Source organism: Aquimarina aquimarini, from assembly GCF_900299535.1.
In the GTDB taxonomy this organism is placed as follows: domain Bacteria; phylum Bacteroidota; class Bacteroidia; order Flavobacteriales; family Flavobacteriaceae; genus Aquimarina; species Aquimarina aquimarini.
This window is the reverse complement of sequence record NZ_OMKE01000040.1, coordinates 1-57,671: the sequence shown is the minus strand read 5'-3', so window position 1 is coordinate 57,671 and position 57,671 is coordinate 1. Positions and strand designations below refer to the sequence as shown.

General features: G+C 30.7%; 62 protein-coding genes, 2 tRNA genes and 1 riboswitch (1 of these 65 running past the window's edge). Of the genes, 42 read left to right on the top strand and 22 right to left on the bottom strand.

The annotated features are described in order from the left end of the window. The 3 genes from DG508_RS17350 to DG508_RS17345 form a co-directional block, all read right to left on the bottom strand. On the bottom strand, positions 1-692 hold the start of the coding sequence (locus DG508_RS17350) for a tetratricopeptide repeat-containing sensor histidine kinase (RefSeq protein ID WP_108869360.1). 1,384 nt of this gene lie to the left of the window's left edge; the window shows 692 of its 2,076 coding nt (coding positions 1-692); its start codon is at positions 690-692; its stop codon lies beyond the left edge, outside the window. A 113-nt stretch (positions 693-805) separates the two neighbouring features. Then, positions 806-958, bottom strand: a complete 153-nt coding sequence (locus DG508_RS21100) for a hypothetical protein (protein WP_159090899.1) — start codon at positions 956-958, stop codon at positions 806-808. Between the two features lie 414 nt (positions 959-1,372). Further along, entirely contained in the window at positions 1,373-2,110 is a 738-nt protein-coding gene (locus DG508_RS17345; RefSeq protein ID WP_158250445.1) for a LytR/AlgR family response regulator transcription factor, read from the bottom strand. Positions 2,111-2,562: 452 nt separating this feature from the next. On the opposite strand from DG508_RS17345, the gene DG508_RS17340 reads away from it, so the two are divergent. The 3 genes from DG508_RS17340 to purB all read left to right on the top strand — a co-directional run bounded on the left by DG508_RS17340 (position 2,563) and on the right by purB (position 5,273). Then, positions 2,563-3,240, top strand: a complete 678-nt coding sequence (locus DG508_RS17340) for an SIR2 family NAD-dependent protein deacylase (protein WP_108869359.1) — start codon at positions 2,563-2,565, stop codon at positions 3,238-3,240. Positions 3,241-3,260: 20 nt separating this feature from the next. Beyond that, on the top strand, positions 3,261-3,821 hold the full coding sequence (locus tag DG508_RS17335) for an adenylosuccinate lyase (protein ID WP_234418255.1): 561 nt from the start codon (positions 3,261-3,263) through the stop codon (positions 3,819-3,821). 108 nt (positions 3,822-3,929) lie between these two features. Continuing rightward, positions 3,930-5,273 (top strand): adenylosuccinate lyase, encoded by a 1,344-nt coding sequence (gene purB, locus DG508_RS17330; RefSeq protein WP_108869357.1) that lies wholly within the window; start codon positions 3,930-3,932, stop codon positions 5,271-5,273. Positions 5,274-5,488: 215 nt separating this feature from the next. Here purB and DG508_RS17325 read toward each other — a convergent pair whose 3' ends face one another. The 4 genes from DG508_RS17325 to DG508_RS17310 form a co-directional block, all read right to left on the bottom strand. Then, positions 5,489-6,031 carry a DUF4252 domain-containing protein gene (locus tag DG508_RS17325; RefSeq protein WP_108869356.1) on the bottom strand — a complete coding sequence of 181 codons (543 nt, stop codon included), beginning with the start codon at positions 6,029-6,031 and terminating at the stop codon, positions 5,489-5,491. Between the two features lie 91 nt (positions 6,032-6,122). Continuing rightward, positions 6,123-6,659: a DUF4252 domain-containing protein gene (locus DG508_RS17320; RefSeq protein WP_103865641.1), complete on the bottom strand. Its 537-nt coding sequence runs from the start codon at positions 6,657-6,659 to the stop codon at positions 6,123-6,125. A 71-nt stretch (positions 6,660-6,730) separates the two neighbouring features. Further along, positions 6,731-7,168 carry a hypothetical protein gene (locus tag DG508_RS17315; protein ID WP_108869355.1) on the bottom strand — a complete coding sequence of 146 codons (438 nt, stop codon included), beginning with the start codon at positions 7,166-7,168 and terminating at the stop codon, positions 6,731-6,733. After that, complete coding sequence (locus tag DG508_RS17310) at positions 7,155-7,664, bottom strand: RNA polymerase sigma factor (protein WP_103865643.1); 510 nt, start codon at positions 7,662-7,664, stop codon at positions 7,155-7,157. The genes DG508_RS17315 and DG508_RS17310 overlap by 14 nt, the downstream gene beginning before the upstream one ends. A 235-nt stretch (positions 7,665-7,899) precedes the next feature. Here DG508_RS17310 and DG508_RS17305 point away from each other — a divergent pair, with 235 nt between their 5' ends. Then, positions 7,900-9,315, top strand: a complete 1,416-nt coding sequence (locus DG508_RS17305; RefSeq protein ID WP_108869354.1) for a S41 family peptidase — start codon at positions 7,900-7,902, stop codon at positions 9,313-9,315. 278 nt (positions 9,316-9,593) lie between these two features. On the opposite strand, the gene DG508_RS17300 is transcribed toward DG508_RS17305, so the two are convergent. Further along, entirely contained in the window at positions 9,594-11,537 is a 1,944-nt protein-coding gene (locus DG508_RS17300; protein ID WP_108869353.1) for a TonB-dependent receptor plug domain-containing protein, read from the bottom strand. Positions 11,538-11,616: 79 nt separating this feature from the next. Further along, positions 11,617-11,955: riboswitch (cobalamin riboswitch) on the bottom strand. A gap of 86 nt (positions 11,956-12,041) precedes the next feature. Between DG508_RS17300 and DG508_RS17295 the strand changes: the two genes are divergently transcribed. The 11 genes from DG508_RS17295 to DG508_RS17245 all read left to right on the top strand — a co-directional run bounded on the left by DG508_RS17295 (position 12,042) and on the right by DG508_RS17245 (position 21,002). Further along, on the top strand, positions 12,042-12,554 hold the full coding sequence (locus DG508_RS17295) for a bifunctional adenosylcobinamide kinase/adenosylcobinamide-phosphate guanylyltransferase (protein WP_108869352.1): 513 nt from the start codon (positions 12,042-12,044) through the stop codon (positions 12,552-12,554). Between the two features lie 5 nt (positions 12,555-12,559). Continuing rightward, entirely contained in the window at positions 12,560-13,603 is a 1,044-nt protein-coding gene (cobT, locus tag DG508_RS17290; protein WP_108869351.1) for a nicotinate-nucleotide--dimethylbenzimidazole phosphoribosyltransferase, read from the top strand. Between the two features lie 71 nt (positions 13,604-13,674). Next, positions 13,675-13,980, top strand: a complete 306-nt coding sequence (locus tag DG508_RS17285; protein ID WP_108869350.1) for a hypothetical protein — start codon at positions 13,675-13,677, stop codon at positions 13,978-13,980. A gap of 8 nt (positions 13,981-13,988) precedes the next feature. After that, a complete protein-coding gene (locus DG508_RS17280) occupies positions 13,989-14,753 on the top strand; it encodes an adenosylcobinamide-GDP ribazoletransferase (protein ID WP_108869349.1) in 765 nt (254 codons plus the stop codon). Beyond that, positions 14,735-15,259, top strand: coding sequence for an alpha-ribazole phosphatase (cobC, locus tag DG508_RS17275; RefSeq protein ID WP_108869348.1), 525 nt, complete (start codon positions 14,735-14,737; stop codon positions 15,257-15,259). The genes DG508_RS17280 and cobC overlap by 19 nt, the downstream gene beginning before the upstream one ends. Positions 15,260-15,339: 80 nt before the next feature. Further along, positions 15,340-16,479 (top strand): ABC transporter substrate-binding protein, encoded by a 1,140-nt coding sequence (locus DG508_RS17270; protein WP_108869347.1) that lies wholly within the window; start codon positions 15,340-15,342, stop codon positions 16,477-16,479. Positions 16,480-16,481: 2 nt separating this feature from the next. Continuing rightward, positions 16,482-17,513, top strand: a complete 1,032-nt coding sequence (locus DG508_RS17265) for a FecCD family ABC transporter permease (protein WP_108869346.1) — start codon at positions 16,482-16,484, stop codon at positions 17,511-17,513. A gap of 81 nt (positions 17,514-17,594) precedes the next feature. Then, a complete protein-coding gene (locus tag DG508_RS17260; protein ID WP_108869345.1) occupies positions 17,595-18,170 on the top strand; it encodes a DUF1572 family protein in 576 nt (191 codons plus the stop codon). Positions 18,171-18,302: 132 nt separating this feature from the next. Beyond that, complete coding sequence (dnaN, locus tag DG508_RS17255; RefSeq protein WP_108869344.1) at positions 18,303-19,421, top strand: DNA polymerase III subunit beta; 1,119 nt, start codon at positions 18,303-18,305, stop codon at positions 19,419-19,421. A gap of 87 nt (positions 19,422-19,508) precedes the next feature. Continuing rightward, complete coding sequence (locus tag DG508_RS17250) at positions 19,509-19,895, top strand: hypothetical protein (protein ID WP_108869343.1); 387 nt, start codon at positions 19,509-19,511, stop codon at positions 19,893-19,895. Positions 19,896-20,027: 132 nt separating this feature from the next. Beyond that, positions 20,028-21,002 carry a hypothetical protein gene (locus tag DG508_RS17245; protein ID WP_108869342.1) on the top strand — a complete coding sequence of 325 codons (975 nt, stop codon included), beginning with the start codon at positions 20,028-20,030 and terminating at the stop codon, positions 21,000-21,002. 551 nt (positions 21,003-21,553) lie between these two features. Here the strand turns inward: DG508_RS17245 and DG508_RS17235 are convergent. Both DG508_RS17235 and DG508_RS17230 read right to left on the bottom strand, forming a co-directional pair. Further along, positions 21,554-22,660: a serine hydrolase domain-containing protein gene (locus tag DG508_RS17235; RefSeq protein WP_108869340.1), complete on the bottom strand. Its 1,107-nt coding sequence runs from the start codon at positions 22,658-22,660 to the stop codon at positions 21,554-21,556. A gap of 201 nt (positions 22,661-22,861) precedes the next feature. Next, entirely contained in the window at positions 22,862-23,581 is a 720-nt protein-coding gene (locus DG508_RS17230) for a DUF1223 domain-containing protein (protein WP_159090898.1), read from the bottom strand. 45 nt (positions 23,582-23,626) lie between these two features. On the opposite strand from DG508_RS17230, the gene DG508_RS17225 reads away from it, so the two are divergent. The 5 genes from DG508_RS17225 to DG508_RS17205 all read left to right on the top strand — a co-directional run bounded on the left by DG508_RS17225 (position 23,627) and on the right by DG508_RS17205 (position 27,623). Continuing rightward, a complete protein-coding gene (locus DG508_RS17225; RefSeq protein ID WP_108869366.1) occupies positions 23,627-24,271 on the top strand; it encodes a DUF4159 domain-containing protein in 645 nt (214 codons plus the stop codon). Further along, positions 24,271-24,780: a TrmH family RNA methyltransferase gene (locus DG508_RS17220; protein ID WP_108869338.1), complete on the top strand. Its 510-nt coding sequence runs from the start codon at positions 24,271-24,273 to the stop codon at positions 24,778-24,780. The genes DG508_RS17225 and DG508_RS17220 overlap by 1 nt, the downstream gene beginning before the upstream one ends. Positions 24,781-24,829: 49 nt before the next feature. Continuing rightward, complete coding sequence (locus tag DG508_RS17215) at positions 24,830-25,282, top strand: hypothetical protein (protein WP_159090897.1); 453 nt, start codon at positions 24,830-24,832, stop codon at positions 25,280-25,282. Between the two features lie 67 nt (positions 25,283-25,349). Then, positions 25,350-26,438 (top strand): AI-2E family transporter, encoded by a 1,089-nt coding sequence (locus tag DG508_RS17210; protein WP_108869336.1) that lies wholly within the window; start codon positions 25,350-25,352, stop codon positions 26,436-26,438. Further along, positions 26,439-27,623, top strand: a complete 1,185-nt coding sequence (locus DG508_RS17205; protein WP_108869335.1) for a class I SAM-dependent methyltransferase — start codon at positions 26,439-26,441, stop codon at positions 27,621-27,623. 19 nt (positions 27,624-27,642) lie between these two features. On the opposite strand, the gene DG508_RS17200 is transcribed toward DG508_RS17205, so the two are convergent. Continuing rightward, positions 27,643-29,238, bottom strand: a complete 1,596-nt coding sequence (locus tag DG508_RS17200; RefSeq protein ID WP_159090896.1) for a hypothetical protein — start codon at positions 29,236-29,238, stop codon at positions 27,643-27,645. A gap of 366 nt (positions 29,239-29,604) precedes the next feature. Here DG508_RS17200 and DG508_RS17195 point away from each other — a divergent pair. Next, a tRNA-Ser gene (locus DG508_RS17195) sits at positions 29,605-29,688 on the top strand. Between the two features lie 18 nt (positions 29,689-29,706). Continuing rightward, positions 29,707-29,781, top strand: a tRNA-Pro gene (locus DG508_RS17190). 698 nt (positions 29,782-30,479) lie between these two features. Here DG508_RS17190 and DG508_RS17180 read toward each other — a convergent pair. Then, a complete protein-coding gene (locus DG508_RS17180) occupies positions 30,480-31,097 on the bottom strand; it encodes a TetR/AcrR family transcriptional regulator (RefSeq protein ID WP_159090895.1) in 618 nt (205 codons plus the stop codon). A 75-nt stretch (positions 31,098-31,172) separates the two neighbouring features. Between DG508_RS17180 and DG508_RS21470 the strand changes: the two genes are divergently transcribed. The 7 genes from DG508_RS21470 (at position 31,173) to DG508_RS17145 (ending at position 37,494) form a co-directional block, all read left to right on the top strand. After that, positions 31,173-31,586: an LIC_13387 family protein gene (locus DG508_RS21470; protein ID WP_108869331.1), complete on the top strand. Its 414-nt coding sequence runs from the start codon at positions 31,173-31,175 to the stop codon at positions 31,584-31,586. Positions 31,587-32,104: 518 nt separating this feature from the next. After that, entirely contained in the window at positions 32,105-32,668 is a 564-nt protein-coding gene (locus DG508_RS17170) for a porin family protein (protein WP_108869330.1), read from the top strand. Positions 32,669-33,042: 374 nt separating this feature from the next. Further along, the gene (locus DG508_RS17165; RefSeq protein WP_108869329.1) at positions 33,043-33,798 is read left to right on the top strand and encodes a type 1 glutamine amidotransferase domain-containing protein; all 756 of its coding nucleotides are present in this window, start codon (positions 33,043-33,045) and stop codon (positions 33,796-33,798) included. Between the two features lie 16 nt (positions 33,799-33,814). Continuing rightward, complete coding sequence (locus DG508_RS17160; protein WP_108869328.1) at positions 33,815-34,267, top strand: nuclear transport factor 2 family protein; 453 nt, start codon at positions 33,815-33,817, stop codon at positions 34,265-34,267. Positions 34,268-34,314: 47 nt separating this feature from the next. Continuing rightward, positions 34,315-35,382, top strand: coding sequence for a serine hydrolase domain-containing protein (locus DG508_RS17155; RefSeq protein WP_108869327.1), 1,068 nt, complete (start codon positions 34,315-34,317; stop codon positions 35,380-35,382). Between the two features lie 82 nt (positions 35,383-35,464). Beyond that, the gene (locus DG508_RS17150; protein WP_108869326.1) at positions 35,465-36,553 is read left to right on the top strand and encodes a serine hydrolase domain-containing protein; all 1,089 of its coding nucleotides are present in this window, start codon (positions 35,465-35,467) and stop codon (positions 36,551-36,553) included. 239 nt (positions 36,554-36,792) lie between these two features. Continuing rightward, positions 36,793-37,494, top strand: coding sequence for a hypothetical protein (locus DG508_RS17145; RefSeq protein ID WP_108869325.1), 702 nt, complete (start codon positions 36,793-36,795; stop codon positions 37,492-37,494). Between the two features lie 305 nt (positions 37,495-37,799). Here DG508_RS17145 and DG508_RS17140 read toward each other — a convergent pair whose 3' ends face one another. Continuing rightward, positions 37,800-38,231 carry an Lrp/AsnC family transcriptional regulator gene (locus tag DG508_RS17140; protein WP_159090894.1) on the bottom strand — a complete coding sequence of 144 codons (432 nt, stop codon included), beginning with the start codon at positions 38,229-38,231 and terminating at the stop codon, positions 37,800-37,802. Between the two features lie 107 nt (positions 38,232-38,338). On the opposite strand from DG508_RS17140, the gene DG508_RS17135 reads away from it, so the two are divergent. The 4 genes from DG508_RS17135 (at position 38,339) to DG508_RS17120 (ending at position 41,557) form a co-directional block, all read left to right on the top strand. Further along, entirely contained in the window at positions 38,339-39,277 is a 939-nt protein-coding gene (locus DG508_RS17135) for a proline dehydrogenase family protein (protein ID WP_108869323.1), read from the top strand. 80 nt (positions 39,278-39,357) lie between these two features. Next, entirely contained in the window at positions 39,358-39,972 is a 615-nt protein-coding gene (locus tag DG508_RS17130; RefSeq protein ID WP_159090893.1) for a hypothetical protein, read from the top strand. A gap of 181 nt (positions 39,973-40,153) precedes the next feature. Further along, complete coding sequence (locus DG508_RS17125) at positions 40,154-40,717, top strand: Crp/Fnr family transcriptional regulator (protein ID WP_108869321.1); 564 nt, start codon at positions 40,154-40,156, stop codon at positions 40,715-40,717. A gap of 78 nt (positions 40,718-40,795) precedes the next feature. Then, entirely contained in the window at positions 40,796-41,557 is a 762-nt protein-coding gene (locus DG508_RS17120; RefSeq protein WP_108869320.1) for a hypothetical protein, read from the top strand. A 157-nt stretch (positions 41,558-41,714) separates the two neighbouring features. On the opposite strand, the gene DG508_RS17115 is transcribed toward DG508_RS17120, so the two are convergent. The 4 genes from DG508_RS17115 to DG508_RS17100 form a co-directional block, all read right to left on the bottom strand. After that, entirely contained in the window at positions 41,715-41,870 is a 156-nt protein-coding gene (locus tag DG508_RS17115) for a hypothetical protein (protein ID WP_464115338.1), read from the bottom strand. Beyond that, the gene (locus tag DG508_RS17110; protein ID WP_108869319.1) at positions 41,863-42,606 is read right to left on the bottom strand and encodes a LytR/AlgR family response regulator transcription factor; all 744 of its coding nucleotides are present in this window, start codon (positions 42,604-42,606) and stop codon (positions 41,863-41,865) included. Before DG508_RS17110 ends, DG508_RS17115 begins: the two co-directional genes overlap by 8 nt. After that, positions 42,603-43,631, bottom strand: a complete 1,029-nt coding sequence (locus tag DG508_RS17105; RefSeq protein WP_108869318.1) for a sensor histidine kinase — start codon at positions 43,629-43,631, stop codon at positions 42,603-42,605. The genes DG508_RS17110 and DG508_RS17105 overlap by 4 nt, the downstream gene beginning before the upstream one ends. A gap of 90 nt (positions 43,632-43,721) precedes the next feature. Beyond that, positions 43,722-46,091 (bottom strand): TonB-dependent receptor, encoded by a 2,370-nt coding sequence (locus DG508_RS17100; RefSeq protein ID WP_108869317.1) that lies wholly within the window; start codon positions 46,089-46,091, stop codon positions 43,722-43,724. A 728-nt stretch (positions 46,092-46,819) separates the two neighbouring features. On the opposite strand from DG508_RS17100, the gene DG508_RS17095 reads away from it, so the two are divergent. The 9 genes from DG508_RS17095 to DG508_RS17055 all read left to right on the top strand — a co-directional run bounded on the left by DG508_RS17095 (position 46,820) and on the right by DG508_RS17055 (position 54,887). After that, positions 46,820-47,809 carry a TolB-like translocation protein gene (locus DG508_RS17095; RefSeq protein WP_159090892.1) on the top strand — a complete coding sequence of 330 codons (990 nt, stop codon included), beginning with the start codon at positions 46,820-46,822 and terminating at the stop codon, positions 47,807-47,809. Positions 47,810-47,934: 125 nt separating this feature from the next. Beyond that, on the top strand, positions 47,935-48,468 hold the full coding sequence (locus tag DG508_RS17090; RefSeq protein WP_108869315.1) for a hypothetical protein: 534 nt from the start codon (positions 47,935-47,937) through the stop codon (positions 48,466-48,468). A 249-nt stretch (positions 48,469-48,717) separates the two neighbouring features. Next, positions 48,718-49,668 carry a DJ-1/PfpI family protein gene (locus DG508_RS17085; RefSeq protein ID WP_108869314.1) on the top strand — a complete coding sequence of 317 codons (951 nt, stop codon included), beginning with the start codon at positions 48,718-48,720 and terminating at the stop codon, positions 49,666-49,668. A gap of 76 nt (positions 49,669-49,744) precedes the next feature. Beyond that, complete coding sequence (locus DG508_RS17080; protein WP_108869313.1) at positions 49,745-50,311, top strand: cysteine hydrolase family protein; 567 nt, start codon at positions 49,745-49,747, stop codon at positions 50,309-50,311. A gap of 427 nt (positions 50,312-50,738) precedes the next feature. Beyond that, a complete protein-coding gene (locus DG508_RS17075; protein WP_108869312.1) occupies positions 50,739-51,383 on the top strand; it encodes a toxin-antitoxin system YwqK family antitoxin in 645 nt (214 codons plus the stop codon). A 191-nt stretch (positions 51,384-51,574) separates the two neighbouring features. Continuing rightward, positions 51,575-52,270 carry a hypothetical protein gene (locus DG508_RS17070; RefSeq protein ID WP_108869311.1) on the top strand — a complete coding sequence of 232 codons (696 nt, stop codon included), beginning with the start codon at positions 51,575-51,577 and terminating at the stop codon, positions 52,268-52,270. A 293-nt stretch (positions 52,271-52,563) separates the two neighbouring features. Then, positions 52,564-53,475 carry a class A beta-lactamase, subclass A2 gene (bla, locus tag DG508_RS17065; RefSeq protein WP_108869365.1) on the top strand — a complete coding sequence of 304 codons (912 nt, stop codon included), beginning with the start codon at positions 52,564-52,566 and terminating at the stop codon, positions 53,473-53,475. Positions 53,476-53,779: 304 nt separating this feature from the next. Further along, positions 53,780-54,472 (top strand): hypothetical protein, encoded by a 693-nt coding sequence (locus DG508_RS17060; RefSeq protein WP_108869310.1) that lies wholly within the window; start codon positions 53,780-53,782, stop codon positions 54,470-54,472. Positions 54,473-54,674: 202 nt separating this feature from the next. Next, entirely contained in the window at positions 54,675-54,887 is a 213-nt protein-coding gene (locus DG508_RS17055) for a hypothetical protein (RefSeq protein WP_108869309.1), read from the top strand. A gap of 92 nt (positions 54,888-54,979) precedes the next feature. Here DG508_RS17055 and DG508_RS17050 read toward each other — a convergent pair whose 3' ends face one another. The 5 genes from DG508_RS17050 to DG508_RS17030 form a co-directional block, all read right to left on the bottom strand. After that, the gene (locus DG508_RS17050) at positions 54,980-55,219 is read right to left on the bottom strand and encodes a hypothetical protein (RefSeq protein ID WP_108869308.1); all 240 of its coding nucleotides are present in this window, start codon (positions 55,217-55,219) and stop codon (positions 54,980-54,982) included. Between the two features lie 189 nt (positions 55,220-55,408). Next, positions 55,409-56,221, bottom strand: a complete 813-nt coding sequence (locus tag DG508_RS17045) for a hypothetical protein (protein ID WP_108869307.1) — start codon at positions 56,219-56,221, stop codon at positions 55,409-55,411. 137 nt (positions 56,222-56,358) lie between these two features. Beyond that, positions 56,359-57,033, bottom strand: coding sequence for an SH3 domain-containing protein (locus tag DG508_RS17040; RefSeq protein WP_108869306.1), 675 nt, complete (start codon positions 57,031-57,033; stop codon positions 56,359-56,361). Positions 57,034-57,039: 6 nt separating this feature from the next. Next, the gene (locus tag DG508_RS17035) at positions 57,040-57,423 is read right to left on the bottom strand and encodes a hypothetical protein (protein WP_234418254.1); all 384 of its coding nucleotides are present in this window, start codon (positions 57,421-57,423) and stop codon (positions 57,040-57,042) included. A 1-nt stretch (position 57,424) separates the two neighbouring features. Next, on the bottom strand, positions 57,425-57,671 hold a 247-nt coding region (locus tag DG508_RS17030), incomplete at its 5' end, for a hypothetical protein (protein WP_199912807.1).

Here is a 57,671-nt window from a genome sequence, read left to right as displayed (position 1 = left end):
TATTCTATCGCTTTTAAATGATATTCAATTGCTTTATCATAATTTTCCAAATATTTTGCTACTATTCCTAAATTAGTATAGCACAAAGGTAAATATTGATTATTTTCTGCTAACTCAAATTTTTTAATTGCTTTAATTGTAGTAGCTTCACTTTCTGTATAATCTTTAGCTTTTTGTTGTATTCTTGCTATATCTATCAACGTTTTCCCATGATCAAACAAATAATCTTTTGGTTCATATTTTTTAGGATCTAAGGATTTATAAATTTTATCAGCTTCATGAAAATTCTGTAGTGCCAGATCCAATTCTGATTTTGATTTTCTATAATATATCCCTAAATAAGTATACGATTCTGCCATCTCTAGAGAATCACTAATGGTTTTCGCTAACTTTAAAGCTTTCTCATTCAAACCTTTATACCTATCATGATCCTTTAAGTGATAATATCGAAAAGATATTTCTCGTAGTTTTTGAATTTTAAAAGAATCATCATCCAATGTAGCATTAATACTATAAGCTTTATCTAAGTTTTCTTTTCTATCCTCAATAGTATTATTGGTATCCTTCGCTTTTTTTATATAAGAATTGATCAAATTGGTTTTTAGTTTTTTACTCTCTATAGGCTTATTGTTAGTATCACAACCAGCCATAAGCAAAAGAACGATAACTAATCGATATAAGGTTTTAAGCATCTTTGATTATTTTTACTTCTAAAGTAAACAATTATATATAATGAAAAAAGCTCTAAACTAAATTAGAGCTTTTTTATCACTTCTTGAAAATTAATTTTTTACTTAATCTACAATTAACCTTGTGGCACGGATACTTCATCTGCTTCATCCTCTCCAAAAGTATCTTCTATTTCAATTCCAACCTCATCATTTACGGTATCAGCTTCACAAGCGATAAAAAATGTACTTAAAAATAATATTGCGAATAATGTTTTGATAGTTTTCATAATCTTAGTCTTTTAATTTTTTAAACTTAATTTCTTACAAAAGGCTCTTGCCTTTTTGGGGGGTTAATTAGTTATTATGTTTCTGTTTCGATTCACTTGCGCAAGTGATTTTATTTTTTTGTTAGAGTTACTTCTTACATTTTTTCTTGTCATTTTGTATCTCTAATTGTACACTACAAATGTAGTTTGATTCTGCCCAGATGCCTAATATATTAAAGAGTGTTTAGTACTTAGACCCCCGTGGATAGTACTTGAACAGCTTATACGAGTAAATGGTCGTATTTTGGTCTTCTTATTTTTGTAGGAAATTATTTACTAATGATATCTTAACACAAAAAGCACCGTTATCCTACAAAAAAAACCGATAAATCTTACAATTCATCGGTCGACATTTTTTATAACCCTATAGCGTTATTATATAAAGATTAAACTTTTTTTTGCCAACGAGTCTTTTATCTCTTCTACATTGTTTTTATATGATTTTGAAAAAGGAATCAGCGCATCAGAATTTTTTATAGCACATTTGGCTTTGCCAAAATGTATCCTCGAGACATAATCGGTATTTATAATATAACTATTATGAATCCGCACAAAATGATCGGGCAATAATTGCTGAAAATGTTTTAAGGTTTTAAACGCTTCTACCTTATTGCCATTACTCATAATAAAATCTGTAGTATTATTATCTGCTTTTAGGTAGAGTACATCATCTACATCTACAAATCTGTAATCACCATAAGACCTAAAGCATAGCGTATGATCTCCTGCCTGATCAAAGTCTTTTTCAAACCTAAGTAAGGTCTTGGCGATTTGCCGCTTGCAAAACGGCTTAAGAACATAATCCATAATCCTATTACGTATCCCCTCTATAGCATAATCAGCCGTTTTGGTAATAATTACAAATTCAGGGAGTCTTGATATATATTTAGAGAGTTCTGTCATCAAAGAAAACTTGGTCTTATCACCGTGCATACCTGGCACCTCTGGTTCTAGAAAAACAATTCTAGGTCTTCTCTCTAAAATTAGGTCTAGCGCTTCTTGCTCATTTTTTGCAATTCCTGTACAGATATAATTAGGTTTTTCTTCTAGAGAAATTTGTATAGAATTTGCTATTTTTTTGTCGTTATCTATTATTACATACGGATATTTCATAGGGTAATCGTTTAGTAATTTTGTGTTGATGGATTGTCGTTGAGTTGTTATACCGACAAGATAGGACATTAAGGCACTTTCTTGTATACGGTAAAACCGTAATATTACTGAGGAAATGCTTCATGATCAATTAGTTGCATACTGCACTTCATCGGTATTAAAACGCTTTTTATCGGAAAAAAGTATGTTTACACAAAATTTAAGCAATTAACAGTATTATTTTGATTTTGTTAAAAAAAAGCAAAAATGACGTTTATCTGTTTAAAAAAATCGATAAAACACCCCCTAAACGACTTCCTTCTATAAAGATATAACAGACATAATACGCCTCTATATCAAGAATTAAAACTAAAAAAAAGCCGCTCTTGTATATTCAATAATTTTGAATAGTTTTAACCCACTTTATACAATAGAACTTATCTAAGTTTGTATACCATAAATAATAAAGAGATATGCAAAATATAGTAGTACTTACAGGAGCAGGAATAAGTGCAGAAAGTGGCATCAATACTTTTAGAGATGCAAATGGGCTCTGGGAAGGGCATGATATTATGGAGGTAGCCTCGCCACAGGGATGGAAAAACAATCCTGAGCTTGTACTCGATTTTTATAATAAGAGACGTAGCCAATTGCATACGGTACACCCAAACAAAGCTCATTTTGATCTGGTAGCACTAGAACAACAACATAAGGTTACTATCATTACACAAAATGTAGATGACCTGCACGAGCGAGCTGGTAGTACCTCTGTAGTACATCTACATGGTGAACTGCTAAAGGTAAGGAGTCAGTTTGATGAAACCATTGTTCTAGACTGGAAACATGATCTTACCCTAGGTGATCATTGTATACATACATCACAATTGCGTCCTCATATTGTATGGTTTGGTGAGGATGTACCCATGATAGAAACTGCCATACAAATCACAGAGCAGGCAGATATTCTTATTATCATTGGTACTTCTATGCAGGTATACCCTGCGGCTAGCTTACTGCAATACGCACCCAAACAGATACCCGTATATTTTATAGATCCCAACCCATCGATCGATCCTACTACAAATCTTACTATCCTAGCAGAAAAAGCGACTACTGGGGTTGGTAAAGTTGTAGATACTTTATTAAAATAATCCAATAACACGAATGTTTTATGATGGCTCTAGAAGATATATTAACTACTATTGATCACTCTCGTGAAAAAAGAAAGTATTTTGCTACTCTAGTACTCGATCAACCTTCTTTACTCCCACAACTACTGGCTATTTGCGCTCGAGTAGATGATGAGATATCCTGTAGAGCCTCCTGGGGGCTTGAATTTTTATGCAAACACAAACTTGATATTATACTACCTTACCTAGATCAACTTACAGATATGGCCGCTATGGTATATCGCCATCCAGCAGTAAGACCTATGGCTAAAATATTTGAATACCTTATTATTGCCTATTACCAAACAAAAAATGATGCCGTAATAACTTCTCTTACCACCCCGTATAGAGAGAGAATGACAGAAATCTGTTTTGATTGGCTAATTACCGATCAAAAAGTAGCACCAAAAGCATATGCTATGACTTCTTTATATTTATTAGGTACAGAATTTGACTGGGTACACCCTGAGCTTAAGGTAACATTAGAAAATAATTACAATACTGGTAGTGCTGCTTATAAGGCCAGAGCTCGTATGATCCTAAAAAAAATAAACAAAGCATAGATACCTATATCATACATATCTAAAAACATCTTGCTTATAAAATTCATGGACTGTCGTTCGTAATTGGTAATTAATTGAATTATCTTTGCGGCTTCAAAAAATAAAACTATGTCATTATTTCCTTTGCAAGCGATCTCTCCTATTGATGGGCGTTATGCATCAAAGACCCAATCTCTTAGTGCATTTTTTAGTGAAGAAGCCTTGATAAAATATCGAGTGCTCGTAGAAATTGAATATTTTATTGCACTGTGCGAGTTACCACTACCACAACTTAAAAGTATAGATACTTCTCTATTTGATAAATTAAGAGCTATCTATACTTCTTTTTCTAGTGATGATGCCCAAGCGATAAAGGATATCGAAAAAGTAACAAATCATGATGTAAAAGCTGTAGAGTATTTTATCAAAGAAAAATTTGATGTACTAGGGCTACAACAATACAAAGAGTTTATTCATTTTGGATTAACTTCTCAGGATATCAATAATACTGCGGTACCGCTAAGTATTAAAGAGGCAATCAACAGTGTTTATATCCCAGAGTACACCGCATTGCTGGATAAATTAAAATCTCTTGTCAAAGAATGGGCTACTATACCTATGCTTGCTCGTACACATGGGCAACCAGCGTCTCCTACCCGATTAGGAAAAGAGTTTCAGGTATATGTTACTAGAATTGAAGCACAGTTTGATCTACTTAACGATATTCCTAGTGCGGCAAAATTTGGTGGTGCAACAGGTAATTACAATGCTCATAAGGTAGCATACCCAGCTATAGACTGGAAAGCCTTTGGCACTCGATTTGTGCAAGAAAAATTAGGATTACATCATTCTTTTCCTACTACTCAAATTGAGCACTATGATCATATGGCCGCATTGTTTGATGGTCTTAAACGTATTAACACTATTATACTTGATCTAGATCGCGATGTATGGACATATGTGTCTATGGATTACTTTAAACAAAAAATAAAAAAAGGAGAAGTAGGATCTTCTGCCATGCCACATAAGGTAAATCCTATTGATTTTGAAAATAGCGAAGGAAATCTAGGGATTGCCAATGCATTATTTGAACACCTTGCCGCAAAATTACCTGTAAGCAGATTACAACGTGACCTTACTGATAGTACCGTACTTAGAAACATAGGAGTACCTTTTGGTCATACAATAATTGCTTTTCAGGCTACATTAAAAGGCTTGAACAAACTCTTGCTAAATGAAGAAAAATTTGCTGAGGATCTTGAAAACAATTGGGCAGTAGTTGCAGAAGCTATACAAACTATCTTAAGAAGAGAGGGGTACCCTAATCCTTATGAGGCATTAAAAGGACTTACTCGTACCAACGAAAAAATAAATCAGCACTCTATTGCTGATTTTATAGAAACCCTTGAAGTAACCGATACTATAAAATCTGAATTAAAGCAGATCACTCCTTCTAATTATACAGGTATATAATTATATTAGGATATTCATAAATAGAAAATACCCCAAAGCAATATTATTATTTGTTTCGGGGTATTTTTATATCAATTTATAGTATAAAAGGACAAAACACTACCTACTATATAAAAATAAATCCCAGCCTAAGCTGGGATTATAAACCATTATAAATGGTTTGGTACAAAAACCTAAGTTTTATATATTTTACACCAATTGAAAATTGATTGTAATTAATCAAAACCCATGGTATCTACCATTTTTTTAAATGCATCGAGATTTATTTTTCCTTTCTCTACAGATTGAGCTAGTTTCACCATTTTTTCTGGTCTCATATCGTCTCCTAGCATTCGTATTAGTGCCAATCCTTTTTCTTGATGTGTTCCAAAAACTATGACCTCATCAATATCATCTTCTTCTCCTTGGTACTTAAGTACCACTTTGGCTCCATTTGATCCAAAACGTATCAAGGTCTCATATTGATCAGAACTAAGAATTTTCTTGATTGTAGCACGTTCTTCTTCATACTTAGCTTGATTATCATCCTTGAGCTGTAATGCCAAAAAGTTTACTTTTTTGATACTCTTTAATGCTTCTTCCTCTTCTTCATTAAGTGCCACCTTTTCTTTATCCAAAATACTAGCTGGTACATCTACAGCAATAAAAGCTGTATCTTCTTGATGATCTACAAAATATGTTTGCAAAGAGGGTTCACTATTACAACTTACTAAGAGAGTGACACAAAGCACACTCAGAATCTTAATTATATTTTTCATTCTTTATTGGTTTTTTTTGATTGATTATTGTGTTATAATATGCCCTACACTTCTTTTTGAAAAAAAAGAAGTGTAGGGCATGGTACTTTATCTAGTTTCCTTTCTTTACATTTTTCAGCTCTTCACCTCCAGGAACATTCAAATGATCTGCTATTTTAGACACTTGTTTCAAATCAATATCTCCAGTAATAGTTAATACAACAGTATTAGGTCCTTTTCCACTTTCTTTTATTCCATCAAGAAACATAAACAATTCACTCACATGGTCATCGTCTTTTCCTGGTTTTGAATAAAACTTCACGTTTTTCCCGTCACTTTTTACTCTCATCAACTCTTCCATAGAGGATTTTTTGAGATAACTACTTACGTCTGCTTTCATCTTTTGCCCTACTGTAGCATCCTCTGTCGCAAAAACTTTTATATTTTTTATTTTCTCTACAAGATTCATATACTCTTGTACCTCTTTATCATTACTCTCTATGTCTATCTTGCTTAATAGTTTAAACATCTTACTTGTTACTACGACAGAGGAGACTCCTTTCATATCTTCGTATTTATCAAAAGCACTTTGTGCACTTGATACATATGGTAATACTGCCAAAATCAGAATAATTGCTATTTTTTTCATAATATTTCAATTTTAAATACCTTACTATACTGTCTTAATAATCAGTTTTTTATAGGGTACTATGTTTTTATTTATTTTATTAATTCTTTTGTAGTGTTTTCAAATTCATTGAGGTACACTAATTCTTGTTTTCCCTCATTCATTAACTGAGAAACCATATTGAGGATTTTTTTGGTTTCCTGCAAAGCTATTTCGGGGTCCTCAAAAGTATCAACAGGTTCAGATGGTGTTGGTGCTGGTTTTAGCAAGAACATCCCAGCAATCAGTGCTACTGATGCCGCAATACCAATCCACGAATATCTGAATTTTCTGCCTGTATTTAATTTTAGATCCTGAGTAGCCATTATGGTACTCTCTTCAGAAAAAAACTGAAATAGATTTTTGTATTTTTCTAGGTGCGACGGCACAGTTTCTCTGGTAAAATAAACCTTTAATTCTCTTTCTTCAGAAATGGTCGTTTCGCCTTCAAAATACTTTTCCAGTAATTTTTCAATATTAGACAACTCCATAGTTATGTTTTTTTAATAATTCTTCTCTTATTTTTTTTCTTCCCCTTGATAGTGCAACTCTTACTGCTGTTTCATTAAGTTCCAGCATTTTTGCAATCTCTGCATTATCATATTGTTCTATATCTCTGAGCTGAACAATCATTCGTTGTTGCTCTGGCAGGTCATCCATAATCTTACCTACCCAATCCAAACTATCTTTTGCCTCTACTTGTCGTTGCAATGAGGCTTGCTCATCTTTGTAATTGCTATGCACAATTTTTAAGTTATTGGCTTGTTTGGCTTTTAGCCTATCAAAACAATAATTCTTGGTCATTGTCATTGCAAAGGCTTCTACATTTTTATATTGAGCCATCTTACTTTTATTCCTCCATAACTTCAATAATATTTCTTGAGTAGCATCTTCTGCCTCCTCATTACTCACTAGCAAACGTCTGGCCAACCTGAACAGTTTGTCCTTAAATCCATTTGTGAGTGTTATAAATGCTCGTTCTTTCATGATTGGTTGATGATTACATAAAACTTTGTCAGCTTTATATAAGGGAGACGACTACTCTAGTAATTTGTTACATTCTTTTTTTTATTTACTAATAAAGTAATTACATTTATCATTCTTATATCAAGAAACAAAGTCAGAATGAAACATTGCTAAGGCTAGAAAATATAAGGAATACCCGTCTATAGCAACTTATTAATTTCTTTTGACAAAATAAAAACAATAAATAATAATATAAATGAAGTACATAAAGCATTTTGCACTATTACTATTTGTGATAGCTATGGCTACCTCGTGTTTTGATGACAATGATGATGTGAGACGCGTTGCTAACTCTAATGAAATAAAGAATTTTATCTGGAAAGGATTAAATGTATTTTATCTCTACAAAGCAGATGTGCCTAATCTGGCTGATAATCGTTTTACATCTGATCAAGAGTATACAAGCTTCTTAGAAGGTTTTTCTACTCCTCAAAGTATTTTTGACGCTTTACAATCTGATATAGATGATTTTAGTTTTCTGGTAGATGATTACATTGCTCTAGAACAAGCTTTTGATGGTATTACAAAAAATAATGGTATGGAATATGGCTTGGTTAGATATCCTGATAATCAAGATTTAGTTTTTGGATATGTACGCTATGTGCTTCCTAATACAGATGCCGAAGCCAAAGGATTAAAAAGAGGAGATATCTTTAACACTATAAATGGCACACAGATCAATGTTCAAAATTTTAGAGAATTATTAGCTCCTGATAGTTATGCTATCGGTCTGGCTACTTATGATGGTACCACTATTACTCCTACTGGCAATGCAGTTTCTCTTACCAAAGTACAATATACAGAAAACCCTGTTTTTATTGCTAAAACCATTGATGTTGGTGGTAGCCCTGTTGGGTATCTAATGTATAATTCTTTTACTGCTGATTTTGATGCTAAACTTAATGAGGCATTTGCTCAGTTTAAAGGTGACGGGGTAACAGATCTTATTCTAGACCTGAGATATAATGGTGGAGGATCTGTTCGCAGCGCTATTGATCTATCTAGTATGGTCACTGGGCAATTTAAAGATAAAGTATTTACTACCACAGAATGGAACGCTGATCGACAAGAACAGTTTGGAACCACTAACCTTTTTACAGATAAGACAAGAGATGATAATGCTATTAATAGCTTAAATCTAACAAGAGTCTATATCCTTACTTCCAGAAGCTCTGCTTCTGCAAGTGAATTGGTCATTAACGGGTTAGATCCTTATATACAAACTATAAAAATTGGAGATACTACTAGAGGTAAATTTCAAGCTTCTATCACCTTATATGATTCTGATAATTTTGGAAGAGACGGTGCAAATGCAGGACATACCTATGCAATGCAACCACTAGTACTTAAATCTATCAACTCTGTTGGTTTTACTGACTACTTCAATGGGTTTGCTCCTAATGTACAGGTTGATGAAGATTTCTCTAATCTAGGTATTTTGGGAGATCCAAACGAACCACTTCTAAAAGCTGCAATTGATAATATTTTAGGTACACGAAGTGCAAAAAGCTATTTTACACAGCAACTAGAATCTGTAGGTAATAGCAAAATGTTCTCTCCTATATATGAACGTATGTATGAGGATATCAATAGTAATACTTTGGAGTACTAATCCTAGTAAATTATCCAAACTTCATATAAAACAAAAACTCCCAAATTATTCTGTTTGGGAGTTTTTGTTTAACATAACTATACTACCGATCTACATAGTTATACGATTTACACATAAAAATTTCGTATATAGTTTGTTTCTTTTGCACTATATCTGTGTTATAAAATTCAACAATAGCTAAGGCTATTCTTTAATTTTATGCCTTAATCTAACACAAAATAATTCAAACTCTTTATACGAAATTCTTATCCATAACTCGTATTAAACCAATATAACAATTAGAATTTCAAATTAAATCCTATTCTTACATTTCTTCCTTTGGTATTGAATCCTAGTATCTCTTGATAATCTTCGTTGGTGATATTACTCATTGTTGCATATACATTCATATTTTTAAGTACCTGATGATTAATATAGAAATCTAACATCCCAAAACTATTCAAAGAAACTCTTGCTGGCTCAAAAGTAACTGGATCTGCATTTGCAAAATCACTATCCCCTCGTTCTGTATTATACTGGTAACTTAAAGAAGTGTACGTCTTTTTTCCTAATTGATACCCTACAGTAGCATTAATCATATGCTTTGGTATTCTTATATTATCGGTTAATCTATCAATATTGGTAAACGTATAGTTTCCTTTTACAGATAATTTATCGTCTAAAACAGCAGTAGAGGCTTCTACCTCTACTCCATCTACCTTAATATCATCTGTGGCATTAATATTAGCGAACGTAGCAGAGTCAAAAGTGATAAAATTTTCTGATGTACGATTGAAATACACAACACTCAATAATGTTTTTTTACTATGCGATACTTCTATCCCACCTTCTATCGTAGTACTTTCTTCTGGTTCTAGCTCAGGATTTCCTGAGGAGAAAGCTGTATCATATAACTGAAATAATGAAGGAGTGATATATGCTGTACTATAAGATACTAGACCTTTAATATAATTTTCTCCAAAGGAGTAACTATAAGACGGGTTTACATTATATACCAGCTGAGTATCATAAGCACTATGAATATTTAGCCTTGCTCCTGCATTAACATTAAGCCCAAAACGTGAAGCGTATACCACATTCACATAAGGATCTATAATATCAAACTCTGCATCATTATCACTAATGGTTTCTACCAAATCAGTAGTACCAAAGGGAACGCTCTCAAGATCAAAATCACTATAAGAGCCATTGGCTCCAACAACAGTGTGTAAAAAATAATTAAACGTATATTTATTGTATGCATCAAATGTATGCACATCTCCCGTATAAATAGAAGGAAATCCTGATCTTGTAAGATCTCTTTCTAAGGTTGCATAACTATTGGTAAAAGTAAAGCTACCATTAGGGTATTTGATTTCCCAGAAAGAACCTGCGCGCAACTGTTTGCTTTCAAAACGATTATCTGCATCCACACTAGCTCCTGCATCAAAATCATTTTTATATTGATCCAGATTTCCAAAAATGTGAAATTTGAAATTATCACTCCACTGATATCCTAATTTAGCATATACATTATATTTTGAAAAAGGATCACTCTTTGCATCTGGAACTTCTGCAGCAGACAACCCATCGGTGAATTGGTTTCCAAAACTTGCTAAATAGCTTACTTTTCCTACTGTTCCGTTTATAGAAGCTAGATTTACAAAATCATTAATATCATAATCCTGATCTTCTTGTGATTGATTTGTACCTATACTTGATTGAAAATTAGCAGAAATTTTCTTTTTGCTTTCTGGTTTTGTAATAATATTGATTACCGCAGTAGCCGCACCAGAACCATATAAAGTACTCGACGCTCCTTTTAGGATTTCGATCTCTTGAATCTGACTTACTGACAACAATCTAAGATCGAAGTCTCCAGCAGCAGAAGAAGGATCACTTACTGTTACCCCATCAACTCTAATAACTACCTGTCGGTTTCTCCCCCCTCGAATATAAACCCCCAAATTTTGACCTGCCGCACTACCATTACCATTAATAAATAGTCCAGCTGATCTACTCAATACAGTTGCCACAGATAATCCTTGGCTTTGCTCTAATTCTTTGGCTGTAATCTTAGTAATTACTTTACCACTTTGCGCTCTTTTTAGTTTAAATTTTGAATCAGAGATAACTACCTCATCCAATTCATTTACTCTTTTATCTATCTGGATTTCTTGTCCAAATACAAAAGAAGATCCCAGCATTAGAAATGCTGCTCCAAAAAATGTTTTTTTGTTCATTACTTAAATACTTATTTTTTACAATAGCCGGAAAAAAGTATGTAGTTTACCCATACCCAAACCTTTATCCCGAAAGTTTAGACTATATTGAACTCTGGCAGGTCTCCTGGCTTGCGTTTTGTTGTTGACCTTCCCACTTGATCTGAACTTGTTTCAGATTCTTTTATCATGCTTCAAAAAGATGCCAAAACAAGTTTGACACAAGCAGTGGTTTATTAGGAATAAACAACAAACATCTGTATCGATAACAGACATAACTTACAGTTGCGGGAACAGCTCAGGAATATTAAAACTATATTCAGGTATCAATTACTTATGTAACATCCCTCTTTTATATTTAGTCATCAAATCACCTGATTCCCTTTTAATCTTCAACCTTTTATAAGAAGGTATCAGAACCAAAATTCTGCGCGAATGTATCATATTTTATGGAAAATGAGATTACTTTAACAAATAAATAATGTATTCAACTACCTTTGCCTACTATATAATAAATCAAATCTAATGTTGTATTACATTACAGGAGGAGAACGTTCTGGCAAAAGTAATTATGCTCAAAATCTGGCATTACAATTATCAAGCACTCCTTATTACCTGGCCACTTCACGTATTTGGGATGCTGGTCATAGAGAACGTATAAACAGACATATTGCTGATAGAGACCAGCGATGGACCTCTATAGAAGAAGAAAAAGAAATTTCTAAAGTCATAAAAAACAACAGTGTAGTTGTAATAGATTGCGTTACATTATGGCTTACCAATTTTTTTGTTGACACCAATAATGATGTTGAATTATCTCTATCACAAGCCAAAAAAGAATTTGATAAACTACTTGATATTGATGCCACGATCATCATCATCTCTAATGAAATTGGGATGGGAGTTCATGCTACAACCAAAGTAGGAAGGAAATTTACCGAATTGCAAGGCTGGATGAACCAACATATTGCTCAATATGCCGATAAAGCAGTATTAATGGTCTCTGGCATTCCTGTTCAAATTAAAAACTCTAATTAGTCAAAATGCAAACAAACTTTACGATACAACCATTATCAAATCAAAAACTAGAAAATACTTTAAAAGTCAAAATTGATTCTAAAACAAAACCAATTGGAGCGCTAGGAACTCTAGAGGATATAGCACTGCAAATTGGTATGATACAGAATACAGATTGCCCCAGTTTGAATAATACTTCTATTTTGGTATTTGCAGGGGATCATGGCATTGCTCGTAAAGGAGAAGTAAATCCATATCCACAAGAGGTAACCGCACAAATGGTCTATAATTTTATAAATCAGGGCGCTGCAATCAATGTTTTTTGCAAACAACATGCTATCGATCTCAAAATAGTAGATGCTGGAGTAAATCATACTTTTGAAAACATCTCTGGATTAATAGATGCTAAAATCGATTTTGGCACCAAAAACTATCAGGAACAACCTGCCATGAGTACTTCACAATGTATCTCTGCCATAGAAAAAGGTGCTGACTTAATTGTAAAATCACATGCTGATGGATGTAATACAATAGGTTTTGGAGAAATGGGAATTGGCAACACCTCTTCTGCTTCTTTACTCATGTCGTATTTTACAAAAACTCCTATAAAAAACTGTGTTGGTTCTGGTACAGGTCTTGATACACAGGCTATAAAAAATAAACAACATATTTTATCAGATGTATATCAGCAATATACTCCATCATCTCCCTTAGAGGCATTGGCCACCTTTGGAGGATTTGAAATTGCCATGATTACAGGAGCAATCCTTAAAGCCGCCGAACTCAAAATGACAATCATTATAGATGGGTTTATTGTTACATCTGCTTTACTAGTAGCGCATGCTATGCACCAAAACGTACTTGATTATTGCATTTTTGCACATGTATCAGAAGAACAAGGACATCAAAAAATGTATGAGTTTCTAAGCAAAAAACCATTGGTTAATTTAGGCATGCGATTAGGAGAAGGAACAGGAGTAGCTATAGCTTACCCTATCATCGTTTCTGCCGTAGCTTTTCTTAATAATATGGCTAGTTTTGAAAGCGCAGGAGTATCTGGTAGTGAGTAGCGAATTGTACATCTCTTATGTTTATTAACCATCTTTAAAACGGTCAATAAATAAACAAATAATATAAACAGATGAAAAAAGGAGTGTTATCTATATGTATTGCAATTATTGGGGTATATTTTGTCTATTGGTTTAATATTGATCTATATAAAAAATCGATTGCTTTTACAGAACAATCAAAAAATATAGCAATATCAAATTCCTGTATTTTTAAATTCGCAAAAACTTTTACGATAACTACTGTTTGTTTTGGCTTATTAAGCCTTTATTTTGGTATAATTTCTTTTTTGAAGAAAAATAAAATTGGAGGTATTGGGATTATTCTGGCAGTACTACTTATAATTTGTGCTTTTATCCCTTTCTGGAAACATATATAAATATATAGATGAAAAAAGAGATTCATATTTTCCTAACAGCATTGATGTTTTTTACTCGAATCCCATGTCCAAAATGGGTAAATCACGACCCTGAGTATTTAAAACTCAGTTCCAAATATTTCTCTTTGGTAGGAATTATTGTTGGCAGTATAGGAGCTTCTGTTTTTTACTTGAGTTCTTTACTATTTTCTATAGAAATCTCATTATTACTCTCAATTTCTGCAACAGTATATAGTACTGGCGCATTTCATGAAGATGGTTTTGCAGATGTATGTGATGGTTTTGGTGGTGGATGGACAAAAGAGAAAATATTGCTCATCATGAAAGATTCACGATTAGGTACTTATGGCACCATCGGTTTATTTCTTTTATTAGCATTAAAATTTGCTTCCTTACTAAAAATAGAAACATTCTACATTCCTCTAGTCATAATAGCTGGGCATAGTACAAGTCGTTTTATTGCAACAACATTACTTTACACACATGCGTATGTAAGAGATACAAAAGATAGTAAAGCAAAACCTGCTGCAAAAAGTATGAATCTATCTTCATTAATTATAAGTGGAGTATGGGGAATACTACCTCTATGTTTTTTTAAAAACCCATGGGTATTCATATGCTTAATCCCCATGTACCTCTCAAAAATATTTTTGGCAAATAAGTTCAAAAAATGGATTGGCGGACAGACAGGTGATTGTGCTGGAGCAGTACAACAATTGAGTGAAGTTATCTTTTACCTTACTATCTTAGCACTATGGAAATATATCTGGTAAGACATACAACTCCTAATATAGAAAAAGGGATATGCTATGGCCAGAGTGATATAGGAATCACCGAATCATTCGCCGAAGAAATAAAAGAAATACATAAAAATATTCCTTTGCATGAAATCACTACAGTATATAGTAGCCCATTGCAACGTTGTAAAATATTAGCAAGGTCATTCAAAAAACCAATCATACAAGATGCTAGACTCAAAGAGATGAATTTTGGAGATTGGGAGTTACAAGCATGGAACGATATTGATCAGGAAATATCTGCCCCTTGGATGAAAGATTTTGTTAATGTACAAGTCCCTAATGGAGAATCTTATGTTATGCTTCAAAAAAGAGTATTGGATTTTTACTACTCACTCCCCCTCTCTTCTGAAGAAAAGATCCTTATTATTACACACGCAGGGCCAATGAGAGCATTACTCGCACATATCAGAAAAATAGCTCTTAAAGATTCTTTTGATATTAAAATTGGATACGGTGAGGTACTATCATTTTTTATCTAAAAAATATTAACTTTTCTTTTTGAAATCATTCCTGAAACAAACTTATTCTGATTCACTATTTTTACAAAAAAACGACCTTCATGCGCAATGTCTTTCTCATTTCTTTCTTAGTACTCTTACAGATATCATGCAAAAAAACAATTAAAGAAGATAGCCCTCTTACTGTTATGTATTTGGCTCCTCAAAAAATTGAGTATGCATCTGGATTTACCATACAAAACAAAAAAGGGTATAAAGAAATCAAGGTAATGTCTCCATGGCCTGATGCAAAACAAGAACTCACTTATATATTATATCCCAAAGGAACAAATAGACCTCCAACATTTCCTAATACTACATATATTGAAGTTCCTATAGAAAGAGTTGTTGTCACTTCTACTACAGATATCCCAATGTTGGAATACTTGAATCTTGAAGATAAATTAGTTGGTTTTCCACATACCGATTATATTTCATCAGAAAAAACAAGAACGTTAATTGATAGTGGTAGTATTAAAGAACTTGGTAAAGCAGAGAATTTGAATACTGAGGTTGTTCTTGAGCTTGCTCCTGAGTTAATTATTGCTTTTTCCTCTTCTGGAGATACAAACACATATAACCTCATCCAAAAAACAGGTATTCCTGTAGTAATGAATGGTTCATGGCTAGAAGAACACCCATTAGGGAGAGCTGAATGGATAAAATTTATAGCGGCTTTTTTTGGTAAAGAAACTATTGCAGAAGAGGTATTTCAAAACATTAAAAAAGAATATACTCAAGCCTCTACTCTAGCTCAAAACACTAATACATCTCCTACTATATTATCTGGAAATATGTATAAAGATGTATGGTATGTACCTGGAGGTAATAGTTTTTTTGTTAAGTTTTTAAGAGATGCTAATACCAAATATCTATGGCCTGAGAATAAAAAAACAGGAAGCCTTGCCCTAAATTTTGAAAGCGTATTAGAGAAGGCACAAAATGCTGATTTATGGATTGGATCTATAAATGCATCCACATTAAATGAATTAGAAAAAAATAATAGGCAATATACTTTATTTAATGCGTTTAAAAATAAAGCCGTATATTCTTCATCCTTAAAGGTGGGACAAAAAGGAGGATTAATCTATTATGAATTAGGACCTATGCGACCAGATTTGATTCTAAAAGATATCATCAAAATAGCTCACCCAGAGATGTTGACGGATTATGAACCTTATTTTTTTGAAAAACTAAACTGATCGTGACCCCAAACACATCATATAAACGCACTTTTATAGGTATTACAATAGTTTTACTTATCTGCTTTATTGCTAATATTAGTCTAGGCTCTGTATATATTCCTTGGCTAGATACATTGAGTAGTCTTTTTGGTGGCGTTGTAGACAAAGAATCCTGGAGACATATTATAATCCATTATCGATTACCTAAAGCAATTACTGCAATTATAGTAGGTAGTGGACTTGGAATCTCTGGTTTATTAATGCAAACATTATTCAGAAATCCATTGGCTGGGCCTTTTGTATTAGGGATTAGTTCTGGGGCTAGCCTTGGAGTTGCTATAGTTATACTAGGAAGCTCTTTTGCTGGTATAGCTTTTTCTACCTTTTTAATTTCTAATTGGGGACTGGTTATTGCTTCTAGCTTAGGTAGTATTCTAGTCTTACTCGCTGTTATAATAGTATCTCTAAGAGTACGAGATACTATGGCAATCTTAATCATAGGACTTATGTTTGGTAGTATAACCACAGCTATAGTAAGTGTGTTATCCTATTTTTCGCCAGCAGACCAATTGCAACGCTATATCTTTTGGGGATTTGGTAGTTTAGGCAATCTTTCTTGGTATGATGTACTTATATTTTCTGGTATATTTATTATAGGAGTATTATTATCTATTCTTGCTATAAAACCTCTAAACACCTTATTACTAGGAGAAAATTATGCTCGCAGCCTTGGTTTGAATATCAAAAAAAGTCGTTTTCTTATCATCATAACAACAGGACTATTAGCAGGTAGCACTACTGCTTTTGCAGGCCCTATTGCCTTTATAGGATTGGCTATACCACACCTTACACGACAGCTTTTTCATACTTCTGACCATAAAACATTGATACCTGCAGTAATACTTTTTGGAAGTATTATTATGCTAATCTGTGATAGTGTTTCCCAATTACCATTTAGTGAATACACCCTTCCTATCAATGCAATTACATCATTGATTGGAGCTCCTATAGTTGTCTGGTTACTGGTACGTAAACGAAAAATGCTATTTTAATTTACAACTACATCATATCCTTATAAAACTAATAATTTAATAAATAGTATCTTATCCATCATTTTATAAAATCACATAACAATGGATTCGATAGAATATTTGGAAGGCATCAAAAAACAATTTGAGTATTACAAATCTCTGGGTGAAAAAACAATGGCACAAATACCTGACGAAAAAGTTTTTTGGCAGTACAACGATGATTGCAACAATATCGCAATGATTATAAAACATCTTTGGGGGAATATGAAGTCTAGATGGACTAATTTTTTGACAGAAGATGGTGAAAAAGAATGGAGACAACGTGATACAGAATTTGCAAATGATATCAGCTCAAAAGAAGAGCTTATAAATAAATGGGATGAAGGATGGCAATGTCTTTTTGATGCACTTGCCTCTATTGATAAAAACAATTTTGATCAGCCTGTATATATTCGTAATATAGAGCATAGTGTTACTGAAGCTATCAATAGACAATTAGCACATTACTCATATCATATCGGGCAAATTGTATACATAGGAAAAATGGCTACTCAAGGGCATTGGCAAAGCCTTTCTATCCCCAAAGGAGCATCACAAACGTTTAATAAAAAAAGGTTTGCTCGACCTAAACATAAAGCTCACTATACCGATAAGCTTACCAAAGATGATAGCAATTAAAAAATTATAATTTAATAAAATAGTCAATAACTCCTCTCTGTTTGTTAATAACTATGGTTTTGCTAATACCAAAATCCAATTAGATTACAATTATATTTGCGTAAAACTGTACATAACTAGTCACACTTATATATGAAATTTATAGTATCCAGTTCTTACTTACTTAAGCAACTACAGGTATTAGGAGGGGTAATTAGCAATAGTAACACCCTGCCAATTTTAGATAATTTTTTATTTGAATTAGACAATAACTCATTGATTGTTTCTGCCTCGGATCTAGAGACAACTATGTCTGCAAAATTAGAAGTAGAATCTTCTGATCAAGGAACTATTGCCGTACCTGCAAAATTATTGTTGGAAACACTTAAGACTTTTCCTGAGCAACCCTTAACATTTGTTGCGGCAGATAACAATACAATAGAGATCAGTTCTAATCATGGTAAATATGCACTTGCATATGCTAATGGTGAAGAATTCCCAAAAGCAGTAGAATTAGAAGATCCTAGTTCTACCAATATATTAGGAGATATTCTTGCAACTGCTGTAAGCAAAACTATTTTTGCTACAGGTAATGATGACTTAAGACCTGTAATGAGTGGTGTCTTTTTTCAGTTCTCTACAGAAGGGTTAACTTTTGTTGCTACAGATGCTCATAAACTTGTCAAATACACCCGAGAAGATATTCAAGCATCTCAATCTGCAGAGTTTATCATGCCCAAAAAGCCACTTACTTTGCTTAAAGGTATTTTGGCAGGTAGTGATAGCGAAGTATTAATTGAGTATAATGAATCTAATGCCAAGTTTACTTTTGATGAAACCCAGTTAATCTGTAGATTGATAGATGGTAAGTACCCAAATTATGAAGCGGTAATCCCTAAAGAAAACCCTAACAAACTTACTATTGCAAGAACACAGTTTTTAAACTCTGTTCGTAGGGTTTCTATTTTCTCTAATAAAACTACACATCAGATTCGATTAAAAATTGCTGGAGCTGAACTTAATATATCTGCAGAAGATATCGATTATTCTAATAAAGCAGAAGAACGCTTGACATGTGACTATCAAGGCGATGATATGCAAATTGGTTTTAATTCTCGTTTTCTCAGTGAAATGTTAAACAACCTTAATGCAGACGAAGTACAACTGGAAATGTCATTACCTAATAGAGCCGGCATTCTTACTCCTATTGATGGGTTGGATGAAGGCGAGCATGTAACCATGTTGGTTATGCCAGTAATGCTTAACAGCTAAATACAACAAAATAGTATATAACATAAAATCCAACTTTTTTATAGAAGTTGGATTTTTTCATTTAAAACAAGCATCCTTATAAACAGAATGAAACTAACTCCAAAGAAAATATTTCTGATAGATGGCCTTGGTGCGCTACTTACCGCTTTTTTGCTAGCCATAGTATTAACTCAATTTGAAGATATTTTTGGAATGCCACAAAAAACATTGCTAGTTTTATCATCTATAGCCTGTATATATGCAGGGTACTCTCTTTTTAATTATAAATTCTTGAGGAAGAATTGGAAATTTTTTATGATCATCATTGCCATTGCCAATGTAATATATTGTTGTCTTACACTCTATTTTATTTTTTTCTACAAAAACAAATTAACCAATCTCGGGATTATATATTTTCTACTCGAAATCTTTATCATAATCAGCCTTACCTGTATTGAAATAAATATGATCGTTTCTTCTAGAAAAAATAATTGATACTAATTACTATATACTATACTTATCAAGAAAACTACCTTAAGAATACATTATTTTTATCCATTAAACCCCTCTTTACTCCATATCTTTAAAAAAAATAAACCGACAAAACAATTGTGTATTTTGAAAAATATGAAAGCACTACAAACAATAGCAACATTTATAATACTCTTTTTAAATATTCATTTCTTACACTGTCAGATTGAAAACACTAGTATTGAGGTTTTACAAAATCAATATGCCCAAAACTTATTAGAAAGAAACTATCCACAATCTCAAGGGTATTCTTATGGTCAAGATCATACTTTGCATCATCCTGATCATGATTTTACATTAGGAAGCATACAAGTAGATATCCTTAAAAACTCCTTAGGAGATTTTAATCAAGATGGTATAAAAGACTATTGGGGTAGTGTGATAGATGAGGGACTAGGAGGCGGTGGTAATGCATTTGGTTATGAAATAGGTATTTTTCAACTTTCAAAAACTGATGAATTTATATTTATCTCTTATTTTGAAGGAGGTAAATTTTCTGATATACACTATACACTTGATGGTCATAAAAATGAAATACCTATAATTGGTGTAACCCCTAATTTTCAAGGAAGTTATGGTCTTTCTATTGAAAAATCAGAAACTGTAGCTATCGCTTTTGAAAATGGTGAAATAATCTCAAAATCTTATGAAAATAATTGCCAAATGGCACAAATGAAAAACAAAAGTATTTTTAAAGACACCCTTCTCAATGTACAAAAGAAAGAAACTCTAAGTGAGTTTCTAGAAGTACAACAACAAGAAACTTATATTGATAATACAATTACATATCAAGCTGACATAAGTGGTTGTAATGATTTTTTTCTGAATTTTTATGCCAATACTAAAACAGAAATGAAAGAAGAGAGATTTATTCAAATAGTATTTGATTTTCTGAATACCCACACTAGGTTTTCATCAATTGTAAAAAAAATAAAACAACAATATCTAAATACAGGTATCTCAACTGATACTAATTATTCAGTCACAAAATCAGGATGGTATTACAATATTAAGAGCTATACATCAGAAGGCAACACCTATGTAAGTATCAAGTATTATCATAAAAACTAATAACACTTATATGAAATATACTTTTCTTTTACTTTTTATATTTCTATTTTATTCCTGTACCCAACACACATCAAAACAAGAATCTTTATCAACCAATATTCGTACAAAAACAAAAGAAAAGTCTTTACAAAATGGTATAGTACATACCGATTCTATTTTTAAGAAATATGAATATAAGACAACCATAATTAGAGACACTACTCCTAAACTCTATTACCAGCACAAAATAGTACTCAATCTATATAAAAGACAGCAATCATCTATATTAAAAAATCACACATTCTTTCTACTCCATGACTTCATATAAGCCAAAGGTTTTTGATTTTAATTTTGACGGCTTAGAAGATTTTGCTCTAGAAGAAGATAACACTATAAATACGGGTCTTGTTCATAGGTTTTATATGCAAAAAAAAAGAATGGCATGTTTATTAGAAGTGATTTTCCTTTCTCTTTTATTCCATCAGAAATTGATTATGATAAAAAGTGGAAACAAATAGAATCCGTAGTTGAAGAAATGGAAACATCATCTAATTAAACATGAGTTAAGCTCATCATTCTAAACTCTCAACAATATTCCTAAAGAACATACTTGAAGAGTTGTCTAGAATCACTATACAAGTTTTTCTTTTTGTATCTCTTATAATATATGTTCTTGCAGCCATCCATAAACCTGTATGTATTACCACACCTTCATCCATGATCATCCAACCAAAACCATAGTCTGATGTTTCTCCTGTGGTCAATACAGGTTTTTTAAAAGCTTCTTTCAAATTATCTTCACTTAACAATTCATTTTGATACCAAAATGCATCCCATATTACAAAATCATGTACACTACAAAAAACGCCACCATCTCCTGCCACTCCATCAATAAAAGTAGGTTTTATCTCCTTTATACCTCTTATCGTTTCATCAAACCCTCCTGTTTTATTTTTAAATGTTTTTTCTTCTGATAATAAATTCCATACCCTCGTATCTTTCATACCCAATGGTTCAAAAAGCTGAGTTCTCATATAGGTTTCAAAAGATACATCTGAAACAACCTCTATAATTCTGGCTAGTAGAATATAATTTGTATTAGAATACTTATATTCTGCATTGGGCAAGAAATCTATTTTTGGTTTATTTTTTATTAATAAATCCACTGCCTTTTTATTAGTCAAAACACCAATCTTTTCTTTATTCTTTTTTGCAAGCTTCATGTATTTATCTGGTACTCCCGATGTTTGATTCAACAGATGTCTGATCGTAACCCCTTTATAAGGAAACTCTTTTATATATAGCGACACCTCATCATCATAATCAATATCGCCTTGCTCTTTTAGAAGCATAATTCCTGCTGCTGTAAATTGCTTGGATACCGATGCTAACCGTAATGAAGAATGTATAGAGAGCTTCTCTTTTTTTGAATAATCAGTATACCCATATCCTTTTATAAGTAATGGTTTGCCTTCTTTAGAGATAAGTACCGCTCCATTAAATTTATTTTGTCGCTGTAACTCCTCAAACCACTTATCCATCAACACCACCTTTTCTTCATCGGTAACATTATCTGGCAATTCTAACTCAGGAACTTGTAAATAAAATGTAAAAAACCAGGTAAAAAAACCAATAATCACGACTACAACCCCTAATAAAATATAAAGTGCTATTCTCATCTATAATTTTGTTTTGATAATTAGTTATACTATGAGAATAAGTTTATAGAGTCAACCTTATACTACTCACAACTTATTGCACAGCATAAAACAACAGTAACTTTCTCTATTAGTGATCAATGCAAATAGAATGTTACATAAAAAAACAATTATTTTTATGCTCTTTATTTTAAACAATAAAATATGAATGAAGTGTATAAATTATAGCTCAATTTTTGTAGCGCCTATGACTCTCATCGTATTGCTCTGTACGTATCCAATTATAGAAAGTTGATCATTTTTTGAAACCCAATTTGGGATACTTATAGATACTTTTGCCGATTGTTCTTTTGTAACAATACCATTTGCAGCAATGTTTGTATTTATCAAAGTTTTACTACGGTTTTCTCCCCTTGCTACTTTAGTAATCCGCTTATCGACAACCAATACCCAAGAAATCCTATCTAATGATGGTTTATCTACTTTATAATTAAAAATAACATGAGATGGCTCTCGTTGTATATTTTTTATCAAAATAGAGGCTTCTGTTTTTGTTTTAGAATATTTTTTTAAGGCTTTATCCAATTTATAAGAATCAGAACCTGTAAAATGTTCGCTTCCGTTTACAACTAATTGGGGGGTATATATTGATCTACTTTCAAATCGTTGCGCATATGCTCTTTGATATTCACTAAATATTGGTAAACTAAATGGATCTTTCCATCCCAATCTATTCCAATAATCTACATGATACGATACTACAAATACATTTTGATCTTTATAATTTTTCTTTATTTCACCCAATAATTCATCAGCAGGAGGACAACTACTACACCCCTGCGAAGTAAACAATTCTAATAGTATGATTGGTTTATTGTGCTGTTGAGCAGCACTACTTATCCAAAAAATAAGCGTTAATACCATCATAAGCTTCTGTAACATCTGCATAATTTTAGTACTTTTAAGCTTTATTTTTAGACGGATATGATGATAAAACTTACGGGCTATCTCTTCTTTTTTTTGGCAGTTATGTCAATATATGGGCAGGATATTGCTATTTTACAATATAATGGAGGTGGCGATTGGTATAGTAACCCTACTGCATTGCCTAATCTAATATCATTTTGTAATCAAAATATAAATACTGCAATAAGTAGTAAACCCAAAACAGTAAAACCCGAAAGTGTAGATATGTTTCAATATCCATATATACATATGACAGGGCATGGTAATGTTTTTTTTACTGATGTGGATGCTGAAAACCTAAGAAATTACCTGTTGAGTGGTGGCTTTTTGCATATTGATGATAATTATGGAATGGAGCCTTATATTCGAAAAGAGCTAATCAAGGTATTTCCTGATAAAGAATTGGTAGAATTACCTGTTGCTCACCCTATCTTCTCAACAAAATACAGTTTCCCACAAGGGCTTCCTAAGATTCATGAACATGACGGAAAAAGGCCGCAGGCATTGGGTATTATTCATGAAAACAGATTGGTACTATTATTTACATTTGAGAGCGATCTGGGAGATGGTTGGGAAAACCCCGAAGTACATAATGACCCTGAGGAGGTTCGTACTAAAGCTCTTAAAATGGGAGCCAATATTATTAAATACGCTTTCGAGAATTAATGTCTATACAACTACACCATCACCACAAACCGTTTGTAAAAAAACAATTTCCTGTTACCCTCATATGTGACAGCGTAAATTCTCCCGCAAATATTGGTAGTATTTTTAGAATTGCCGATAGCTTTGCTGTAGAACAGATCTATTTTTGTGGCGAAGATATTACCGTTGTAAGCAAACGTATGCAACGTACCTCTAGATCTACTCATGAGATTATACCCTATCATCAAGAAGATGACTCTATAGCCATTGCGCAAGAGTTTATATCTAAAGGATATACATTACTTGCGCTAGAAATTACTGATACAAGTATTCCTGTTTCTCAATATAAAATAGGTGTTGATGAAAAAATTGCACTTGTTATTGGTGAAGAAAACTTTGGAGTCTCTGATGAGTTATTATCATTAGTTAACCAAAGTATACACATCAATATGTATGGTAATAATAGTAGTATGAATGTAGCCACAGCTACTGGTATTGCACTATATGAGATTACAAAGCAATATTTGTAACACCATCTAAAAAATTAAATATAATAATAACTTAAAACCATAAAAAACTATGATTTACAGTTTAAAAAATCTAAAAAAAATAAACACTATTATATGTCTTTTTATGTTCTCTTTTATTTCTAATGCACAGGATAAAAAAATAGATACTCAGGTAAAAGAAACATTAGTTTCTATTTTTGAATTATCTGATAAAGGAACTTATGCAGATCTGGCACCCTACGTTATTTATCGTGGTACAGATGCAACCAGAAAATGGAAGGACACATACAATTCTGAGAATACAGAAGAAGCAGAACAACTACAATACATGTATAATAAAATACGAAGCCTGCAAAAATATGGTTCTTATGAATTTGTAGAGTTTATTACTGATAAAGAAAGTGAAGGGCAATGGTATGTCTGGAAACTTAACTTTAACTCATCAAATGCTCAAAAAACAATATACTTTGCATTTTTGAAAATTAATGATACATACGCTCTTGGTGATATTGATATCAATTAATCCTCTATTTTTCTTATCGCTCATTTTTGTACTTTAGTTTTTTATTATAAATCATATCATAAGAATTATGAATTCAAAAACAATTGCTTATGGAATTTTGAGAGCAGTAGCCGTTATCATAGGTGTATTGGGTTTACTATGGTTCCTCTATAAAATACAGTCTGTTCTTATTTACATTGCATTTGCCTCTATAATTTCATTAATGGGAAGGCCTCTGGTTCTTTTTCTTAAAAAAAGGCTCAAATTTAATAACACATTGGCTGTAGTAACTACACTATTTATTGTTATAGGGTTGTTCTTAAGTATTTTCATGCTATTTGTTCCTATAGTAAGTGAGCAGGGTCAATTAATTGGCTCTATTGATATCAATCAGCTAGGAGATGATCTTAATAGATTTAATAGTGAAGTAAGTAATTATTTTAATATAAATAAACTAAATATTATAGAATTGATCAAACAAACCGATCTCATGCAGTTTTTTGATCTCAAAGCAATTCCTAACGCTATTAATTCTTTTTTAAGTGGTTTTGGAGCCGTTTTAATTGGTTTATTCTCTGTATTATTTATTTCTTTCTTTTTACTAAAAGATAGTCTCCTACTAGAAAATAGCCTTTTGGTATTTGCAAAAAAGCAAGATGAGAATAAATTTATGAGAGCATTTACCAAAATCAAGGATTTACTTTCTCGTTATTTTGTAGGTTTATTATTACAGATTTTTATTCTATTTGTTTTGTATACTATACTTTTATTGGTATTTGGCGTTCATAATGCGATTGCTGTTGCTTTGATCGCAGCTATTTTTAATCTTATCCCTTATATAGGGCCTTTATTTGGTGGTATTTTTGTACTTATATTGGCCATTACAAGTAATTTGGGGTTTGATTTTCAATCTGTAATTCTACCTAAACTTACCTATATTTTAATAGGATATCTTATTATTCAGCTTATAGATAATTTCCTGAATCAACCTTTAATTTTTGGTAATAGTGTAAAATCTCATCCATTAGAAATTTTTCTTGCTATTCTTATTTTTGGATTATTATTTGGGATAGGTGGGCTTATCGTGGCTGTACCTTTTTATACCGCAATCAAAGTAATTGCCAAAGAATTTTTATCAGAATACAAGATTGTAAAAACACTAACCAAAGATTTATAATTGAATCCGCTACTTATACATAAAGAAGTACAGGAGTTTATTTCTGAAAACTCTGACAGTTCTACTAATTTAAGCACTTTGATTTTAAAAGGAAGCCCTTTTAAAGGTATTTCGGCAAAAGAACTCGCACAACAAATTCAAGGGAAACGCAAAGCAAAAAAGAAGCTACCCACATGGTATAATAAAAAAGGGATCTATTACCCTCCTACGCTCAATCTTGAGCAAACTTCTTCTGAGGCTACGGCTCTTTATAAAAGTAATTTGGTATCAGGTAGTACACTTATTGATCTTACTGGTGGCTTAGGAATTGATGATTATTTTTTTTCGAAACAGGTAACACAGGTAATCCACTGTGAGTTAAACCCTGAATTAAGCAAAGTAGCTACACATAATTTTAAAATACTCAAACAGAATACTATCAAAACAATCACTGGTGATGGGTTACAAATTCTTACTAATTATAATTCTGTAGACTGGATTTATATTGATCCTTCTAGAAGGCACGATAGCAAAGGTAAAGTGTTTTTTCTAGAAGATTGCTTGCCCAATGTTCCAGACAATCTAGATTTCTTTTTTGAAAAAAGCAAGCATATCTTAATCAAAACCTCTCCTCTACTAGATATACAAATAGGAATTAAAGCATTAAAAAAAGTAAAAGAAATTCATATTGTTGCTGTAGATAATGAGGTCAAAGAATTAATATGGATTTTGGATCAAAATTTTATAGGTGATTTCAAAATAAAGACGGTTAATATTCAAAAAGACAAACAACAAGAGTTTTCGTTTTTTTCAAAAGATGAAGCTAAACAATCTATTAATTTAGCTTCTCCCATGACTTATCTTTATGAACCAAATACTGCTATTTTAAAAAGTGGCGGTTTTTTGAGTATCGCACAAGCTTTTGGAATAAAAAAATTGCATATCAATTCACATCTATATACTTCTGATCAGGTTATTGATTTTCCAGGAAGAAAGTTTGAAATTATCGCAGTATATCCATATCACAAAAAAACACTCTCTAAGACAGGTATTACTAAAGCGAATATTACAACACGTAACTTCCCAGAGAGCGTAGCTACTCTACGCAAAAAGCTAAAAATTAAGGATGGTGGTGACACCTACCTGTTTTTTACAACAGATATGGATAATAATAAAAAGGTGATCTGCTGTAAAAAGACTGCATAAAACATCTAATACTCTAATTTTATTTTACTGGAGAAATCTTAAGTAATAAATTACTTTTTTTACCATCATGTGCTTCTAAGATCATTTCTTTGTTAGGTAGCGTTGCAGCCTTTGTAAGCTCCATAACATCTAATCTAGAGTTTCTTATATCACTTCCAGTAAGAATAGCTTCTTTGGTAGTTTCTCCTGTAGTTTCATCTATAACATATGATGTGAGGTATATAAATTCTTTTTTTCCATCAAAATATTTAGCAGGTGTTTCATCAAATGATCTTTTTAGATTGGTAAAATCATCTATAAAGAACAAATAAATCTTACCATTATCTTTAAAACTCAAATATGACATACTCCTTTTGCCTACAGTTCCCATTTGGTACTTAGGCAACTTATGCATCCAAGCAATGGTATTATCAGATCGTAGCTTAAACACAAAAATATCTCTATAATAATACTTATAAGTAGTCCTAGAACCAGAAGAACTTGAGGTAGTAAATGACTCTGCATAGCGTTGTTCTCCTAATAAAGTTGTGCTACCATCGCTATTAAACATAACATCGTTAATTTTCAACTTTTCAAGATCATTTATATCTGTATCTTTTTGAGTTCCTTCGTTTATTCGTGCTTCTCTCTTTTGTGCAAGATCTTGCAAGGTCTCTAAAGGAATATCACTTTTTGAAATAGTAGTTACTTTACCTTCATCAGATAAGGATGCAGAAAAAACACCCGATACCTCTGCTTTGTTTTCATTATTGGCATAAAAACCTGCAACTTTTACTTTTCCAGCTCCATTTACTTCTATCGCTGCATCTATAATCGATTTTCCTGTTATATTGATTTTACTCTTTATTACCTCTTTTCCGTTTTCTGTGATTTTAAAAACCTCTGTACGATACGTGTTTTCAAGTTTACTTTTCTTCTCGCCATCTATATTAAAAATAGAGGCTGTCATATAAAAATTTCCTTCATTATCTATAGCAAAATTCTCATTTTGCATATTTTCAGACGCATATGGCATTGTTACTTTTCGTCTCCAAATCAGTTTGAGATCATCACTATAAACCGCTATACCTACTTTATCTCCTTTACTTTCTGCTGTTGCTACTCTAAAAACAACAAGTAATTTTTTTCCGTCTGATGATTTTTTGAATGCAAACTTGTTTATCCTTCCTCCTGCATCAAAACCATAAGTGCTCTTAAAACCAAAATCTCTATTTATGTTTTCTTTGTCATTGATCAACTGAATCGGTTTTTCTACTACAATTCCAGTAAGGGATACTTTTTGTGCATATGCTCTATCTTTTATAGAATAAAAAATAACCGCTTTTGACCCTAGTTTCATGACCGTTTCAAAATTCCCTTTATCTTCTACAACCTGTCTTTTTTTTATCTCTTCTTTTAAGTCATCTAGAGAGTACCGTTGTATGGTCATCGAGTTACGGCCTTTTTTTATAGAAACAAGCCTATTACCAGAAGCAACATGATAGGTATTTATATTTTTAATACGTTTATACTTTTCACCTATTTTAAAACTAAAGTCTTCAAGTAAAACTGGTTTTTGGGCAAAAGTAGCACCTGAGATAAGTAACGCTAGAACAAGAAGACATCTTGTATTCATTTTTTTATAGTTTTTATAAATATTCATAAGTAAACATAATAGGTCAATAGTATACAAATATATAAAAGAAGTAGTTAACCCGCTCTATGCATTAGAAAATCTACTACGGCTAGAAACCGTTTCAAGACATAGTGTTTTTTGATCAAATCCTATAGCACAAAGTAAATTTAAGAGTTTTCTTAACAAATAAATTAAAAAAACATTTCAATTTATTTGTTAAGAAAAAAACTGATTTTCAAGTTTTTAAAAACGAGGTTTAATTAATTCAAAAATAATGACAAAAAAATGTTGCATTGTAGATTGATAAAAGTTACATTTGCATCCGCATTTGGGATATTAAATGCGACGTTCATAACAAAATTATACGGAGAGGTGCCAGAGTGGTAATGGAGCAGATTGCTAATCTGTCAACGCGTAAGTGTTGCCAGGGTTCGAATCCCTGTCTCTCCGCTTTTTTTTTTAATGATTCGGGGTGTAGCGTAGCCCGGTTATCGCGCCGCGTTTGGGACGCGGAGGTCGCAGGTTCGAATCCTGCCACCCCGACAGAATCAAAATCCTTGTTATCAATAGATAGCAAGGATTTTTTTATTTATAAGGTGATTTGTCGTCAGTTCAGTTCTAGCGTCACTAAATAGATCTAGAAAACAACAAAAGATTCCGAATATACTGGCTAAGAAAGGGTATCTTAAAAAACTAAAACTAATGAAGGTTTTTAGACAGTCTGACGTTGACAAAACATTTGAAAATAATGATAAGTAAAATGATTTACTGATTAAAAAAACACTTTATTGAAATAATTTATGTCAAAATATATAATTGCTAGAACAGCAAGAAGAAAAAATATTGGCTTGTATTTGGACTGATAATTTCAATTGGACTTTTTATTTACTCTTTTACTTATTGGGTAAATCACGGTTTAGGAGATAGCGCAAGAATACCAATTGGGAATTTTAAAGAAGTAGGAGAAACAAACGGAACGGATTCATATATCGAACTTTCATCATTCAAACCACATCTCATTTTATTATTAATCAAGAACATTATGCGTCCTTTTCGTTTATGAGAAAAGAAGTTATTTCCCCCTAGGTTTTCTAACAATGACATTACGAGAAATTGTTCTTTCATTCTTAGTTAATCTTTTGTGTGAGAACGTAGGGATGTAATTCCTTTGCGTGACTCGACTGTGCGTCATACTACAAATTGTTTGTTTAAAACTCGTTAAGAATTTTCAATCATTCATATCATTGTACAATTGAAAAATATTGCTTTACACCTTTTGTTGTTAAATATGGAAAAATAAGCTGTGACATCATTTCTGAATACTGATTGACGTCCTTTTGGGTGATTTTTCGATTTAAAACATCTATGGATGGAATCCAAAAATAGCCCAGTATATGTACCCTTTTAAAGAGGTTTTGATATTCATTTGGAAGCTTTTCGCTTCTCACCACATTGTTTTCTATAAGTAGATTTAAAAGGTTAAGAAATTGCTGCTCTCTTACTTCTTTTAAAAGTAAATAATGCTCCTTAATTTTATCATGCTCTCTTATTATTTGGCCAAAATCAATTAATATAAACCGATACGCATAAAAATCTGTGATAACAGAAGATGAAATGTTTAGGAGCAAAGATAAATCAGTTTTTTCGATTTGTATTTGTAGCATTGTATTTTCAATTCGATTCACTAATTGAAAATACAATGCCTCAATAATTTCCTCTCTTTTTTTGTAGTAATAATTCAAATTCCCATGGCTAATTCCCATTTTATTTGCTATAGACCTTATTGTTGTTTTCGAAAGACCTTGGTTGTTAAATAGCTCTAAAGCGGTATCTAGAATTCTATCTTTTGTTTTTTTCATTACACAAATATAAAAAATTAGTACCATTGACCTAATTAATAATTATTTAGTACCTTTGGCCTAAATAAATCCCATATGAACATTACTTTAATTTACATTGGATCAGGAATATACGTGTTTCTTGGAATACTTCACGGTATTGTAACCTTATTAGAATTGAAACGAGAAGGGGGTTTGTCTCCTGTAAATAGTGAACTAAGAACGAGAATGAAAAGCGAACCTCTTCGTTTACATTCAACTTCAATATTTTGGAATGCTTGGATTGCTTTTAACTTGACTCAAAGCATAGGATTAATCATTTCAGGAGCCTTAATCAGTCTTCTGCTATTCAATGTTGAAATCATAGTTTCCAACATTTATTTCATCAGTTTAGTACTATCTGGATCATTTCTTTATGCGGCTTCAGCATTCTTTTTTCTTTCCTCTCGTCCAACAATAGCCATTGGAGCACCATTTGTTCTATTCCTTATATCATTTTTACTTCATTGAACAAAAGAACACTACTACCAGTAAAACGAAACTTATACGGATTTAGGATAGTCAACAAGTTGGAATGTATTTTAAAATGGAGTTTTAGTTTGATTATGAAAAAGTGCTGGTTACGACAATTTACTATCTTTCAAACTTAAGAAGTGTATAGTGCATATGCCGCTTCGGCAGGCAAACGCACCATACAAGAGACGTAGTAAACACAACCTTACTCAATTCCACAAAACTATATTTTAGTAAAGCATTTTATTTGAAAAATAAACCCAATAGAAAACCATAAAAAGAGTATAGAAAACGTTACTATATTTTATTGATCATTTTAAAACATCCTGTAGAGGTCGATTATTAAAATACACAAATCTCTGTAAGAATGTACAATATAAAGAAGCTTTAGAAAGCTTGAAAAAAGTCCTAATTCGTAAAATTCCTTCGTTTCAATACTTCTCTAATCGCAAAATTAACTTTTGTTTTGTTTTGAAATCTAAATTCGCAGTAATTAAATCAAAACACATAAATTAATGAAAAAAGTAGTATTAATAACTTTTATAACAGTTTTAGGATTATCAAATATTAATGCACAAAAAATTAGACTTGGTGCTAAAGCAGGTTTAAACTTGGCGTTTATAACCGGAGACAATACAGACAGTCTTGACCCTATAACAGGTTTTCATTTTGGTCTTCAGGCGGAAATGCTCATTTCTGAAAAATTCTCTTTGCAACCTGAATTATTATATTCCGGACAAGGATATGATACAAGCATTGATTCTGAAGGCATTATTGCACTAAACTATTTAAATATTCCATTAATGGCAAAGTACTATGTTACAAAAAGATTGAGTCTAGAAACTGGACCTCAAATTGGTTTTTTACTTTCTACTAAAGGAGGTACCAAAGATTATAAAGACCTTCTTAAAACAACAGATTTTGGAATTAATTTTGGTTTAGGTTATAAACTTGATAACGGGCTCAATTTTGGTGTGAGATATAATCTTGGACTAACTAACATTAATAATATAGATGGTATTTCAGATAAAAACAGAAATGGAGTATTTCAGTTATCAATTGGTTATTTCTTTTTCTGAAACTTGATAACACCATTAAGAAAAATCCGAGTTAGTTGACTTGGATTTTTTATTTGATGTAAAGATCCTGTAAACTCAGAAAAGTAGTGAATAAAATTTGAGACTTATGTTTTTTGTCGCAACTAAAGTAAGTAGTCCAGCTTCGCACTAATTCTAAGTATACTATTGAAGGTATAGTTTATAAGAGTGGCTTTAATTCAAAAATCTACTTTTTTATCACCTTTTAAAAAAATACTGATGTAAACACCTACCAGTTAATTAAATAAATAATTTAAGTGTAATTAGTTCTAAATTATAAATCCGTACTTCTAACAGATAATATTGTTATATTATATTTAAAATAAAATATAGCTTGCAGTAAACTTTCGTTTAACATGCAAAAAATTATTTTATTATTTCATTTAGCATTCTTATTAATAGCCTCTAAAAATGAAAGCCTTTTACAAAATAAGATTTTATTTGTAGTTTCAAATCAACAGACTTATGGTAAATCAACCTTAAAAACATCCAATCATTTTGGAGAAATAGTATATGCCTACGATGTATTTGTAAAAGCAGGCTATAAAGTAGATTTTGTGAGCCCCAAAGGAGGTTCTATTACTTTTGGTTACTTAAATAAAACAAACCCTATTCAAAAGAAATACTTAAATAATACTAAACTCTTAAACAAACTTAAAAAGACATTATCACCAGAGAAAGTCAAGATTTCTAATTATAAGGCACTGTATTATGTAGGTGGAGGAGCTGCAATGTTTGGAGTTCCTGAAAATAAACCTATCCAAAAAATTGCAATTAAGATATATGACGAAAATAATGGTATTATCTCTGCTGTTTGTCATGGAACCGCTGGGATTGTAAATTTAAAGACTAAAGGAGGTAATTACTTATACAATCAAAAACATGTAAGTGGTTACCCAGATATATTTGAAAATCTAACCTCTGAAAAATATAAAACCTTTCCTTTTTCTATTGAAAAGTTGATAAGGCAACGTGGAGGTAATTTTACCTACTCAAATAAAAGAAGAGACAATTATTTTGTAACTGATGGCAGGTTGGTGACAGGACAAGACCCTTCTGCATCAGCATCCGTGGCTCAAGAAGTGATTAAATTACTCCAAAAGAATAAATAATTATAAATTTATAAAAATGAAAAAAACAATTTACTTGCTACTATTTTTCTTAAGTTTTTCAGCATTAACTTTTGCTCAAGAATCAGATTATAGCCTTATTGAAAAAACATTACATTATTATCTAGATGGAGACCTTGTAGATGACTTTGAAGTGATAAAAAAAGGTTTTCATCAAAATGCCATGATGAAAAGTATTTCCTTAAAGACTAAAAAATACAGAGAATCAAATGCCTTAGAAGTTTTTAAAAAAGCAAAAAAGCGTTCTGTTTCAAAACCAAATGTAAAGAGTAAGATTGTATATATAAATATAACTGATACAGCTGCAAGTGCAAAATTAGAAACAGAATCTCCTAGAGCTATAGTTACAGACTATATGCAGCTACTCAAAATTGATGGCATATGGAAAATAGTAAGTAAAATTTACACCGTAAAATTAAAAAAGAACACAATTGCCAATAAAATAAATTAAGAATAGAACATTAAACCTAAGAACTATTGATAATAAAATCAAATTTTATGAAACATATTTATAACTATTTGCCTCTATTACTTGGCATACTTCTTATAAATTGTAACAGTGGTAGAAATAGCAATAAAAAACAAATAAATAGCTACTCGGTTAAAATTGATAGTTTAATTCAAACTACAAGTCCAAGAAATTTTAATGGTATTATCCTTATAACACAGAAGGGCAAAACAAAGTATTCAAAAACGTATGGTTATTCAAATTTTGAAGATAAAACATCTATTTCAATAAAAGACAACTTTAGAATCCAATCTAATAGTAAACAGATAACTGCTGTTTTGATTTTAAAAGAAGTAGAAAAAGGAAAAATAGACTTAAAAAGCCCAATTAAAAAATACTTACCAGACCTAAAGCAAACTTGGGCAAATACTGTAACAGTCCATCAGTTATTAAATATGTCATCTGGAATTATAGGGATTGACAAGCCATTAATCTTTGAACCAGGAACAGAGTACAAATATAGTAATCCTGCCTATGGTTTGTTGGGTAGAATAATCGAAAATGTAACAGAGAAAAAATATATTCAGATAGCTAACAACTTATTTGAAAAGCTAAAAATGAACAATACTTATTGTTATGAAATGCATAAAAACCAATTAATCAATGGATATAGAGTTTCTAATGAGAAACTTGAATTAGTGAAATTTAATGAACTTGGAATATCTGAAAAATGGTGGAAAGATTTTATTCCTGCTGGAGGAATTATATCTAACGCAATAGACCTGAGTATTTGGGATACAAAACTTCATAATGGCAAAATATTAAAACCAAAAACCTACAACCTAATGACCAGTTATAATATTACTGGACAACACAGTGCTTTTGGGAGTGAAAAAATTGGATATGGTTATGGTGTTAGAATTGATGACAATAAATCTATAAAAATTATAGGTCATGCAGGTAAAGGACTAGGCTTTGCATCTATTAAGTTTTATATACCTGAAAAAGACATTAATGTTATTGTATTAGAAAACATATATAATGAAGATAGTAATATTGTTTATCATTTTGAAAATGAAATAAGAAAAATAGTACTGAATAGTAGTCTTGTAAAATAGCCATGTAATGCTTGCAGATGTCAAATACAATTTGTCATAATTTGGCTAGATACCAAAAAAAGTATTGAAAACAATTTAGAAAATGAATAAAATGACCATATACTTATTGCTAATAATAAGCCAATTATTTTTAGTCACTTCCTGTGAAAAAGAAACAATAGAATCGTCTAACCTTTCAAGTAAAATTGAGAAGAAAGTCATCAAAATTGCTAAAAGCAAAAATATTCCATCATTGGAACTTACAATTACCACGGAACAAGATGTCATAGATTTTAACTACAACCACAAAGAGGTTGAAAAACAAAGTATTTATGGAATCGGAAGTACAACCAAATTTCTCTCCTCGGTATTAATTTTTAAACTTATAGAGAACGAAAAACTTAAAATAAATGACAAAGTTACAGATTATGTAAATCTCACTCAACCAATAACAGGAATTGAAAACTTGACCATTAAAAATCTATTAAACCATACAAGTAGCTTATCTGACTATACCAAAAACCCTGATTGGATTACAAGTGTAATGAACAATAATGCACCAAAGACATTTGAGGAAAAAATATTACTTATTAATGATACAACAGAAAATAGTGGTAGTTTTTCATACAGTAACACCAATTATCTTTTTCTTCAAAAAATCGTAGAAACTATTATAGGAGAATCCTATGAAGTTGCTTTCAATAACTTTTATAGAGCCAACAATCTTTCTGACATAAAAATGGGAATTGATGAAAATGGTTTACAGGCTTTTTTCGGGCAAACAGAACAGGCAAGTCCAGATGTTTCTGATTGGAGAGAATATTATGGCTTTGATGGAGGAGCCTACACTGATACAGAAACACTTGATAAATTTTTAACTAAATTATTTAGAGATAAATCAATCTTAAAATCAAGTACTATATCTGAAATGGAAGAATGGATAGAAATGGAATCTATGACCATACCTATTGGAAGTGGAATAACCTCGAAACACGGTAACGGAATTATGAAACTAACGTATAATGGACAACAATATATTGGTCATTTTGGAAGTACATTAAAATATCAATCTATGGTTTTTTATAATGCTAAAAAGAACATTTCAATTAGCATTGTAACGAATTGTAGTGGTAGATATTTTAATAATGTGTTTTTCCAAGAATTGATACCTGCGATACTTGATGAACTATAGAAAAACTGGTTACGACCAATGGTAACCGTTGCACAAGTCTATAATTTTAAAGAAAAAGGCTTTATATAAGCCTCTCTAAAGAGATTTTTTTGTTCCATGGCTTATTCAACATAGATTTTAAAAGCCCCTATTTCGAAGTTAAAGAGCCTGTAAAAAAACAACAGAAATACTCAAGTAGCAGTAAGCAATTTCAAATCAATTAAAAATCTGCTAGATTTGTAATAAATATGACAAAATATATGACTTCAAGAACTACGATTAAATTAATATTTCTTCAATTATTGTTTTTAATTTCGACAAAATCATTTTCTCAAAATTCTGATAAACTCTACAATCATGAAACAGCAGTAATTGAATTAGATAGCTTATCACAGAGGATTAAGTCTGGATTGCCATATAAGATAAATTCAACTTTAATACAATATATTTATAATCAACAAGATAAATTTCCAGAAATACCAGAAAATTTAAGTTCTAGGGTTAAAATGGGAATTATAGCCCCTATTTTTACGCAAACTTCATTAATTATGAAATCTCAATTGAATCCTCCTCAGGATTCAATTTCTAAAGAAGAGGCTATGTTAGCTGCTACTACTGGATATCAATCTATAAAAATAATTTCTTTATCAAATGAATTCTTAAATACTTTGGATGAAGATTCTTATAATTATAAAACTCGTTTGAGAGGATTTAATCAAGGAGTTAAAGGACTTCAGGAGTTTCTTTTAGGCTACACTACTATGACCTTTTTGGAAAATCAAAACCAGACAGTGGATGATATATTAATTTCAAGTCTTCTAGATTTTGCTCCAAAAATAATCAATGAATTTCCTATAGATAAAAAAGAAAGTACAATCGATTTACTTAAATCATCAATTGAAGGAGAAGAGGATATACGATTAATAAATGAATTCAATAATTTCATTAAATCGTTGAAATAGAATGCACTATTGCTAACACTGGTGACTGTTGCGCGACTCCAAACCTTTTTAGAATTATCATTTCTTATTTTCTAAACAAACTCAACTCACTGATTATTAATACTAACTATTTAGGGTTTCGTTCAATATTTTAAATTTTTATCAAAAAAGATAGTTCTGTAGCAGTCACCCCGTTTATAATTAATTGCTGCCGAATCGTATTGAGAAAATTTCGTTCAAAAACAAAGTAAATTTAAATGAAAAACTAACGTTGTTAAAGTTTAGCAACTAATCATAAACATAATCGTTATGTGTAATATAACCGATTAAGGTTTGAAAAAAGTTCTATCTGTGTAATCTGAAAGTATTATTGAAGTATTTGGATGCCCATATACAGTTAACCTGTCAATCAAATCTTCTAATTGATTATTATCCTTTACTGCAACTTTTAAGAAAACACAATATTCACCTGTTACCTTGATGCAATCAAAGATTTCTGGGAATTCGCTAAGTTTTGACACAAAAATTTTAAATCCGCGTGAATCTATTTTTAAAGCAATGTTTGCTTGAATATGGTAAGCAAATTTAGTTAGGTTTAATTGAGTAAAATATCCAGTAATTAAACCTAATTCTTCCATTTTCTGAATGCGGTCAGCAACAGAAGGTGCAGATAACCCAACTATCCTACCAATTTCTACATATGAGCTTCTAGCATTCTCTCTTAAAACTTCAATTATTCTTTTATTTAAGCTATCCATTTTACAAAAATTGTAATATTCGAAGGTAAAAATAAACATATTCCTTTAAATACAAGGCTATAATATTTTGATATGATTTAATTTTAAACATTATAAAATCAAAACAGATGGAACAAGAATTATTAAAAATAGGAACAATTGCACTAAAAAAAGCAGCTTTGAATGAAGAGGCTAAAAATTTTGTCCTTCAAAATGAAATGCTTTTTAAAACTTTAAAGAAAGCTGCTTACAGATATATAGGAGGTGAGAATTTAGATGAAACAATAATCTCTATCCAAAAATGGAATAAAAAAGGCTTTGACGTTACCACAGATTTTATGGGTGAAAGTATACGAAATGAAAAAGATGCAGATGATGCCACAAAAGAATTTTTGAAGCTCGCAGAATCTATTAGAACAACCGGTATCAACTCTTCAATATCATTAGATCTATCCCATATTGGTCTTTTGGTTTCAAAAGAGCTAGCAGTTCAGAATTTAAGTGCTATATGTGAAGTAGCAAAAATGAGTAACCAAGAGGTGATAATAAGTATGGAAGGAACCGATAGGACTGACTCAATATTGGACATTTACAAAGATACTTTAAAAAGACACGATAACCTCGGGATTACTATTCAAGCATATTTAAAAAGAACCGAAGAAGATTTTCAAGAAATGTTAAGATTAACTGGCAGTATTAGATTGGTAAAAGGAGCATATGATACTCCAAATGGAATGTCAATCGAACGAGGAGAAAAATTAGATGAAATTTATTTAGAATATGCAGAACAATTACTCGCCAAAAATCATAAATGTTCAATTGCATCCCATCATGAAAAAATTCATAAAGAGACAACTAAACTAATAAACAAATACAAACCAACTGATTATGTGCTTGAACGCCTTTTGGGTATAAGAAATGAAGAATTGGAAGATTTTAACGATAATGGTTATAATTGCCGGGTTTATATAGTATATGGTACAGAATGGTATCTTTATTTGTGTAATCGCTGGGCAGAATATCCTTTAAATCTTTTTAGAGGTATTGCGGACATTGTAAATAAATAAAAAATTACACATAACATTTGTATATTACATATACACCCTGCGGGATGCAAATGCAACATACAAGAGACGGTAGGCAACATATGAAAAAACTCATTCTGACATTATTACTTTTAAATTCTTTAGGTATTTTTTCCCAGAAAAGAACAAAAATATTTTTTGAAGATTTTGTTGAATGTTTTTATTCAAATAAAGCAACTGGATCTATATCTATTTATAATAGTCCAAATGAAAATAAAATAGCGGAATTAAATTCATTGACCAACCCTCATTGTTGGTATAAATTTGCAATATCTGATTCAAAAGACGGTTGGTTGAAAATAGAAAATGTAATTGTCTTACCAGCTTGCGAAGACAATAAGTTAAATAATGACATTGGAAAATATAAAGGCAAGTGGATTAAGGCAAAAAATCTAATAATTGATATTGGAGGTGCAACAGGCGAAACTAAAATTGACTGTTTAAATGAAAAGACTGATAAAGGATTTATTGAAAATGGATATAGACTTTATAACGAACCAAATTCAGAATCTGAAATAGCATTTTGCATAAAAGGCTTCACGGAATCTGAATTAATAGCAATAAGTGGAACTTGGGCAGAACTGAAAATAAAGCATAACGGGAAATTGTTTCAAGGTTGGATACAAAAGAAATATCAATGTGCATATCCTTGGACAACTTGCCTTGTTTATGACTAAATTGCATTGCCTAACACTAGTAACCGTTGTACAAGTCCACAATGTATATAAAAAAAGGCTATTTTAGGCTTAAATAAAGGTTGTTGCTTTGTTTGCTAACTTCTGATTTTCCTTCGGAAAATCCTCGCACACAAACACGCAACTTTTTCATATACATAAACGTTAGCAATAAGACTAAAAAATGATAGATTTCATTAACTTTTTAAATAAAAATTCTAAAATTAGTTCAGAATGTTTAAATGAATTAAAAGCTATCATAAAACGTAAAACTATTACTAAAGGGGGAACTATTATAAACACGAATTCTCATTCAAAAGAACTTTTTTTCATAACAAAAGGAATTATTAAATTTTGCTTTAACGGAGATGGCAAAGAATTTATAATGCGCTTCTTTGAAGAAAATATATTATTTGGTGACATAGAAAGCTACTTCAAAAACAGAAAATCAAAATATGAAATAATTGCTATTGAAGACACTGAGTATTTTACTTTTCCAATTTCAGAATTTGAACAACTTTGTTTAAAACACCATTCATTAGAAACCTTTTTTAGAAATTTTATGGTAATAGCCAACTTGAATATGATGGAAAGAGTTAGTGAAATTTTAGAAGAAGATGCAAAAAAAAGGTACATCAATTTTACCAATAAAAACCCTAAATTATTAAACAGAATTAGCTTGGGTGATTTAGCTAACTATTTAGGAATAACCCAAGTTTCTTTAAGTAGAATTAGAGCTAATATGTAGTTTTTTATCAAATGATAAATTTTTTACAAAAACCTAATTTTACCTTTGTTATAAGTTATAATCATAAATTTTTACAAAATGACAAAGGAGTATAATTTAAAAATAGTTAATCAGCATTTAAAGTATGATAAAGTTTCTTTAATACCTACGTTAACATCAAGTTTTATACATATTGCATCCGAAATAGATACTACTTCAATACCTTTTTTTATAACAACAAGTAGCAAGAAAAAAGAACTCATTAAAAATTGTAAAAAATGGTCTAAAGAGATTGAAAAAATTGAAGGTGTTATTGAAATTAGTTTTTTTAAAGCGACTATAATCCCTCCTGGTTTTGGACAATACATTAAAGAAAATTTAAACAAAATACATTTAGCTAAATTTGATTTTGTTATTCTCATTGAAACTTTATCAGATGAAATTACCGAGAAAGTAAAACAGTTGGACACTTTTAAAATGATAATAAAAGAAGTAAATAAAGTAGCTTCTTTTAGCCACATTATGAACGCTTCAAATGTGAGAAGAATAGGTAGTGTAAATCATAAAAAGAAAGGAGTTTTTTTATTCAATTATTTCTCTGCTGAGAACAGAGCTCAAAACTTAAAAATCTGGGAATATACTGCTGGTTGGTTTGAAAAAGAGACAGCGTTAAATAATTCTACCTTAATGTTACCAAAGGAAAAAAATCAATTATACTCAATAGTAAATCATTGCAGGTGGGATAAATACATTGACATTTTGCCTTCATTAATTTTTAAAAAATCATTTAAAAATTATGTTTTAGATAATTTTTATGTGAATAATTTAGGTGCTCAACCAATTTTATATAAAGTCATTTAAAATAAAAAGTATATAATATCCTATTGCTAATCGTGTAGACGGGTGACGGTTCAATAACCGTCACTGCGCCTCATACGCCACCTGCCATACAGGTCTCGTAACAGGCGGTTCACCAAATCGAAGTTTGCTCCTTATTTAAGTAGTCAATCATAGAAATCTACCCTTTTCTCTTAAGTCTAGATATGGTAATGGTAGTATCTAGTATAGGGCTTTGAGCTACTGCCCAGTCTCCCATTCGGGTTCGACTCCAAGCATAGGCTTGTCTATATGTAATCCCTAATCGGATCATGGAGTCGCTAGCTTTTTTACTCAATCCATTTTCTAAATTCGCTTGTTGTAGATGCGCTTGTAATTAAATGTTGTTTGTAGTTTTTGATTGAAATTGCTAATCTGTCTCCAAAATAAGGCTCAATTTTTTCGATGAAATTGATATTTACAATTTCACCACGATTAATTTGAAAAAACTCTTTCGGGTTTAACTCTTTTATTAAATCAGATAACTTATAGCGAAATTCATTTTCTTTTCCGTTTTCATCAATCCCGATGCATTTTCCTGCATTAGATAAAATTGCTCCCGTATTTTTTGTGCTTAAAATTTTTATTTCAGTTTTGGTTTTTATGATGATACGCTCTTTGTAATTGTTGTTTAATCTGTGAATAGTTTCTGATATTTTCTTCCAATCAACTTCTTTGTTTTGTAGGCTTTCAAACTTTTCCATTGCTTTACAAAACTTGTTATAGCTGATGGGTTTTAGTAAGTAAGCTATTCCGTTTACATCAAAAGCATCTTGGTAAAAGGTATTATAGGCGGTTGTAAAAATAATTGGGGATTTTATAATATTGGTTTTCAATAGAGAAAACACATTTCCGTCTAACAATTCAATATCAGAAAACACTAAATCTACTTCTTCATTGGTTTGATACCATTTTTCAACTTCTTCTTTGCTTTGTAACGAAGCTACAATTTCGATGTTACCATTGTATCGAAGAATATGGTCAGAAATGATTTCAATATTTATGGCTTCGTCTTCTATGATTAGCACTTTCATATTTCAAAAATTAGCGGGATTTCAGCAATAAATTCAGTATCAGTTTCTGTAAAAATAACGTCTTTATTAAAATTAATTTGATATTGACGTTTTAAATAATCATTTCCTGTTCCTGTTCCGAGCGTAAAATCTACTTTATTTAGTTTGTTTTTTATCACAATTGTATCCTCTTTTAATGAAAGCGAAATTAACAGCGGTTTTTTTTCACTCCCTTTATTGTGTTTTATCGCATTTTCTATGCAGAGTTGTAACGAACACGGAATTATAAACCCGTTTGTGTTTTCGATACTATTTTCAATTTGATAGGCATTTCCGAAGCGTTTTTCCATTAAATTCATGTAACTTATTAAGAATGACAGTTCATTTTTCAACTCGGCCAATTGTTTTTTTCCATGTTTTAAATAGTAGCGATATACATCAGAAAAATCATCAATAAAACTTTCTATTTGTTCTGGTTTTTTTCTTGCTAATCCTGATAAAACACTCAAATTATTGAATAAAAAATGAGGTTCTAAATTCTTTTGTAGCATTTGCGATTGTAAGGCTGCTTTTTCTTTTTCAGTTTGCTCTAACTCTAATGTGGTTTTTTGAGATTGTCTGAAATATAAAAATGCTGAAGTAAGCGCAAAAATATCAACAAGTATAAAAGCAACTGACATCGTATTCATAAATCTAATTATAAAATCATATTCATTATTGTCTATTATAATACCCAAAAGAATGTAATCAATAATAACACCTGCGATAACAAATAATAAAAAAGACAAAATATAAACCTTTACAAATTTTAGAATTGTATTTGTCGTATCTATTCTATTAATGACTTTCCAAGAAACTAGTACAGATATTACAGAAACTGCAGAGAATAGAAAAACAGAAACGTGGTCGAAATAGTCATAAAAATCAATATCACTTTTAGTTCGCACGTTATGTAAAAGATATATTTTACCAGCATTCCCTAGTAACAATAGTGCAATGACTATTAAAACTTGTTTTAGGTTTATTTTTTGATTGAAAATCTTCACTTCTTTGTAATTTTAGATGTACAAAATACATTTTTAGTTTAAAGAAAAGCTGTTTAAAGTGTCTAATCCTTTAAACAGCCTTATTATAGGTTAATTAGTTTTTGCTCTGTTTTGTTCTTCTTCGTTTCCAGAATTACGTTGCTTAACTTTTATTTTTTTGTTACCAAAGCTATAGTTTAGACCAATCTTCACACCTCGGGTATCAAAATAATTATAGTATGTTTGGTCTATTCCGTTTGTTTTGGTGTTTACACTCGTTGCCTTACGCTTTAAAATATCGTTTACGGCTACTGTACAATTTAGTTTTTTGTCTAGTAACGAAAATTTTAATCCCAGGTCTAGACTCACCATTTCAGATATTGAAAAATACATCAATTTTTGTGGCGAAGCATAAATAAGTGTGGTTTCTGCTTGTATTGTTTTTGCTTCGTTTAAATGGAATGTATTTCTGTTATACAATTGAAAATTCCATCTACTTACTAATTCAGCGTCTAAATTAAATCCGTCTTTGTATTGTGTGTCCATTTTTGATACAGTTGCTTGGGTTGTCGTATTCCACCATTTTGTTGGATTGTATATAAAAGTTTCAGTTAACCCGTAATTATAAGCTGTATAAAAATTGTCAAATGTTACCACTATTCTTTGTTGCGCTCCATCTTCTGCTTTAATAATGTTGAAATATCCATTATCTACATAACTTACAAATGCTTTGCTTATCAGTTTTCCTTTGTAAATGTGCTTTAATTCTAAATTCTCAGAAATTTGTGGTTTTAAAAACGGGTTTCCTTCTTGATACGAAATAGGATTAATGTAAAAACGAAACGGATTTAAGCGCTCAAAACTAGGACGTTGAATTCTTCTACTATAACTCAAATTAAACATATTTTTTCTACTAGGATTATATCCTAAAAATACTGATGGAAATAGTTTATTATACGAATTGATATCAGTTTGATTGTTTGTTTTTGAAACTCCTTTTGTTCGAGTGTTTTCAAAACGAAGTCCGATTTTTGCTTGCCATTTTTTACCTAATGGTTTAGACATATCTGTATATAATGCATTAATATTTTCAGAATACATAAACTCATTACTTTGTGTTGGATCAAAAACTGGTGTACCTGTAGTGTTGTTGTAAAATGCTACATCACTATCTGTTTTTGTAATTGTGGTTTTAACTCCGTAAGAAAAATTAGCCCATTTGCTTGGGTGTTCAACATCTATTCTTCCACTATAGTTTTTAATATTTTGATTGGTACTGTTTTCTGCTTCAAAATAGCTTTGGTTTGTAATAAATTGTTCACTGCTAAAATTCCTATTAGAAGAATTGTTGAAATTAAAGTAATCAACATCAATAGATAATTTTCTACCAAGCGTATCTAATTTTTGAATGTAATGAGCATTTATTGAGTGGTTTTCGTTTGTTGTCTCGGCATTACCCTCATTAATAGTATACGATCCATTACCATCATTTGCAAGTGTTCTTCCACCATCGTTTATACCTTTATCGTCAGACGAACCTGAGTATAAAATTCCGACAGTAGCATTATTTGTTACATTGTAATCCAAACCTAATCTGCCTGAAATCATACTTTCTTTATTTTTCATATCAAGATTTGATACAGTTGAAGCCGATGGATAAATAATATCAAATTGATTAAATTGTGCTGTATGTCCTTTAGTTCCATTTAACGAAGCAATTAAACTTACTTTGTTTTTATTATAGTTAAATGTATTTCCAAAATTAAATAATGGATATGTTGCTTGAGTGTAAGAAGTTCTTATTTGATTATTCCAGCTATTTTCTTTTGATTTTTTTAGAACAATATTAATAAGTCCACTATTGCCTTCAGCATCATATTTTGAGGGTGGTGTGGTAATAACTTCAATATCTTTGATATCATCTGATGCAATACTGTTTAAATAAGCCGTTAGTTCATTACCTGATAATTGTACAATTCTATCATTAACCATTACTCGTACATTTCCTTTCCCTACAATGGCTAATTTATCAGTATCTATATTTACACTTGGTGTAGCTTTTAGTGCATCAAGCGCAGTTCCTCCAGTACCTGCAACTGTATTTCCTACATTAAAAACTAACCTATCTACTTTTTGTTGAATGAGTTTTTTGCGTGCTGTAATTACAACTTCTTTTAGTTGTTGTCCTTCTTCTTCTAAAACGATTATTCCCATGTTAGATTGAGTAGGGTTTATTTTTTTGGTGGTAAATCCGACAAAACTAATTTCTATATATACATTTTCTTTATTTGGCTCGATAGAAAACTCTCCTTTTTCATCAGAAATCACCCCATTAATTAGTGCATTATCAGTTGCGCTTTTTGCAACCACATTAGCAAACAGAATAGGTTGGTTTTGTTTGTCGATTATTTTTCCTGTAAAAGTCTGTCCAAAACTAATTGCACAAATAAAAGCGATTAAAATTGTAGTTATGATTTTCATAGTATATAATATTTCAAGATTAATGACACCCCAAAAATATCTTGAGGGTGCAGTTTTTGAAATAGCTATACAATGAATTGAGGAAAAAATGAAATGAATTAGGGAGAAATAAAAAAAGGGTTCAACAAAATTGTTAGCCCCCTTTTTAATATTGCTAAAAAAAACTGTTACCAGCTTACTTTTTTAATCCCTCCCCCCCCCTACCAGCATCTTGCTAGTGACATTACTGTTTAATACCCCATTTAAAATAGTATGATTAAAAATTAGTAGCGCCTTAGGGCATTTTTTATACTCAATAATAATAATAATAATAATAATAACACTTATAAGGTAAACACAGATGATGATTATAGATTACCACAAAGCCTATACAAGTAGATATTCGTATACCTCAGTACCGAGCTTTGTAGTATCGCTTCCTTCAGTCCTAACCTCATACAATCTATTGACAGATCAAAAGGTTGTTTCTTTTTTGCAGTGGTACTAGATTTTTATAAATTACCAAGAAATAAAAATGCACAGATAAATCAATTGATTCAGGTGTGTTTGCATTGCTCCGATTTATATACTTGGCACCACCTATAACTCCTTAATAATAAACAATTTACAATACAAATAGCATGCTACAAAAAATCAATTTCATAAAATATCCCTTATTTGTACTTTACTTATCTGATTTCTACCTTAACTCCAAAGCTAAGGGACGATTATCTAATAACTTAAATTTTATGAAAAATATGAATATAAAATATCGCCTGTTAATCCCTATTTTATTTTTTGCTTTTAGTAATGGACTTCAAGCACAAAGCAGCCAAGAACTCAATAATATTCTTAATGAACTCAAAGTCGAGCTTGTTCAGCCTGGAACTGTCTCTACTAATGATTTTGAGTTTGGCACATCTATTTCTCCAGATGAAAATGAACTTTTTTTTGTTAAAGGTATATCAGGATTTAGAAGAACCGTATTAGTTTATTGCCATTGGAAAGATGGATATTGGTCTGAACCTAAGATTGCACCTTTTTCTGGAAAACACCGTGATATGAATCCATATCATTCTAAAGATGGTAAACGTCTTTACTATACTTCAGATAGACCAACTCCAAACCCTTTATTAAAAAAATCTAATCTTTGGTATGTAGACAAAACGGTAAACGGATGGTCCGAACCAAAGCTGGTAGAAGGAATGATAAATGATGAATTTGAAATAGTTTATCCAACCGTTCATTCAGATGGAACTATACATTTTGTATCTTGGTCAAGACCTGGGACTAAAAAGGGAGATATTTTTGTTTCAAAATTAGAAAATGGCACTTATACTGCCCCCGAACGCATTGATGAACTTAATACAGTTAATAATGACGCTGATCCAGAAATGAGCCAAGATGGTAAATTTATGTTTATTACCAGTATGAGAGATGGTGGTTTTGGACATTATGATTTGTATGTATTTAAAAAACAAAAAGATGGTAAATGGGGAAAAGGTATAAATCTTGGTACCAAAGTCAACTCAATAAATATGGATTCTGATCCTATTCTAAGTCCTGATGGTCAAACATTGTATTTCTCGAGTAACAGATTAGATCAATTAGAGACAAATAGTGAAAGGTTTACAGATTATCAAATGCTTGTAAAGAGCTTTGGCAAAATTCATAATGGCTTAATGAATATTTATAAAGTCGATATTAGTCATTTATTAGTATACTTAAATAATTTCTAAACAAATGTATTTTTAAAAATGAAGAAATAAAAATATAGCCAACAAGCGTATAGTGAATACCTATGAGGATACACACCATACACAAATCGTAGAGCATTACTTACTGTATATTCAAAATCAATTAAATGAAAAAGCTTTTTCTTATAACAATTTTGATTCTGATAAGTCCATTATATGGTTGTTCAAATCATAAAGCACCTTTTTTAGACTGTGCTTCACAAAATTTTAAATCTTTAAATTTGGATATAACAGCTGAACTGAAAAGACTAGAAGAGGTTTTAATTAAAGAAAAAATAATTGAGGATAACTCAGCAGAATCTTATAGAATTCTTTTTAGCAAAGTTTTCTCAATGAACAACGAAAAAGAATTTGGGATATTAGAATTTGATTATAAGGCAGAAAAATTAACAAAAATCGGTGTAATGGATAAATGTCAGACTATACTCGATTTTGATTTCAAAAAAAGCTATGATGATAAAATGGAATCAATAATGCCAAAATTAAAAGAAATAGGTATTGCTGTTCCAGGAGCACAATCAGAGTTTTTACTTAAATCTCTTAACGAAATTCCTTTAAACCACTTTGAAAAAACTGATAATCAGTTTTATATTTTGTTTAAAGCTTATAGTTTTGGTTGTTTAACTAATGATTATTATTAAAATAAATGCGCTACAACATTAAATATAGCAAATAGGACGGTTTAAGACGATTCGAAAGGTCTGTTTTGCTTGTATTATCGCCAAATCTTTTGATTTGACTTTGTAATAAAAAAGATAAATCAAAATACAAAAGTTTGGCTTAATGCATAACCAAAATTAATCGATTGTTCCCTGCCCCTAAATGCCATATTTAATGTTGTACTGTATTTGGGTACGTTAACAAACAGCTGAGTGCAATAAACCATAAACATGTCCAACATATATATATTCATTACAAACCTAGTACATTTACTTGATTTAAGTGGAGTCTCGCAGGTGTTTCAAGAAGCGCAACAACTAGGTTTTAATTATAATTTAAAATTTATTAGTGACAAATCTATAATTAACAGTTCTTCTGGTTTAGAACTTTCTTCTCTAATTCATTTTTCAAAAACAAGTCCTAAAAAAGATGATATAATCTTTATTCCTGGATTTAATACACAACAACCAATTGATTATTCAAATCACAATTTGTTTTTTGAATGGTTAAAAAATGCAAATAGTAATCAAACAACAATTTGCAGTATTTGCACTGGTGCATTTCTTTTAGCTAAATCAGGGCTTTTAGATAACAAAGAGTGTACAACACATTGGAAGTTCATTGACAAACTAAAAAAAGATTTTCCTCTTTTAAAAACGCAAAACAATACATTATTTACCAAGTATAAAAATATATATACAAGTGCTGGAATTGTAACAGGTATAGATTTAGCATTATTTTTAATCGAAGAAAGGCATGGTAAACAAAATGCAACTCAGATAGCCAAAGAATTGGTTGTTTATAAAAGAAGAAACGGAAACGATGAACAAGAAAGTGTGTATTTACAAAATAGAAGCCATCAAGATGAAAAAATTCATAAAATACAAGATTGGATAATACACAATTTAGACAAGGCTTCAAAAATTGACTATTTAGCCGATTTAATAAATGTTAGCCCTAGAAATTTAACTCGTGTTTTCAAAAAACAAACGGGAGTTACCATTACAGAATACCGTACAAAATTGAGAATTGAAAAAGCTAAAAGTTTATTAACTAATTCTGAATATAAAATAGAACACATCGCTAATTTATGCGGTTATAAAACATCAAAGCAATTAAGAATGATTCTTGAAAGACATCTTCATGCCTTACCAACAGAAATCAAAATTAAATTGTCTTAAAACGACTATCATTTGTCCTTTTTTATTCATCATATGACAACTAGCTTTGTGCTCACTATTAAATTAAATATAAATGATGAATTTAAAAAAACAAAATGTAGCATTAATATTAATTGATATTCAAAAAGGTTTTGATGATGAACAATATTGGGGAGGAAACAGAAACAATAAAGATGCTGAAGTGAAATCCGCCTTAATATTAAACAAATGGAGAGAATTAGATCTTCCTATTTTTCATATTATTCATAGTTCGGATAACCCCATTTCAAGGCTACACGAATCCCATCCAGGATTTGAAATAAAAGATGAAGTCAAACCAATAAATGGTGAACCTATACTAGTAAAAAATGTCAATAGTGCTTTTATTGGAACTGACTTAAAAGAAAGATTAGACAATCAAGCAATAAAGAAGGTCGTAATTATTGGACTAACTACAAACCATTGTGTTTCTACTACAGCAAGAATGGCTGGAAATTACGGATTTGACACTTTGCTTGTATCTGATGCGACCGCAACATTTGACAGAATTGGAATTAATGGAGAAAAATTTTCATCTGAAATTATTCACCAAACCTCTTTGGCGAATCTGAATGACGAATTTGCTCAAGTGGTTGACACTAAAAAATTACTTGAATTAGTATAAAAAAATGGTTACAACACCAAGTATGATGTCATAGCAGTTATCAATCGAATGATTCTTGTATATTCGCTTTGGAACAAATATTTTATGATAAATAAATTATAAAATCAACACAGATTTGTCAATAGAAACGTAACATTTTTTCTCTGCTACGACACATACTTATAACGCTAGATTTTAATGCGTGAGTAATACCATTTACACGTTGAATTTACCGCAATAAAATTCTCTTTTTCGCCTATGCTTCAGAATAAAAATTAACCGTAACTATGGCTATGCTGATTTTTTCTTCTTTGCATAAATAAAAAATAATTTATTTTCTTTTTTACAGTAAATTCAACGTGTAAATAGTATAAGTTTACCGAATCGAACTTTATTAATTGAAAATGAAGTTAATTAAAGCAAAAACAAATTACATAATCTTCAGTAAATGAAAAATACAATATTACTAGTATTGATTGGTATAAATTTATTGAGTTGTAAAAAACTGATTAATGGAAATCAATTAGAGAATAGGGATGGAATACATTTTGAAATAAATAAAGAAACCCCTTACACAGGTGAAGTTATTGTTAGATATTATCAAAGTGGAGAAATTGAAATTAAAGAAATATTTAAAGATGGAAAACGAAATGGAGAAAGCACCAGATACTATAAAAGTGGAGAGATTTATAGGAAACTAAGTTGGTTAAATGGGCAACAAACTGGAAAAGATATTTGGTATTATGAAAATGGACAAATCTCAACCAAATCTAATTTAGTCAATGGAATATCAAACGGAAATTTTATCAATTATTATAAAAGTGGTAAACTTAAGTTTAAAGGAAAAATGGTAGATGGAAAGCCAAATGGAGAAGGCATTAGATATTATGAAAATGGAAATACTAAATATAAAATAAATTGGAAAAATGGAAAAGAAAATGGTGAAGCAATTTGGTATTATGAAAATGGTCAAATTGAATTTAAAAAAAATTACAAAGAGGGAAAACTAGACGGAGAAATTCTCAACTATTACGAAAACGGGCAAATCAAATCTAGAGAAAACTATAGAAATGGAGAAAGTACTAAAAGCTAACAATATCTATAAAATATAGCTAGCAAGTGTTTTCTTTAAGGTTCGTGCTTATTTGTAAAGTCACCAAAATAAAATTTGACGTTTATGATAAAAAAGGTAAAAGCAAAATATTATATTTGGCCTAAACGTATAGCTTCTCACCTACCCTACGTTTCTTATACCAGTTATACTAACAATTGTACAACATACGAATGAACAAATTGCTAACTTTAAATATTCTGATTTTATTACTCGTTTCTTGCGTTAGTAAAGAAAAAAAAGAAACAACATTTTATGTAGAAAATCAAACTTCATTTTTCGGATTAAATCACTCGGATTGGACAAAAAGTTCGTGGATTAGAAAACCTGAAAACCTTAAAATGGTTCACGAATCATTTAAAAAATTCGGATATAACAAACTTGAAAACCTGATTTTTAAAAGTGATAATGAATTCATTATTCGCGATATTTATATCAAACGGAATTTTGAGAATGTTATAGACAGTTTGCAAATGACCTATAACATACCCAAAGTACAGACCAAATATTACTCTGAATTCTGGAATCGCAGAAAAGCAGAAAAAAACGACTCAATCGTTTATGAAATAATTCGAGAATTTAATTCTACGAAATCCAACAAAAAACGATTGAATTATGAAAACCAATTTGTAAATGATACTTTGGTTGACTTATTAAAAATTGAATTTGACAATGACAATCTGAATTCAGAAAAAGCAAAATCAGATTTTTATACATTAAAGAAATACAGACTTCATCAATCAGCTTATAACCTACTCTATCAACGAGCAGAATATTCTGAATTGGATTTAGACCGAGAAAAATTAAAAAAGGAATTATCAAAAGCAACACAATTTACTTATCCTTGGTTAATAGATACAGAAAAGTAAGTAGGGTGGGCAACAGCCACACCGTGTATAATTCATTGCTAGTACTTACCTACTTACCAAAATCCTTGCAGGTTTTCTATTCGGTTTGTATTTGCTAAATTAGTTGCTGAAACACGCAACGAAATCATACATAAACACCTTACCACACATTAAAAACACCTTAGAAACAGATAACAATCTACAAGATTAGAAACTAATTTAGTGTAAACTCTAATCTTTAATTTATGCATAAGAATGTGCCTTAATGAACATTTTTGAAGACAAAATCTAAAAAGACTAAAAGAAAACAAAGAATGAAGAAACTATTTCAATTTACAGCTTTACTATTATTATTAATAAGTTGCACAACACCAAACAACAAAACTGATTTGCTACTAAAAAAAATTGAGCAAATCGTATCTGATAAAAATGCAGTAGTTGGAGTTTCAATAATTGGAAATAATGGAAAAGATACTCTTTCGCTATACGGAGATAAACGATTTCCAATGCAAAGTGTGTTTAAGTTCCATATTGCATTAGCTGTATTATCAGAGGTTGATAAGGGTGTATTGTCATTAGACCAAATAGTAGAAATAGATAAAGATGAACTTTTACCAGAAAACTTTTGGAGTCCGCTTAGAGATGAAAACCCTAATGGAGGTAGCTTTACCATCAAAAGATTAATTCAATACACAGTTTCTCATAGCGACAATACAGCCTGTGATGTTCTAATACGACTTATCGGAACACCTAAAACGGTTGAAGAATACATAAAAAAGAGTGGTATAGAAGATATACAGATTACTTTCAATGAAGAAAAAATGCAAGCAAAGTGGGAAAATATGTTCCAAAATTGGACAACCCCTAATGCCGCAAGTGAAACGCTTAAAATATTTTTTGAAAATAAAAACAACTTACTCTCAAAAAGCAGTTATGATTTTTTTTGGAAAACTAATACAGAAACTACAACAGGAAAAGGTAGAATAAGAGGACAACTACCTAAGGAAACAATTGTTGCTCATAAAACAGGTTGGTCTGGTACAAATAAAGAAACTGGGATTACTGCTGCAGTAAACAATATTGGAATTGTCTTTTTGCCAGATGGTAAATATTTTATCATCAGTGTTTTTGTAACAGATTCGCAAGAAAATTTTAAAACAAATCAGGAAATTATAGCAGCTATTGCAAAAGCTACTTATGACTTTTACACTATACAGACAAAGTAACAAACTTTCTCTTGCAGAGCTGACTGAGTCAAAAACCTTGTTATCAAAAGATAGCAAGGTTTTTTGTTTATAAGATGGTTTGTTGTCTGTTCTGGTGCCAGTAAATTACATTGTAAGCTGTCACTAGAAGGCTCAATAATTAATTCTAATACGATTTAAAAGGAGAGAGATTAAATACATCACCATCAAAAAACAAACTACCTCCTCGCCTACTCTTTCTAACTTTCTGATACAATAATTCCTATCTTTATCAATCATATCAAACTACAGACACAATGTTTAGAGTTGTAATAGGAATATAAAAATGGGAATCAGAATACAATTTTTTAAAAGTAAACTAGACAAAGAACTCAAAGACTTAATCTTTGAGAATTATTCTGATTTTGCAAAATGGTATGTAGACAGGAATAACGCTTCTATTGAAGAGTTTGACGAAACTTACGGAACAAAACAATTAATTGATTTCTTTACTCAAAACAAAAAGATAAGCAAGGATTTAAATCTTCTTCCTCAAAAAATAATTGATGAAATGACTGTTGAATATGTAGTTGAATATCCTGCATCTCAAAGCATATTAGAACTTTTTGGCCCCTCGATGAAAAAATGGAGGTATAACAAAAGTACCCAACTTGTTCTTGAAACAAAAGATCATGAATTTATCAAACTATGGAGGTATCTAATTAATGGACGTTCCTTAAAAAATTCTGAAGAGTTTGATAGCTATACCGATGAATATAAGATTGGATTTTTATCATTTAAAGAACATTCTACATTAAAGAAATTGATACTAAAACATTTTGGGGATTTACAAGAAATGAAACAGAAATACTGGACTGATTCAGAAAAGAAAAAACTTCAAAATTCGATTAATAACCCTGATAATGACACTTATTTTTTATCAGATCATAATCCTGTTACATCTGGTTTGGAATATGTTATGCTGGCTATAAATGAAATAAAAACAAGCAAAACTGATTTAATAACAGCAATTGAATAAGTAAACTCTAGGTATATCTACCGCCATCAAATTTATAGTTATATAAAGTAAACACCACTCACAGCACCCCTATAGAAAAAGGGATATTAGTGCAATAAAAAAACAAAAAAGTTTAACTTTTGTTAATTAACAAAACAATAGAACCAAAGGGTATTTTATTTCTCTAAATTTCAAAAAAAATAAATGATACCCCTTTAGATTTATGACTTCAAAAAATACAATAACACAAGTGCTAATTCTTTTATCAATTCTCTTTTCTCTATCCAATTGTTCTAATGATGATGAACCTACTATTCCTTGTACCAATTCAATACAAGTTCAAAAATTTGATCCAGAATTAGGTATTTTTATTCAGAGTTCTGAGGAGGTTCCTTGTGATTATCGTAGACTATCTAATCATCACAAGCATAAATAGGCGTACCTACAGGTGCATAAATATCTAATCCGCTATGACTTCTTGTAGATCTTTGCGGTCTTCCGTAGTCACGTATTTTCACATTAGTATTTTCACATTAGTATTTTCACATTAGTATTTGCGTCTTTGTCTTTAAGAATAAATAAAGAAGCATAAGGATTCCAACCTCCTATTTTTGAATCTTTATTATTATATGTGGCTTTGTTATACCAACCCCTTACCTGTGGGTTTACAATTGGATCATGTATTTCTCCATGATCAGGTTCATACTTAGGCGTGGTGATAAGCTTCATATGTTCTACAAAAGCAATAGGATGAAAATGATATACCATACTATTATTTGTAGGGAACTGCCGTTTAAAGGTTTCTGTATCTGAGGAGAATTGATAAAGAGACTTTAAAACCACAACACTACCGCTGTGGTTTTTTATATATTTTATTGCTTACTCATACCGCCACTAAGCACAGCTTTGCGATAGCAGGGGGATTGATTTTACACATTCTATATGTCAAAAAATCTATTAATTTTTTGTTCTCATTTTGTTCTGTATTTTTTTTAACACCTCATATACAATCTCATCATTTTTTTCATTATATCTTCTTGCCCAAAAAGAATAGACATTAAAAACTCCTGTCATCCCTGATACATAGTCATCGAATTCAGATTCATATATATCTTTATTTAGATCATTCAAATTATGAAGTAATTGATTAATTTCTTTTTCTTTTTCAAAGTAACCTATTTCCGAAAGTTTATACAATTCTTCTAAAACTATTTTATCTTTTTGATCTATAGTTTCATAAGTTTCGATTAACGAGTTAACATATAAATTTAATCTTGAACTTTCATAAGTATTGTTTTTGTAAAAAAGATAAACAATCATATTTATTACATCCTCAGAAAAAAAAGAATCAATAAAACCTGCATCTCTCCATTTTTCGTTAGCAAGAAAAGAGTTGTCAAAACTACTCTTATTATTAGTAAAACTTCTTAAGATATCGTTTTGTTCACTTAAATGGAATCCATGATTTACTTGACGAATTAATTCTACAGTATCTTTATCAATATTGCGTAAAATCACATTTTTATAATATAGCTCTGTGTGAGAATCATCTTTTTCTTGCCGTTTTTTAATATCCTCTAGTTCTGTTTTTAACAGATTTAATTCAGAATTGAGTGTCGATACCTTATCATTTAATAAAGTTATATCATTGAATTCAACTACATCATTTGTAATATTTTTATCATTAGTCTGTTTACTTTCAGTCTTATCTGTATCATTACATGAAACAAATAAGATTACAAATATTAATAAAGAAAACACTTTTTTCATTATTTAATTAAGTTTTTTATTGATGAACTAGTTGAGTAAAAAACCACAACAAATCAATGCCGTGGATTTACTTATATCTTTTACCGCTCACTCATATCGCCACTAGTTACAAACTAGCGGGGACCGTGTTGAGAGGGCTATTTAGATTCATAATATTCATTTAGAAAAACATCTTTATTGATTATCTCTGAATATTTTGAAATCCATTCCTTATAATAATAATCAATCTTAAAAACTCGATCTTCCATGTAAATTTTAGCAAAAGGTTGGCCAAGTACAGGAACATTATCTAACCTAAAAGTATTTTGTAAACCAATATCATCAAAGCATTTAGAATGATTAGTCCATACAAGCTCTACTGTTTCAAATTTTTTGTTTACTCTTACAGGAAATTCATAACTACATATCCCATTTAGATTAAAAGTAATTCCAGTTCTTGAATAAGATATACTTGAATTGGAATTAACAAGAAGATTATTTATAAGTTTAAGAGGCTTTAAAAAACCACTAAAAACATAACCATAATCGTCTTTTAAAGTAATACTATTATTAATTGCGATTTTATACCAAAAACCTTTAATTTCTTTACCATCATCAACAATAACCAAAGGAATATTTGTCTTTTCATGAATTAATATATTACTATTATAAGGAAACTTTAAGATACGCCTACTACTTATTTTTGGCTCTTCTCTCATAATTAGTCCATTTTTAGCTGTAACAATATATAATTGCTTAATATCAACATTTTCTATTTCCTGACTATTTATCAAGTGAGATATTCCAATAAAAAATAAAAATAAATTCTTCATTATAATCTAATATTTAGTTTGCTCAACTCGTTTAATAATACCATCACATTTATCATCCCAACCATATTCTTGCCCATAATCTTCATTTTTTTTAGTTCTTAGGTTGTAAAATCCTAACCATTTCTTCTTGATCGTATTATTATCTAATATTTCAATTTCTGCTATTGGATGAGTTTTTGAATCTATATATTCCCAATCGTTATATTCTAACATGGTTTTAAACCATTTTTTTTCTGTAGAATTAATATAAATCCATGTTTTATTAGCTATCTCGTCAGGTAAAACCTTTAGTGTGTTTTTATCAATATTAGATTTGATTGTACTTTGTGCGTTATTTTTACAAGTCACTATACTAATTGATAATAACAATAAAAAAGTTAGTCTTTTCATATTACTTAAAGTTTCCATTGGTTTTGTTACCTCTGATTTGAGTTAATGTATAAGTTCTAGTTAGATTATGTTGCGGTATTCCTGTAATTGACCAATCATCATTTACATACAATCTATTATCGTCATATTGTCCTTTGTCAGAATAAATTGTCCCTACTTCATAAAAAAGAAAATATCTTTTTTCATTTTCATAACCACGACCTACTATAATTACAAAATGATCAGTAGATTTATCATGATTTTGCTCG

Coding starts and splice junctions, on each gene's coding strand:
- DG508_RS17165 (WP_108869329.1), top strand. CDS start 33,043: ATGCAAAAAATTATTTTATTATTTCATTTAGCATTCTTATTAATAGCC.
- DG508_RS17120 (WP_108869320.1), top strand. CDS start 40,796: ATGACAAAGGAGTATAATTTAAAAATAGTTAATCAGCATTTAAAGTAT.
- DG508_RS17095 (WP_159090892.1), top strand. CDS start 46,820: ATGAAAAATATGAATATAAAATATCGCCTGTTAATCCCTATTTTATTT.
- DG508_RS17310 (WP_103865643.1), bottom strand. CDS start 7,664: ATGAAAGAACGAGCATTTATAACACTCACAAATGGATTTAAGGACAAA.
- DG508_RS17145 (WP_108869325.1), top strand. CDS start 36,793: ATGACTTCAAGAACTACGATTAAATTAATATTTCTTCAATTATTGTTT.
- DG508_RS17295 (WP_108869352.1), top strand. CDS start 12,042: ATGTTGTATTACATTACAGGAGGAGAACGTTCTGGCAAAAGTAATTAT.
- DG508_RS17280 (WP_108869349.1), top strand. CDS start 13,989: ATGAAAAAAGAGATTCATATTTTCCTAACAGCATTGATGTTTTTTACT.
- DG508_RS17315 (WP_108869355.1), bottom strand. CDS start 7,168: ATGGAGTTGTCTAATATTGAAAAATTACTGGAAAAGTATTTTGAAGGC.
- DG508_RS21470 (WP_108869331.1), top strand. CDS start 31,173: ATGAACATTACTTTAATTTACATTGGATCAGGAATATACGTGTTTCTT.
- DG508_RS17075 (WP_108869312.1), top strand. CDS start 50,739: ATGAAAAATACAATATTACTAGTATTGATTGGTATAAATTTATTGAGT.
- DG508_RS17060 (WP_108869310.1), top strand. CDS start 53,780: ATGGGAATCAGAATACAATTTTTTAAAAGTAAACTAGACAAAGAACTC.
- DG508_RS17180 (WP_159090895.1), bottom strand. CDS start 31,097: ATGAAAAAAACAAAAGATAGAATTCTAGATACCGCTTTAGAGCTATTT.
- DG508_RS17070 (WP_108869311.1), top strand. CDS start 51,575: ATGAACAAATTGCTAACTTTAAATATTCTGATTTTATTACTCGTTTCT.
- DG508_RS17250 (WP_108869343.1), top strand. CDS start 19,509: ATGAAACTAACTCCAAAGAAAATATTTCTGATAGATGGCCTTGGTGCG.
- DG508_RS17285 (WP_108869350.1), top strand. CDS start 13,675: ATGAAAAAAGGAGTGTTATCTATATGTATTGCAATTATTGGGGTATAT.
- DG508_RS17040 (WP_108869306.1), bottom strand. CDS start 57,033: ATGAAGAATTTATTTTTATTTTTTATTGGAATATCTCACTTGATAAAT.
- DG508_RS17235 (WP_108869340.1), bottom strand. CDS start 22,660: ATGAGAATAGCACTTTATATTTTATTAGGGGTTGTAGTCGTGATTATT.
- DG508_RS17340 (WP_108869359.1), top strand. CDS start 2,563: ATGCAAAATATAGTAGTACTTACAGGAGCAGGAATAAGTGCAGAAAGT.
- DG508_RS17080 (WP_108869313.1), top strand. CDS start 49,745: ATGAATTTAAAAAAACAAAATGTAGCATTAATATTAATTGATATTCAA.
- DG508_RS17035 (WP_234418254.1), bottom strand. CDS start 57,423: ATGAAAAGACTAACTTTTTTATTGTTATTATCAATTAGTATAGTGACT.
- DG508_RS17200 (WP_159090896.1), bottom strand. CDS start 29,238: ATGAATACAAGATGTCTTCTTGTTCTAGCGTTACTTATCTCAGGTGCT.
- DG508_RS17085 (WP_108869314.1), top strand. CDS start 48,718: ATGTCCAACATATATATATTCATTACAAACCTAGTACATTTACTTGAT.
- DG508_RS17100 (WP_108869317.1), bottom strand. CDS start 46,091: ATGAAAATCATAACTACAATTTTAATCGCTTTTATTTGTGCAATTAGT.
- DG508_RS17225 (WP_108869366.1), top strand. CDS start 23,627: ATGATAAAACTTACGGGCTATCTCTTCTTTTTTTTGGCAGTTATGTCA.
- DG508_RS17170 (WP_108869330.1), top strand. CDS start 32,105: ATGAAAAAAGTAGTATTAATAACTTTTATAACAGTTTTAGGATTATCA.
- DG508_RS17300 (WP_108869353.1), bottom strand. CDS start 11,537: ATGAACAAAAAAACATTTTTTGGAGCAGCATTTCTAATGCTGGGATCT.
- DG508_RS17230 (WP_159090898.1), bottom strand. CDS start 23,581: ATGTTACAGAAGCTTATGATGGTATTAACGCTTATTTTTTGGATAAGT.
- DG508_RS17220 (WP_108869338.1), top strand. CDS start 24,271: ATGTCTATACAACTACACCATCACCACAAACCGTTTGTAAAAAAACAA.
- DG508_RS17090 (WP_108869315.1), top strand. CDS start 47,935: ATGAAAAAGCTTTTTCTTATAACAATTTTGATTCTGATAAGTCCATTA.
- bla (WP_108869365.1), top strand. CDS start 52,564: ATGAAGAAACTATTTCAATTTACAGCTTTACTATTATTATTAATAAGT.
- DG508_RS17150 (WP_108869326.1), top strand. CDS start 35,465: ATGAATAAAATGACCATATACTTATTGCTAATAATAAGCCAATTATTT.
- DG508_RS17210 (WP_108869336.1), top strand. CDS start 25,350: ATGAATTCAAAAACAATTGCTTATGGAATTTTGAGAGCAGTAGCCGTT.
- DG508_RS17260 (WP_108869345.1), top strand. CDS start 17,595: ATGGATTCGATAGAATATTTGGAAGGCATCAAAAAACAATTTGAGTAT.
- DG508_RS17155 (WP_108869327.1), top strand. CDS start 34,315: ATGAAACATATTTATAACTATTTGCCTCTATTACTTGGCATACTTCTT.
- DG508_RS17245 (WP_108869342.1), top strand. CDS start 20,028: ATGAAAGCACTACAAACAATAGCAACATTTATAATACTCTTTTTAAAT.
- DG508_RS17270 (WP_108869347.1), top strand. CDS start 15,340: ATGCGCAATGTCTTTCTCATTTCTTTCTTAGTACTCTTACAGATATCA.
- DG508_RS17055 (WP_108869309.1), top strand. CDS start 54,675: ATGACTTCAAAAAATACAATAACACAAGTGCTAATTCTTTTATCAATT.
- DG508_RS17215 (WP_159090897.1), top strand. CDS start 24,830: ATGATTTACAGTTTAAAAAATCTAAAAAAAATAAACACTATTATATGT.
- cobC (WP_108869348.1), top strand. CDS start 14,735: ATGGAAATATATCTGGTAAGACATACAACTCCTAATATAGAAAAAGGG.
- DG508_RS17045 (WP_108869307.1), bottom strand. CDS start 56,221: ATGAAAAAAGTGTTTTCTTTATTAATATTTGTAATCTTATTTGTTTCA.
- DG508_RS17125 (WP_108869321.1), top strand. CDS start 40,154: ATGATAGATTTCATTAACTTTTTAAATAAAAATTCTAAAATTAGTTCA.
- purB (WP_108869357.1), top strand. CDS start 3,930: ATGTCATTATTTCCTTTGCAAGCGATCTCTCCTATTGATGGGCGTTAT.
- DG508_RS21100 (WP_159090899.1), bottom strand. CDS start 958: ATGAAAACTATCAAAACATTATTCGCAATATTATTTTTAAGTACATTT.
- dnaN (WP_108869344.1), top strand. CDS start 18,303: ATGAAATTTATAGTATCCAGTTCTTACTTACTTAAGCAACTACAGGTA.
- DG508_RS17325 (WP_108869356.1), bottom strand. CDS start 6,031: ATGAAAAATATAATTAAGATTCTGAGTGTGCTTTGTGTCACTCTCTTA.
- DG508_RS17320 (WP_103865641.1), bottom strand. CDS start 6,659: ATGAAAAAAATAGCAATTATTCTGATTTTGGCAGTATTACCATATGTA.
- cobT (WP_108869351.1), top strand. CDS start 12,560: ATGCAAACAAACTTTACGATACAACCATTATCAAATCAAAAACTAGAA.
- DG508_RS17140 (WP_159090894.1), bottom strand. CDS start 38,231: ATGGATAGCTTAAATAAAAGAATAATTGAAGTTTTAAGAGAGAATGCT.
- DG508_RS17130 (WP_159090893.1), top strand. CDS start 39,358: ATGAAAAAACTCATTCTGACATTATTACTTTTAAATTCTTTAGGTATT.
- DG508_RS17110 (WP_108869319.1), bottom strand. CDS start 42,606: ATGAAAGTGCTAATCATAGAAGACGAAGCCATAAATATTGAAATCATT.
- DG508_RS17050 (WP_108869308.1), bottom strand. CDS start 55,219: ATGGTATATCATTTTCATCCTATTGCTTTTGTAGAACATATGAAGCTT.
- DG508_RS17335 (WP_234418255.1), top strand. CDS start 3,261: ATGATGGCTCTAGAAGATATATTAACTACTATTGATCACTCTCGTGAA.
- DG508_RS17160 (WP_108869328.1), top strand. CDS start 33,815: ATGAAAAAAACAATTTACTTGCTACTATTTTTCTTAAGTTTTTCAGCA.
- DG508_RS17135 (WP_108869323.1), top strand. CDS start 38,339: ATGGAACAAGAATTATTAAAAATAGGAACAATTGCACTAAAAAAAGCA.
- DG508_RS17345 (WP_158250445.1), bottom strand. CDS start 2,110: ATGAAATATCCGTATGTAATAATAGATAACGACAAAAAAATAGCAAAT.
- DG508_RS17305 (WP_108869354.1), top strand. CDS start 7,900: ATGAAGTACATAAAGCATTTTGCACTATTACTATTTGTGATAGCTATG.